Genomic DNA, 56,200 nt, shown 5'->3' on the forward strand with positions numbered 1-56,200 from the left:
AGCTGGTCGGCGTAGAACTTCTTCGCCCGGTCCAGATCGGAGACCGGCACGATCACCACTTCCAGCGTCCAGTTCATGGTTGCACCCCTCGTGTCGTCGTTGTGGAACGCAGCAGGTCGGCGAGCCGCCTGAAGCTCTGCCCGACCCCCCGCGCCATCGGGTAGCGCAGCACGGTGTCCCGCCCCTGCGCGGTGGCGTAGAGCAGCGTGGTGGTGACTGTCGTTCGTCCGGCCACCTCGGTGAACTCGTGGCTGACAAGCGTCTCGCCCGGGTAGGACTGGTCGTCGAAGAGCTCGGTGCTGACCAGTCGGTGCGGCGGCTCGACCTGTCGATAGACCCCAGCCTGGACCATCCGGGTGCCCTCCGGGCCCTGCGACACGAACCGCCACCGCCCGCCGACCCGCAGGTCGACGTCGCACTCCGCCAGCTTCCAGCCGTGTGCGCCGTACCACCGGACCAGCAGCTCGGGTCGGGTGAAGGCGGCGAACACCAGCCGCGCCGGCGCTTCGAACAGCCGACTCAGCACGATCTCCCGGTCGCCCGGGCTGTGCACGACGAGCGGATCGTCGACGTTTGTCACTCGCCCGTTCCGTCCGGTCCGGCGGGCCGACGCGCGGTGTCGGTGCGGTCGACGGACTGGAGTTCGTCGAGCAGAGCGTCGAGGCGTTGGTAGCTCTGCGCCCAGTAGTCGCGGTAGTCGGCGAGCCAGGCCGTCGCCTCGCGCAGTGGCCGGGCCTCCAGACGGCACGGTCGGCGCTGGGCGTCCCGCCCCCGGCTGACGAGGCCAGCGCGTTCCAGCACCCGGAGGTGCTTGGAGATGGCCGGCTGGCTCATCTCGAAGGGTGCTGCCAGCTCCGTCACGGTCGCCTCCCCGGCCGCGAGCCGGGCGAGGATGGCCCGGCGGGTCGGGTCGGCCAGCGCCGCGAATGTCGCGTCCAACAGCTCCGTGCTCGGCACTCATAACCTCCTGGTTTTATAACCAGTTGGTTTGTATCGCGGATGGGCGCCTTCGTCAAGTACCACCGCAGCACGGAAGGCCCCGGCGAACCGCCAGGGCCTTCCGTGGGAACCGGTGGTGTCAGCAGGCGTACGCCTCCAGGCGCTGCGCCCGCTCCGGGGCACGCAGCTTCAGCAGCGTCACCTTCTCGATCTGCCGGATCCGCTCCCGGGACAGGCCGAACTCCCGGCCGACCTCGTCGAGCGTGCGCTGCCGGCCATCGTCCAGGCCGAACCGCAACCGGATGACCGCCTGCTCCCGCTGGGACAGGGTGGCCAGCACGATGCTGACCTCGTTGCGCAGCTCGCCCTGGGCGGCGGCGTCGCCCGGCTCGGTGCGCGGGTCCACCGAGGCCACGAAGTCGCCGAGCGCGCTCTCCCCGTCGTCGCCGACGGCCTGGTCCAGGCTGACCGGCTCCCGGTCGTAGGAGATCAGCTCGATGACCTGGATCTCGGGCACCTCCAGGGCGCGGGCCACCTCGGCGACCGTGGGCTCGCGGCCCAGTGTCACGGCCAGCTCGCGGCGGGCGCGGACCATCCGGTTGACCTGCTCGACCATGTGCACCGGGATGCGGATGGTGCGGGCCTGGTCGGCCATCGCGCGGGTGATCGCCTGCCGGATCCACCAGGTGGCGTACGTGGAGAACTTGTAGCCCTTGGCGTAGTCGAACTTCTCCACCGCCCGGATCAGGCCGAGGTTGCCCTCCTGGATCAGGTCGAGAAACGCCATCCCGCGGCCGGTGTAGCGCTTGGCGATGCTGACCACCAGCCGCAGGTTCGCCTCCAACAGATGGTCCTTGGCCGCCCGGCCCTCCGCGACGACGAGTTGCAGGTCGGCCCGCAGCTCCTCGGAGACCGGGGTGCAGGTGGCCAGCTTCTCGTCCGCGAACAGGCCGGCCTCGATCCGCCGGGCCAGGTCGACCTCCTGCGCGGCGGTCAGCAGCTTGGTCCGGCCGATCCCGTTGAGATACGCCCGGACCAGGTCGGTCGAGATGCCACGCTCGTCGGTGGCGTCCAGGTCGGTGAGGACCTCGGAGGTCCCGTCGGTGTCGGTCGTGGTGGCCGGGCGGGTTCGGTGTTCCGTCATCTGCAGGACCATCTCTGTCTCTCCCCGTTTTCCACGTCTATGCCGTGTCTCCGGCCCAGTGGTGCCGGTGTGAGACACAGCTTGGCGGGCAGGGCGTAAAACGGGAGTGAGGCGATCGTGCACCCGACAGGAATTGCGTCAGATCGTTGTGTGGAGTGTCGGCCCGGTCCGTGGTTGCCCGCCCCGGCTACGTTGCGGACGGTCGGCACCTCGGTCGGCACGGACACAGTTGGAGGACGGCGTGGTCTTCAAGCGGCTCATGAAGGCGATGGGGGTCGGCGGCCCGTCGGTGGAGACGGTGCTGGCCAACCCGAACTGCCGCCCGGGCGGGCAGTTGGAGGGCCGGATCCAGGTGGTCGGCGGTGACCACCAGGTCGACATCGACCACGTCGCCCTCGGCCTGGTCACCCGGGTCGAGGTCGAGAGCGGCGACAACGACTACGACACCACGCAGGAGTTCCACCGTCAGCAGGTCACCGGCGCGTTCCGGCTGGAGCCGGGGCAGCGCCACGACATCCCGTTCCGGTTCGGCGTGCCGTGGGAGACACCGGTCACCGAGCTGTACGGGCAACACCTGCACGGAATGACGATGGGGCTGCGTACCGAGTTGGAGGTTGCCCGCGCGGTCGACAAGGGCGACCTGGACGCGGTGTCGGTGCACCCGCTGCCCGCTCAGGAGCGACTACTGGACGCGCTGCTGCGGCTGGGTTTCCGGTTCGCGCGTGCCGATGTGGAGCGTGGACACATCTACGGCGTACGGCAGACGTTGCCGTTCTATCAGGAGATCGAGTTCGGCCCGGCGCCGCAGTACGCCCGCTCGATCAACCAGTTGGAGGTCACCTTCATCGCCGACGCCCAGCAGATGCAGGTCGTGCTGGAGGTCGACAAGCGCGGTGGGGTCTTCACCGAGGGACGAGACGCCTTCGGCCGGTTCACCGTCGACCACGCCACCGCCGACCGCACCGACTGGACCACCGAACTCGACAACTGGCTCCGCCAGTCCCTGTCCCGCCGAGGCCTCTTCTCCTAACCCACCGTGGTGATCAAGAGGTTTGCGTCATTTCGAGCCCGGATCCTGACGCGAACCTCTTGATCACCGCTGCTGGTCAGAGGTCTAGGAGGAGGGTTCGGGGGCCGATGTTTGTGCTTTCCACGAGCATGTGGGTGCGGAAGCGGCCGGTTTCCACCTTTGCGCCTCGCTGGCGCAGGGCGTCGACCACCGCGTTCACCAGTGGTTCGGCCACCTCGGCGGGGGCGGCTGCCGTCCAGGTGGGACGGCGGCCCTTGCGCGCGTCGCCGTAGAGGGTGAACTGGCTGACCACCAGGATCGGCGCGCCGGTGTCGGCGGCGGACCGTTCGTCGTCCAGGATGCGCAACTCGTGCACCTTGCGGGCCATCGTCTGAGCGGTCTCCGCGGTGTCGGTGTGGGTCACTCCGAGCAGCACCAGCAGTCCGTTCTCGATCGCGCCGACCACCTCGCCGTCCACGGTCACGCTGGCCCGCCCGACGGTCTGCACCACCGCACGCATCAGGCGGTCACCGGCTCGATGAAGCCGCGCTCCACCAGGTGCGCCACGATCGGGCCGGCGGCCTCGGCCATCTCGTCGGGTTCGACGTCGTGCGCGGCGGCGAGCAGGGCGAGCTGGTCACGCAGCGGCAGCCGCCCGTCGGCGCCACCGACCAGCGCCAGCACCAGCGGGTCGATCTCCTCGGTCCAGCGCAGGCCGTGCGGCATCGCCAGGACCTGCCGGTCCACCGCCCAGCCCTCGTCACCCATGGTGGCCTCCTGTCGCAGTTGGAGGCCCTCGGCGGCCCGGTAGCGCTCGGCGAGCAACGCCTCGGTGTCGCGTACCCGGAGAAAGTCCTGGCGGTCGAACCAGGCGGCGATCTGGTCGCCCAGCGGTGGCTGTACCCGCTGGCGCAGATCCTCCACGCGGACCACCGGGTCGGTGTGTCCACCTCGGCGCAGTGACACGATGCCGAAGCCGATTCCCTCCACCTTGTGCGCGTCGAACCAGTCCAGCCACGCGGCCATCCGCTGCGGGTCGGCGGTTTCGCCGACGTCGGTGAGCCACAGGTCGACGTACGCCATCGGGTCGGCCACCTCGCGCTGGATCACCCAGGCGTCCAGGCCGGTCCCGGCGAACCAGCCGGCGACCCGCTCGTCCCACTCCTCGCCGGCGACGTGCACCCAGTTCGCCAGGTACTGCATGGTGCCGCCCTCGGTGAGCAGCTCCGGGGCGGCGGCGGCCAGTTCGGCGCCGATCGCGTCACCGACCCGGCCGGAGTCGCGGTACACGTGCGTGGTGGTGCCGGGGCCGACCACGAACGGCGGGTTGCTGACCACCAGGTCGAACCGCCGACCGGCCACCGGGGCGACCAGGTCACCGCGGAGCAGCTCCCAGTCCTGCCCGTTGAGGGCGGCGGTGGTCGCGGCGAAACGCAGCGCCCGATCGGACAGGTCGGTGGCGGTGACCGACCTGGCGTGGGTGCCCAGGTGCAGGGCCTGGATGCCGGAGCCGGTGCCCAGGTCCAGTGCGGTGTCGACCGGCCGGCGCATGGTCGCGCCGATCAGGGTGTGGGTGGCCCCGCCGACGCCGAGGACGTGTTCGGCGTGCAACGGGCGACCCGGGCGGGCGCTGGCCGGCACGTCGGCGAGCACCCACCAGTCCTCGCCGTACGGCTCCAGGTCGATGCCGGCACGCAGGCCGTCGCCGTGCCGCTCGACCAACCCGCCGGCCAGCGCTTCCGGCAGGCCCAGCGGTGCCAGCGCGGCGGCCACCGCGGCCTCCGACTCGGTCTGGGCGCAGATGAACAGCCGGATCAGGGTGCCGAGCGGGTCGCCGTCCTCGGTGGCGCGCAGCGCGGCCCGGTAGTCGTTGCGGGCGACCGCGGCGGTCGCCTGCGCGCCCAACCGCTCGGCGATGCCCTGGCTGGTGAACCCGGTTCCGGTCAGCGCGGCCCGCAGCGCGTCGACACCGGCGGGGGAGAGCAGCATGTCGTGTTCGTCCACCCCGACATCCTGCCTGCCGTCGCGGAGGAAGCCAGCATCACCCGCGAGATTCGACCCCGACGCCCGGCAGCCTCGGCTCCGCACCGGCCGGGGCCGAGGGCTCGCCGGGCACCGCCACGACCAGGGCCGGCGGTACGACTGTCGCCACCCCCCGACGCGCGGCCAACCGGTCGACGACCAGGGCGTACGCCGACAGGGCCAACACGTCGACGACGATGACCTGCCACGGGGCGTCGGCCATCGTCTCGTCGGCGCTGAGCCCGCCGAACGCCGCCGCCAGGGTGAAGGCGAACAGATTGTTCACCACGTGCAGCGCGATCGCGGCCTCGAGCCCGCCGGTTCGCACCGTCAGCCAGCCGAACAACACGCCCATGAAGGCCAGGTCCAGGAAACCCCAGCCGCTGCCCCAGCCGTGCGCGGCGGCGAAGAGCACCGCCTGGAGGGCGATCCCGGGCCAGGGCGTGCGCAGGTACGCGCCGACGGCCTGCAACAGCCAGCCGCGGAAGGCGTACTCCTCCGCGGCGGCCTGGAACGGCACCAGCAGGAGGATCATCAGCAGCCCGGCGGCGAATTCCGGCCAACCCACCCACGTGTCCGGGGCGGGTATCGCGCTCTCGCCGGTCAGATCGAGCAGGAGTCCCGCGCCGACCAGCATGACGATGATCAGCGGTGTGGCGATCAGCAGGCAGCGGCCGAGCCAGCCCCACCGCAGCCGGCCGAGCACCGAGGAGAGCGTGCCGGCGGGTCGGCGCTGCACGAGCCAGGCGGCGCCGAGCAGCAGTGGGAGCAGCAGTGCCAGCGAGGCGATCAGCAGCGCGGTGTCCGGAATCGGGCCGAAGGTCGGCAGCCCGTCGGCGCCGTACGGGCGGTCGGTGAGTTCGGCCACGACGGCGGCGACGCCGAAGAGCAGGCAGACGATCACCAGCGCCGCGGCGACCAGCGCGAGGGTGCCGACGACGGGTTGCCACCAGCGGTGCCGGTCGGTGCGGCCGAGCCGGTGGTACGGGGATCCGGGCGGGGCGGTCCGAAGCATGTCGTCGAGCGTGGCAGACGGACGCCATCTGTCGTGCGCCCATCTGTCGTGCACGGTCGGAGCGTCGGTGTCCGCCCGGCCGGGTGGGCCGGGCAGGATGGTCGGCATGACGCTCGTGCTGCCCATCGACCCGGAGGCCAACCGTCTGCTGGAGCGCAGCCCGCTGGCCCTGCTCCTCGGCATGGTCCTGGACCAACAGATTCCGATGGAGAAGGCATTCTCCTCGCCGTACGTGCTGAGGCAGCGGCTCGGCCACGACCTGGACGCGGCGGAGCTGGCCGGGTACGACGCGGAGGCCCTGGTCGCGATCTTCGCCCAGCCGCCGGCGCTGCACCGGTTCCCGAAGGCGATGGCGGCCCGGGTGCAGGAGGTCTGCCAGGTGCTGGTGGAGCGCTACGACGGTGACGCGGCCCTGCTGTGGGCCGAGGTCGCCGACGGGCCGGAGCTGCTGCGGCGGGTCTCCGCGCTGCCCGGCTTCGGCAGGCAGAAGGCGCAGATCTTCGTTGCCCTGCTCGGCAAGCGCTTCGGGGTGACCCCGCAGGACTGGCGGAAGGCGGCCGGAGACTACGGCGACCCCGGTGCGTACCGGTCGGTGGCCGACGTCACCGACGTCGACTCGCTGAGCCGGGTGCGGGAGTTCAAGCAGCAGATGAAGGCGGCGGCGAAGGCTGCGCGGGGCTGACGCTCAGGCGGCGGTGGGGTGTGCCAGGGAGGCCAGCGCCCGCCGGACGTCGGCCAGCGAGACGGTCGCGGAGTCGTCCAGGTCGGCGAGGCCGGCCTCGATCCACTGGCGCATCAGCGTGGTGACCCCGATGCCGCGGGCGTCGGCGGCGGCCCGCACCCGCTCGTAGGTCTCCAGCGGCAGCCGGACCGACCGGCTCACCATCGGCACGTCGGTGTCGGGGGCGGGGAGGTCGACCCCCGGGCCCTCGTCGATCAGCTCGGCGATCCGGTCGTCGCCGCTGTGGAACTGCTTGGTCGCGTCGTTTCGGTGCATCGTCACGGCCTCCTCATCGGCGAGATCTCCGCACGGCCTCGTCGTAGCGCTTGGACTCGACGTCGCTCAACTCGCGGGCGGAGAGGATGTCCCAGTCGTTGTCGGTGCCATCGGCCTCGGCGAGCAGCACCGCCAGTCGGCGGCCCCGACGGGCGGCGGCGTAGACCACCATGACGTCGTCGCCCAGGTGACGAATGACCCGTCGGGCGCTGTGCAGCGCCTCCCAGACTTCCCCGGGCGTGACGTCGTAGACCCTCAGGTTGGCCAACGCCTCGTCGGTGAAGCTGAACCTGCTGCCCACGTCGCGGAGCGTACCACGGGCGTAACACGCATGGGGATGAGCCGAATTTCGCTGATCACGGCCTCGCGGTGACAGGATGAGGCGTAATCCCCTCGAGGAGGTCCCAGGTGAAGCGTCAGGCCTACCAGCCGATTCTGATCACCGACGCCTCGCGCAGCCAGGGTGACCAGCTCACCAGCCGTCAGCGCCGCTATGTCCTGATGATGGGCATCCGGGTGGCCTGCATCATCGTCGGCGCGGTCCTGGTCGGTGCGAACGCCCCACTGCTCTGGCTCTGGCTGCCGTTGTGCGTCCTCGGCATGGTGCTCATCCCGTGGCTGGCCGTGCTGCTGGCCAATGACCGGCCGCCCAAGGAGGAACACCGGCTGGCCAACCGGTTCCACCGCCGGCACACGGACGACACCCCGCCGATGAGCCTCACCGCGGAGGAGCGCCACCACAAGGTCATCGACGTCGAACCCTGACCCGCGAACGGGCCAGGGTTCGACACTCACGGCTGTGGTCGTGCGCCGACCGTCGAGACGGCCAGCGCGCCCAGGTCGGTGGCGCGGGTCAGCGCCGCGGTCGGGGCGGCGCCGGCGAGCCAGGCGGTGAGCAGGCCGGCCGCGAAGGCGTCGCCCGCCCCCGTGACGTCCCGTACCGCCACCCGCCGGGCGGGCGCCACCCAGACCGCCGCGCTGCGGTCGACCCAGACCGCGCCGGCCGCGCCACGCTTCACCACCACCCGCCAGGCCGTCGCCGACAGTGCCCGCCCCTGCGCCGCCGGGTCCAGGCCGCCGGCCAGCACCGTGGCCTCGTCCGCGTTGACCAGCAGCAGGTCGACGTCGCGTACCCAACTCAGGAACGCCGCCGCGCCCACCCGCCGCAGCGGCGCCGCGGAGGCCGCGTCGACGCTCGTGGTGAGCCCGCGCTCGCGGGCGGCGGCCAACGCCCGCAGCCCGGCGTCGCGCGACCCGGCGTCCAGGAGGGTGTACGCGGACAGGTGCAGATGCCCCGCGTCGGGCACCGCCGCGAGGGCCCGCTCGACGTGCGCGGCGCTCAGCCGCAGGTTCGCACCCCGCTGGTTGACCATGGTGCGCTCGTCGTCGGTCGCCAACACGATCACCGTGCCGGTCGGTACGTCCTCGACCCGCTCGATCGCGCAGTCGACACCCGCCCGTTCCAACTCGGCGACCCGGTCCCGCCCGGCGTCGTCGTTCCCGACGGCGGCGACGAGCGTGACGTCCACCCGCTGAGCGGCGACCCAGGCGGCGGTGTTGGCCGCCTGGCCCCCGCCGCCGATACTGATCTCGGCTCCGGTGTCCGAGCCGGCCGCGAGCGGCCCGTTCAGCACCGCGACCACATCGGTGATCACGTCCCCGACGACGATCACCCGGGCCGGTCGGGTCATACCGCGGCGGCGGTGTCGCGGGCCGCCGCGGCGACCGCGATCCGCGCGGCCAGATCGGCGTTGCGCAGAATGATCCGGACGTTCACGGTGAGGCTCGCGCCCTCGGTGGCCGAGTGGAAGTGCGCCAGCAGGTACGGGGTGACGGCCTTTCCGGTGATCCCGTCCCGCTCCAGCAGGGCCAGACCGTCGGCGAGCGTCCGGTCGTGCAGCTCCGGGTCGAGCTGTTCGTCGACCGGCAACGGGTTGGCGACGAGCAGCCCGCCGGTGTGCAACGCGTGCGCGTCTCGGGCGGCGAGTACGTCGGCGACCTGCTCGGGGGAGTCCACCGACCAGTCCAGGTCGAAGCCGGCGTCGGTGCGGTAGAAGCCGGGGAACCGGCGGGTGCGGTAACCGAGCACGGCGACCCCGAGGGTCTCCAGGCGCTCCAGCGTCGCGCCCACGTCGAGGATCGACTTGACGCCGGCGCAGACCACCACGATCGGGGTTTGGGCCAGGGTGACCAGGTCGGCCGACTCGTCGAAGGTGTGCGCGGCCTCCCGGTGCACCCCACCCAACCCGCCGGTGGCGAACACCCCGATGCCGGCCGCGGCGGCCACGGCGCTTGTCGCGGCAACCGTGGTGGCGCCGTCCACGCCGCTCGCCGCCGCCACCGCGAGGTCGCGGACGGAGAGTTTCGTCACTCCATCGACCGTCGCCAGTCGGGTCAGCTGTGCGTCGTCCAGGCCGACCACCAGCCTGCCGCCGATCATGCCGATCGTCGCGGGAACGGCCCCGGCGTCCCGGACCGCCCGCTCGATTTCCCTGGCCACCCGTAGGTTCTCCGGGCGGGGCAGCCCGTGCGAGACGATGGTGCTCTCCAGTGCGACGACGGGCCGGCCGTCGCGCAGGGCGTCGGCGACCTCGGTGCCGTAGCTGAGGTGAAAGTCAGTCACCCGGGCACCGTACGGGGTCGGGCTCCCGCCGGCCTCAGGTGGACCCGGCCGTGATGACCTGCCAAACTTGTCGGTTGGAGGTGCAGACGTGAGCACAGAGGTTCTCGAGCGTCCCGAGCTGAAGGACGCCGACACCGGTCCCGAGATGTTCCACTACGTCCGCAAGGAGAAGATCGCCGAGAGTGCCGTCATGGGCACCTTCGTCGTCGCGCTCTGCGGCGAGACCTTCCCGGTCACCAAGGCCGCCAAGCCGGGTTCGCCGGTCTGCCCGAAGTGCAAGGAGATCTACGACTCGTACCGCGAGTGAACCTCGGCCGGCGCTCCGGCCGGCGACGTAGCCTGCGGCGGTGACCACCTCCACCGCCCTGCTCCTCGCCGACCTGACCGGCGTCGCGGTGTTCGCCGCGTCCGGGGCGTCGGCGGCGGTGGCCAAACGGCTGGACCTGTTCGGCGTCGCGTTCGTCGGGTTCGTGGCCGCCCTCGGCGGTGGGATCTTCCGGGACCTGGTCATCGACGAGGCGCCGCCGCTGGCCTTCGCCGACTGGCGGTACGTGGCCACCGCCGCGATCACCGCGCTGGCCACCTTCTGGTTGCACCCACAACTGGCCCGACTGCGCACCACCGTGCTGGTGCTGGACGCGGCGGGTCTCGCGCTGTTCACCGTCACCGGCACGCTCAAGGCGCTCGACGCCCGGGTGCCGGCCGTCGGCGCCTGCCTCATCGGCATGCTCACCGCGATCGGCGGCGGACTCGCCCGCGACCTGCTCACCGCCGAGATCCCGGTCGTCCTGCGCCGGGAGATCTACGCGCTGGCCGCGCTGGCCGGGTCGGTCACGGTGGTGCTGCTGTACGTCACCGGGCAGACCGCGCCCGCGTCGCTCACCGCCGCCGCCGCCCTGGTCTTCGGGCTGCGCCTGATCGCACTGCGTCGACGCTGGTCCGCGCCGGTGGCGACGCTGCGCCCACCGCGCACCGGTGGGGCGGATCCGCGTACCGACCGGGAGTGGTGAACGGCCCGGCCGCTGTTCGGGTGAGTGCGGGATTGTGACCAGCGTGGCGTCGCCTGGGCCGTGGGGCCCGTGCTGGTTATGCTGAGTCGGCCTTCGCGGCAGCTACTGCGCGGAGGCGTTTTCATGGGCGGCGGGACTCGTGGCCCTCGCCCCGGATCCGCGTTCGTGCGGTCGGAGAGGAGCTTCGCGTGGCAGCCCGGACGCCGGTGCTCGAGACGTTCCCGGCACTACGCTCCTGGCAGCGTAAGGCCCTGGTGGAATACCTGCGTCGGCGTACCGACGACTTCACCGCGGTCGCCACGCCAGGTGCCGGCAAGACCACCTTCGCCCTGCGGATCGCGGCCGAACTGCTCGCCGACGGCACCATCGAGGCGGTCACCGTGGTCGCCCCGACCGAGCACCTGAAGAACCAGTGGTCCGACGCCGCGGCCCGGGTGGGCATCCAACTCGACGCCGCCTTCCGCAACGCCGACCTGCACTCCGCGGCCGACTTCCACGGCGCGGTGGTCACCTACGCCCAGGTCGGAATGGCCCCGCAGGTGCACCGCCGGCGCACCATGACCCGGCGCACCCTGGTCATCCTCGACGAGATCCACCACGCGGGGGACTCCCGGTCCTGGGGCGACGGCGTGAAGAACGCCTTCGAACCCGCCGTACGCCGGCTGATGCTGACCGGGACGCCGTTCCGCTCCGACGACAACCCGATCCCGTTCGTCAGCTACGAGCGGGGCGGGGACGGGCTCATGCGCTCCCGCGCCGACTCCGTGTACGGCTACTCCGACGCGCTGCGCGACGGCGTGGTCCGGCCGGTGCTCTTCCTGGCGTACTCCGGGGAGACCCGGTGGCGGACCAACGCGGGGGAGGAGTTGGCCGCCCGCCTCGGTGAGCCCATGACGCAGGATCTGGTGGCGCAGGCCTGGCGTACCGCCCTGGACCCGGCCGGGGACTGGATGCCGCAGGTGCTGCGGGCCGCCGACGCCCGACTCACCGTGCTCCGCAACGCGGGGATGGCCGACGCCGGTGGTCTGATCATCGCCACCGACCAGCAGACCGCCCGCTCGTACGCCAAGTTGATCGAGCAGGTGACCGGCGAGAAGGCCGCCGTGGTGCTCTCCGACGACCAGGGCGCATCCGCCCGGATCGCGACGTTCGCGGCGTCCGACCAGCGCTGGCTGGTCGCGGTGCGGATGGTGTCCGAGGGGGTGGACATCCCCCGACTCGCGGTCGGGGTCTACGCCACCAGCGCCAGCACGCCGCTCTACTTCGCCCAGGCGATCGGCCGGTTCGTCCGGGCCCGCCGCCCCGGGGAGACCGCGTCGGTGTTCCTGCCCAGCGTGCCGCACCTGCTCGGCCTGGCCAGCGAGATGGAGACCGAGCGGGACCACGTGCTCGGCAAACCCAAGGAATCCGACGGTTTCGACGACGACCTGCTGGAACGCGCGCAGCGCGACGACCAGGCCAGCGGCGAGCTGGAGAAGCGGTTCGCCGCGCTGTCGGCCACCGCCGAGCTGGACCAGGTGATCTTCGACGGGGCGTCGTTCGGCACCGCGGCACAGGCCGGCACCCCCGAGGAGGAGGAATACCTCGGCCTGCCCGGCCTGCTCACCGCCGACCAGGTGTCCCTGCTGCTGACCAAGCGGCAGGCCGCCCAACTTGCCGCCCAACGCCGCCGTACCGCCGACGCGGCCTCTCAGCCGGCCGCTGCGCCCACCGTGGCACCACCGGCACCTCTGAGTGCCGCCCAGCGTCGCGTGGCGCTCCGGCGCCAACTGAACGCTCTGGTGGCCGCCCGACACCACCGCACCGGCCAGCCGCACGGCAAGATCCATGCCGAGTTGCGTCGGCTGTGCGGCGGGCCGCCGAGCGCGCAGGCCACCATCGAGCAGCTGGAGGAACGCATCGCCACCGTCCAGACCCTCTAGACCCGCCGAGGAACGGCCCCCCCGTACAGATCCACCCGCCCGGCCCCACCACACCAGCCGGGTGGCGCCCTGGCGACGTGGCGGCCTGGCGACGTGGCGGCCTGGCGACGTGGCGGCCTGGCGGCCTGGCGCCCTGGCGGCCTGGCGCCCTGGCGGCCTGGCGGCCTGGCGGCGTGGCGGCGTGGCGGCGTGGCGGCGTGGCGGCGTGGCGGCGTGGCGGCGTGGCGGCGTGGCGGCGTGATCCACTCGGCTTCCTTGAAAACGCGGTGTTCGAGCCGGGGGGAAAGCGCGACTTCCGTGAAACCGAGTGGATCACGGGGGTCTGGGGTGGTGTCGAGGCTTGCCTGCCCGGACGGCCGCACATGCCCTCCGCGGGCGCGCCCCGATCCTCAAGATCGCGCTAGATCCACGATGTAGTGGTGTCGGTGGGTTGGTGAGGCCACTACATCCTGGTTCGAGCGTGACCTTGGTCGGCCGGTGGCGCTTGGATCTCGCTCCCGGTGTCCCGAGGGCGGTGGTCGTCGTCAAGATCACTGCAGGATCAGGGATGTTGCTGTCTCGGTGGCGTCGGAGACAGCAACATCGGAGAAGTTGCCGGGGCGCGGCGTACGGGGTGCGGCGCCCGGGGTGGGCGCACGGGGTGCGGCGCTCGGGGTGGGCGCACGGGGGTGCGGCGCAGGGTGCGGCACCGCGGGGTGCGGCACCGCGGGGTGCGGCACGCGGGGTGCGGGACGCGGGGTGCGGGACGACGCGGGGTGCGGGACGCGGGGTGCAGCGCACGGGGTGCAGCGCACGGGGTGCAGCGCACGGGGTGCAGCGCACGGGGTGCGGCACGCGGGGTGCGGGGCACGGGGCACGGGGCACGGGGTGCGGCGCACGGGGCGCGGGTTGCGGGTTGCGGGGGCGCGTTCGGCGTGGGGCGGGCGTGGCGGTTCGGACAGAAAAAGCCGACCGGAGGTCCCCTCGGGGGACCTCCGGTCGGCTATGTCGGTTAGCGGATTTAGTTCGCCATCAGATCGGCGCCACGCCAGCTGAAATCGGGCTCCGTCGCGAACCGCTCGGTGATCTTCACGAGATCCTCCGCGTACTTGTTCGCATGGTGCCCGCAGAACACCAACTCGCTCCCACCCGTGAGGGTGATCCGGAGCTTCCCGGCAGCATTGCAGCGGTCGCACCGTTCATCGGCGGCTGGGGGAGCCGCCGTCACGGGCGGCGGCGTGAGGGTCGGGGTCATCGCCTTCCTCCTCTGGTCGTCACCGATGAACAATCTCTTCGGTCGTTGCTCACCTATGGTGCAACACCCTTGCTAGGCACTGCCTTCCCTGTGTGCCCGCGGGGGACCGAGGTCACACCTGGCAGGGACAGTGTGCCGTGCACCCAGGGTGCCACGTCAACGATCACATTCGTGCATCCGGACGATCACCATCTCGTGTTGCACACCAGGTGGTCAAAACGACACGTTCGGTTGACGAAACCGGCTCAGTCCAGGTAATCCCGGAGGACCTGCGACCGGGACGGGTGACGCAGCTTGGACATCGTCTTGGACTCGATCTGCCGGATCCGCTCCCGGGTCACCCCGTAGACCTGGCCGATCTCGTCAAGCGTCCGGGGCTGGCCGTCGGTCAGGCCGAAGCGGAGGCGTACCACACCCGCCTCACGCTCGGAGAGCGTCTGCAGCACCTGCTGGAGCTGGTCCTGCAGGAGCGAGAACGAGACCGCGTCGACCGCGACCACGGCCTCGGAATCCTCGATGAAGTCACCGAGCTGGCTGTCGCCCTCGTCACCGATGGTCTGGTCCAGAGAGATGGGCTCCCGAGCGTACTGCTGGATCTCCAGCACCTTCTCGGGTGTGATGTCCATCTCCTTGGCCAGCTCCTCCGGAGTGGGCTCGCGACCCAGATCCTGGAGCAGCTCGCGCTGTATGCGGCCGAGCTTGTTGATGACCTCGACCATGTGCACCGGGATGCGGATGGTGCGGGCCTGGTCGGCCATCGCGCGGGTGATCGCCTGCCGGATCCACCAGGTGGCGTACGTGGAGAACTTGTAGCCCTTGGTGTAGTCGAACTTCTCCACCGCGCGGATCAGGCCGAGGTTGCCCTCCTGGATCAGGTCGAGGAAGGCCATGCCGCGACCCGTGTACCTCTTGGCCAGCGACACCACCAGTCGGAGGTTCGCCTCCAGGAGGTGGTTCTTGGCGCGCTCGCCGTCACGGGAGATCCAGCCCAGGTCACGGACCATGTCCCGGACGAGCTTCTCTTCGCCCTCGTCGGCGGCGCGCAGCCGCTCGGCGGCGTAGAGCCCGGCCTCGATCCGCTTGGCCAGCTCCACCTCCTGCTCGGCGTTGAGCAGCGGAACCTTGCCGATCTGCTTCAGGTACGCGCGGACCGAGTCGGCCGAGGCGGTCAGCTCGGCGTCCCGCCGGGCCTGCTTGAGCGCCTCGGACTCCTCGTCGTCCCACTCGAAGTCGTTGTCGGTCGCCGAGGCGGCGGCGTCGGTCTCGGCGGCCTGGGCCAGCTCGGCCGGCTCCTCGACCACCACGTCCTCGATCGCGGCGGCCAGTTCCTCCGGGTCGATCTCGCCGTCGGCGCCCTCGCCCTTTGCCTTGCCGGCGGCCTTCGTCGGTTTGGCACCGGCGGCCGCGGCCACCGTCGCCTTGGTGGCTCGGGTCGACTTGGTCGCCTTCGCCGGAGCCGCCGCGGCGGAGGCGCCGGTGGCCTTGCTCGCGGTCGCCTTGCGTGGGGCCGGCGTCGCCGGCGCGTCGTCGCCGGCTGGCGCCTGCTTCGGGGCCGGCGCGGCGGCCTTCTTGGTGGTCTTGGCGGTGGTGGCCCGGGACGCCGGCGTGGTCGACCGGGCCGCGGCGACCCGGCGGCGGGTGCTCGCCGAGCCGTCCACCACTACGGTCACTCCCGCCTCGGAGAGCGCCCGCAGGATCTTCTTGGCCTGGGCCGGAGTCACCTCGGCGGACTCGACGGTGCGCGCGAGCTGGGCCGACGTCAGCTGACCACCGGCGCTCTGCGCGTGGGCGATCAGGGTGTCGGTGAGCGAGCGAACGTCGGCGCCGGTCTGGCGGGGTTCTGTCACGAATGACCTTCCGGAGGCGAAGAGCGGGCACGGCCGGGTCGTCCGGCACAGCATGGGGCAACCGGGCCGGGCGATGTGGTTGAGGGACCCTCGCGTCCCGGGCCGGCCGGTGGTCGGCGGTCCGTGGCGCGTGGGCAGGGGTGAATTGTAACGCCGTCTGCGGCGATCATCCTGCGCCGCACTGCGTAACGACGGTGGGACCGCTGATTCGACGCTGATCTGGACTTTGTAAGGATGATACCCGCGCGTGGCCCGGAACACCCCGGTCGTGCGGGAAGGGGACGTTGGGATGCACGGTTCGGCACCGTCACCTCGGGATCTTTTGGCGATCGCGCTCGACGTGGCGCGGGACGCGGCGGCCACCGCGTACCGGATGCGCGCCGAGGGAGTTTCCGTGGCCGCGACCAAGAGTACGGTCACCGACGTGGTCACCGCCGCCGATCGGGCGGTCGAACGGCAGGTGCTCGACGCGCTGAAGCGGGCGCGGCCGGACGACGCGGTGCTCGGCGAGGAGTACGGCAGCGGGGACACCGGGCCGGTCGCGCCGGGCGGGGTGCGGTGGATCGTCGACCCGATCGACGGCACCGTGAACTACCTCTACGGGCTGCCGTACAGCGCGGTGTCGCTGGCCGCCGAGGTGCACGGGGTGGTGGTCGCCGGCGTGGTGCGCAACGTGAGCACCGGCGAGGAGTGGACGGCCACGGCCGGGGGCGGCGCCTGGCGGGACGGCGTCCGGCTGCGCTGCTCCGCCGAGGTGGACCTGGGTCAGGCGCTGGTCGGTACCGGGTTCGGCTACGACGCCCGTCGTCGTGCGCACCAGGCCCAGGTGGTGGCCGGGTTGATCGCGCACGTCCGGGACATCCGCCGGCTGGGCGCCGCCGCGCTGGACCTCTGCCTGGTCGCGGAGGGCCGGCTCGACGCGTACTTCGAGAAGGGCCTCGCGGCCTGGGACCTGGCCGCGGGTGGGCTGGTGGCCGCCGAGGCGGGTGTGCGGGTCGCCGGCCTGGCCGGTCGGCCGCCGGGGCCGGACCTGGTGGTCGCGGCCCCGCCGGCGCTCTTCCCGTCGCTGCACGACCGGCTCGCCGAGCTGGACGCCGCCGGCGGACCGTGACCTGTCGATCCGACGGCGCGCGGTGTGGCTACGCCGTCACTTGGCGGCCGGGGACGGGCAGGAGCCCGCGGGCGCCTTCGGTGGCCCCGAGTCGCCGAGGGACTGGTTGACCTCGGTCGTGGTGGCGAGCTGCTGGAAGTTGTTGCCCAGCACCACGTCCACGGTGTCGTCGGTGCGCTTCTCTTGGTAGTCCCGCTTGGCCTCGTTGAGGAAGTACGCCTCGAGCAGGTGCGCGGAACCGACGCCGTTCGGGCCGTACCGCAGCACCGCGACGTTGTCGACCTGCTTCTTCTCGTCCCCGGTCTTGGTGACCTGGAACTGGCGGTTGCGGAACTCGTCGCTGACGGTGTGGGCGAGGCCGGGCCGGTCGGTGGCGTTGAACACGTTGATCTTGACGTCCTTGCGCTCGCGCAGGGTCAGATCCGCCAGCGGCCAGCCATCCGGGCATCCCGCCGCGGTGCCCGCGTCGCCCTGGCTGTCGCGGACCACGGCCACGACGACGAAGACCAGGGCGATGATCGCCAGCAGGCCGACGACGACGAGTGCCCGCACGCGCGCAAAACTCATCAGAGCCTCCCCGGACTCCAGTGGGTGGTGACGGCCAGGAGCGATCGCTCGGGCCGCCGGCCGTCGAATACGCCGCTGAGGTTAACGGTTGTCCGGCCGTCGCGTGGAAACAGCCCGACATGCCGGCGCGCCGACCGCAGACCGGGTACTAATACCCCTATCTTCGTGTCGCCTGAATCACATTGGGAACAACTTGGCGCGCAGGGGCGTACATCTCAGCCGCAAGGGCGGTATACATGCCTCGCCCAAGGGGGGGTAAGGTTCCGCGCTCGCAGGGGAGTCGCCCCAGCGAGCTCGACCCGTTCGGTCCTCGGGTCGGGTGCCCGACACAAGTGGTGGCCGGCCAGCGGAACCGAAACAGCGTCGTCCGGCGTTACAACCGGAAGCGACAACATCGATATGGGAGAGTGAAACCGATGGCCACCGACTACGACGCCCCGCGTCGCGACGAGGTCGACCTCGGCGAGGACAGCCTGGAAGAGCTCAAAGCACGGCGCGTCGACTCACAGTCGGGCGCGGTGGACGTCGACGAGGCCGAGGTGGCCGAGAGCTTCGAGCTGCCCGGTGCCGATCTGGCCGACGAGGAGCTCACGGTCAAGGTGCTTCCGATGCAGCAGGACGAGTTCCGGTGCGCCCGCTGCTTCCTGGTCCACCACCGTAGCCAGCTGGCGGTCGAGCGTAACGGCGAGCTGATCTGCCGCGAGTGCGTCTGACAACCACGACACCAGCGGCGGCCTCCGGAACGGGGCCGCCGCTGCCGGTGTAGGCATGCGGCCGAGGTGGGTACCTGCTTGACTCGTAGCGGGTAGCCACAGCACCGGGAGGTCCGATGAGCGATCGAGGCGGCAGCACCGACGGCGGCACTGACCACCCCAGCGCCACCGACGGCGGCACCGGCAACCTCGGCGCCACCGACGGCGGCTCGGACGACCTCGGCGCGACCGTCGCGGCGTTGACCGCGGACGACATCGAGCCGGCCCGTCGCCGTCAACTGCTGACCCGGATGGTCGGGCAGGCCCGTGCCCGGGGCGTCTCCGACCTGTTCAAGCCACGTGCCGCGATGCGCTGGATGGTCGACGCGGTCGCGGACGTCGCCCCGCACATACCGGTGCGAAACCTGGACACCCTGCGCCAGCACTTTCCCGGCCTGGACGACGCCGCCCTGGCCGACCGGCTCATCCGCAACGCGTCGCGGACCACCGCCGCGATCGGCGCGGCCGGTGGGGGAGTCGCCGCCGTCGAGTGGACGATCGCCCCGACCCTGCTCTCCGCGCCGGTGCTGCTCGCCGCCGAGACCGTCGCCGTGGTGGCGGTGGAGCTGAAGCTGGTCGGTGAGCTGCACGAGGTCCACGGTGTCGCGCTACCGGACGGTGGCAGCCAACGGGCCGTCGCCCTGGTGCACTCCTGGGCCACCCAGCGCGGGGTCAACCCGATGGTCCCCGGCGTGGGAGTGGGCGCGGTGCTCGGCACCGCCGCCCGCAAGGAGCTGCGGGACATGCTGCTGCGGCGCTTCGGTCGTAACCTCACCACACTCGGGCCGTTCCTGACCGGCGCCGCGGTGGCCAGCTTCCTCAACCGGCGGGCCACCCAGCAGATGGCCGAGCAGCTTCAGGTGGACCTGCGCCGGCGGGGCATCGCCCGGCCCGCGCCACCGCAGGCCCTGCCGGGTCCGCCGACCGGCACCTGAGCGGCCGTGGCGCCGGATCAGCCGGGCTCCTCCGCCGTCGGACCGGTCACCGCGAGCGCGTCCCGTGCGGCCAGCACCGCCTCGGCCAGCTCGACCGGGTGCCGCGTGCTCACCACCCAGAACGGGGTCGGGTCGGCCGGGTCGTCGAGCACCACCTGCACGGCCCCGCCGATCCACGGTCGCTGTACGACGAAGGCGAGCGGGTCCGCGCCGACGCCCAGCACCTCACGGCGACCGGCGGCGTCCAGCGGGACCACGTCGGCCACGAAACGCACCGGCAGGCGGGCGTCGTCCACCCGCAGCTCCGAGTCGGCGACCCGCACCCGGATCCGGCCCAGCCACCACAACCCGGCGGCGGTGAGCGGCAGCAGCACGGCGAACGGCAGCCAGGCGCGGACGCCGTCGGCGCCCATCCAGATCTCGACGGCCAACAACGCGGCTGCCACCAGCCCGGCCAGCCACAGCCACCAGGGCAGATCCAGCCGTTCGTCGTACGCCGTGCGGGCGTCGACCGGCGGCTGGTCGGCGGACGGAGAGGGCGACATGCTCACTCCTGCGAGGGTACGGCGCACGGCGGCTCGGTGAACCGGCAGGATGGCAGGGTCAGCCCGCGAACCGGACGGAAGAGGGGACCCGTGACCGACGTCGTACCCGTGCCCGTGCAGCTGCTCGACTCCGAGCTGCCGTTGCCCACGTACGCCCATCCCGGCGACGCCGGGGCCGACCTGATGGCGGCCGCGGACGTGGAGCTGCCGCCCGGCGGCCGTGCTCTGGTGCCCACCGGCGTCGCCATCGCGCTGCCGGAGGGGTATGTGGGTCTGGTCCATCCCCGGTCCGGCCTGGCGGCCAGGCTCGGCGTGACGGTGCTCAACGCGCCCGGTACGGTCGACGCCGGCTACCGGGGTGAGATCCTGGTCAACCTGATCAACCATGATCGGGATCTGCCGGCGAAGATCTCCCGTGGCGACCGGATCGCGCAGCTCGTGGTCCAACAGGTCGCGCGGGCGAGGTTCGAGCCGGTGGTCGAGCTGCCCGCGTCCCGGCGCGGGACCGGCGGGCACGGGTCCACCGGTGGTCACGCCGGGCTGGTGCCGTCTCCGGCGGGCCAGGACCGGGTCGAGCCGCGGCCAGACGAGCCGGGCCGCGGGCAGACGGAAGAGGTGGCAGGGTGAGTGTGAACAGCGGAGGGCGAGCGCAGTGATCTTCTCCCGAAAGCGGGCCGATGCCGAACGGCACACCCGTGACGATCAGGCCGTCGAGGTCCCGGACCAGGGCGATGCGGCGCCGACGTTGGAGCGCGGCCCGTACGACATCTCCGAGAGCTACGCCGACGTGCAGCGGCTCGACCTGGGCAGCCTGCACATCCCGGCGATCGCCGAGGTCGAGGTGCGGGTGCAGGCCGACCCGCAGGGCGTGATCCAGCAGGTCGTGCTGGTGCATGGCGACAACGCGCTCCAGCTGGGTGTCTTCGCCGCCCCCCGGTCCGAGGGGATCTGGGACGAGGTGCGCGAGGAGATCCGCCAGTCGCTGCTCCGCGACGGGGCGAGCGCGCAGGAGGTCGACGGCGAGTACGGCCCGGAGCTGCACGCCCAGGTGCCCACCCCGGACGGCCCGACGAATCTGCGGTTCGTCGGCGTCGACGGGCCGCGCTGGATGGTCCGCGGCGTGTTCCAGGGGCCGGTGGCCATCGACCCGGCCGCGGCCGGGCCGCTCGTCGAGTGCCTGGACGGCCTGGTGGTCGACCGCGGCCAGGAGGCCAAGCCGGTCCGCGAGCCACTGCCGCTGCGGCTGCCCCGGGAGATCTCCGACCAGACCGACGCCGAGGCGGGCGCCGCCGCCGCCGAGCCGCGCCAGGTCTGACCCGCGTCCACCGGCCCGCCGGAACCAGCCCCGTCGGCGTACGCTGGCGGCACGGTTCCGGCGCCGCCGGGGCCGGCCGGGGACGGCGAGCGTGGAGAGGGTGACGCGGAGGTCATGACGACCGACGAGGGCCGGGTGTCGCTGCGGCGCATCCTGCAACGGTTCACCGCCAGCGAGGCCGAGATCGACGCGCAGGAGCTGCGTCGGGAGAGCGCCCAGTGCGGCGGGATCCCCGCCCAGCAGTGCTCGCGGGGCCAGCTGGTCTCGGTCGCTGGTCGGCTGCGCACGGTGGTCTACACGCCGCGCACCAACCTGCCCACCCTGGAAGCCGACCTGTACGACGGCACCGACGTGGTCACCCTGGTCTGGTTGGGTCGACGGCACATCGCCGGGATCGAGCCGGGCCGGCACCTGACCGCCCGGGGCCGGGTGGCGGTGCGCGACGACCGCAAGGTCATCTACAACCCCTATTACGAGCTGGACTCGCCGAAGTGACGGCGCTGCGGACGGAAGGCCGGCGATGACGACGGGACAGCACCGCGCGGCACAGCCGGAGACCGGCCCGCCGGAAGAGGAGCCACTGCCGACGATCGCCGAGCAGATGGCCGACCAGCTCGGCGGCTGGCGGGGGTTGGTGGAGTCCAGCATCCCGGTGGTCGTCTTCGTGTTCGCCAACATCATCGGTGAGCTGCGACCGGCGGTGATCGCCTCGGTCGCGATCGCGCTGCTGATCGCCGGGTTGCGGCTGGCCCAGCGCCGGCCGATCCGGCACGCCGTCAACGGCCTGTTCGGCGTCGGTATCGGCGCCGCCATCGCCTGGCGCACCGGCGACGAGCGCGACTTCTACCTCCCCGGCATCCTCTACGGCATCGGGTACGGCATCGCCCTGCTGGTCTCGGCGGTCATCCGGCAGCCGCTGGTGGGCTGGATCTGGTCGGTGCTGGTCGCCAAGGGCCGCTCGGAATGGCGCGACGATCCGAAACTGGTGCGGACCTTCACCCAGCTGACCGTGCTCTGGGGCGTGGTGTGGCTGGCCAAGGTGGGCGTGCAGGCCGGGCTCTACCTGGCCCACCAGGACACCGCCCTGGGCGTGGCCCGGCTGGCTCTGGGCTACCCGCCGTACGCGCTGCTGCTGCTGATCACGGTCTGGACGGTGCGCCGGGTCACCCGGGAGCCGCAGCCGACCCCGCTGCCCGGCGCCTGAGCGAGCGCCCGGCTACCCGGGTCGCCCGCTCGTCCGCTCAGCGCGAGCCGCGGGTCCGTTCGACGCTGTCCGGCCCGAGGATCACCGCGCGGACCTGGTCCTCCACCTCGGCGGTGCAGACGAAGACCAGCTCGTCGCCGGCCTCGATCGGGTCGTCCGGGCTGGGCACCAGGACCCGCTTGCCGCGCAGGATCGCCACCAGCGCGGAGTCGCGGGGCAGCGGCACGGCGTGGATCGGCTGACCGACGTAGGGCGCGGTCGGTGGCAGGGTGATCTCGACCAGGTTCGCCTCGCCCTGCCGGAAGGTCATCAGCCGGACCAGGTCGCCGACGGTGACGGCCTCCTCGACCAGCGCAGCCATCACCCGCGGCTTACTCACCGCGACGTCCACGCCCCACTGCTCGGTGAACAGCCACTCGTTCTCGGCCCGGTTCACCCGGGCGACCACGCGAGGCACCGCGAACTCGGTCTTGGCCAGCAGCGACAGCACCAGGTTGGTCTTGTCGTCGCCGGTCGCCGCGACCACCACGTCGCACCCGGCGATGTTGGCCTCCTCCAGGCTGGCCACCTCGCACGCGTCGGCGAGCACCCACTCGGCCTCCGGCACCCGGTCCGGGCGCAGCATCTTGGGTTGGCGTTCGATCAGCATCACCTGGTGGCCGTTGTCGATCAGCTCCTGGGCGATCGAACGGCCCACGTTGCCCGCGCCCGCGATGGCGACCCGCATGGCTCAGTGCCCCCCTTCCGGCGGCGCCGCCGCCACCGACGTGACCGTCGCCACGATGTCATCGCTGACCAGCATGAACACCTGGTCACCCTCCTGCACGACGGTGGAGCCGGTGGCCAGCGTGCCGATGCCGAAGCGGATCAGATAGGCCACCCGCGCGCCGGAGGCGTCCTCCAGGGTGCGTACCGACCGACCGATCCAGTCCTTGTGCACCGGCACCTCGACGATCGACACGGTGCTCGTGGGGTCGCGGAAGATCTCCACGTTGCCCTCCGGCACCAGATGCCGCAGCATCCGGTCGGCCGTCCACCGCACGGTCGCCACGGTGGGGATGCCCAGCCGCTCGTAGACCTGCGCCCGGCGCTGGTCGTAGATGCGGGCGGCGACCCGGGACACGCCGAACGTCTCGCGGGCCAGCCGAGCCGAGATGATGTTGGAGTTGTCGCCGCTCGACACCGCCGCGAAGGCGTCCGCGCGCTCGATGCCGGCCTGGCGCAGCACCTCACCGTCGAAACCGGCCCCGGTCACCGTGATTCCGGCGAAGTCGGGGCCGAGTCGGCGGAAGGCGTCGGCGTCCTGGTCGATCACCGCCACCGAGTGCCCCCGGGACTCCAGGCTGTGGGCGAGGGTCGACCCGACCCGGCCACATCCCATGATCACGACGTGCACGCTGTCCCTCCCAAGGTGCGTACCACTCCGTCTGCTGGTGGCCTGACGAGTGCGAGCCTGCCACGTCCCGGTGCGGAGCGGGGACCGACCGTACCCCGTCGTGCCCGGCGGCCACGCTCGCCCACCCCCGCGCTCCCACGGTGGTGGTCGTACTCTTGGCGTTCGTGGCCAGTCCCACCTCGCTGCTGAAGCGGCTTCTGCTCGGTCGACCGTTCCGGTCCGACCGACTTCAGCACACCCTCCTGCCGAAGCGCATCGCGCTACCCGTGTTCGCCTCCGACGCCCTGTCCAGCGTCGCGTACGCGCCCGACGAGATCCTGCTGACCCTCTCCATCGCCGGCACCTCGGCGTACTTCTTCTCCCCGTGGATCGCCCTCGCGGTGGTCGTGGTGATGCTCACCGTGGTGGCGAGCTACCGGCAGAACGTGTACGCCTACCCCTCCGGTGGCGGCGACTACGAGGTGGCCACGGTCAACCTGGGTCCGAAGTTCGGAGTCGGGGTGGCCAGCGCGCTGCTCGTGGACTACGTGCTCACGGTGGCGGTGTCGGTCTCGTCCGGGGTGGCCAACCTCGGCTCGGTGGTGCCGTTCGTGGCCACCCACAAGGTCCTGATCGCGGTGATCGCGGTGGTCCTGCTGACCGCTGTCAACCTGCGCGGCCTGCGGGAGTCCGGCACCGCGTTCGCCATCCCCACCTATGGCTTCGTCATCGTGATGGGCGGGATGCTGCTCACCGGGCTCTTCCGGGTCTTCGTGCTGGGCGACGACCTCCGGGCGCCCAGTGCCGACCTGGTCATCCAGGCCGAGCACAGTGTGACCGGTTTCGCGCTCGTCTTCCTGCTGCTGCGGACGTTCAGCTCGGGCGCCGCCGCGCTCACCGGCGTCGAGGCGATCTCCAACGGCGTGCCGGCGTTCAAGGCCCCGAAGAGCCGCAACGCCGCCACCACGCTGCTGCTGCTGGGTGCGATCTCGGTGAGCATGCTGGTCGGGATCATCTGGCTGGCCCGACTGACGCACCTGCAGTTCGTCGAGGACCCGGCGCTCCAGATCGTCGCCGGCCCGGACGGCTACGTGCAGAAGACGGTCACCACCCAGCTCGGCGAGACGGTCTTCGGCTCCGGCTCGATCCTGCTCTACGTGGTGGCCGGGATGACCGCGCTCATCCTCTTCCTGGCGGCGAACACCGCGTTCAACGGTTTCCCGGTGCTCGGCTCGATCCTCGCCCAGGACCGCTACCTGCCCCGCCAGTTCCACACCCGGGGCGACCGGCTGGCCTTCTCCAACGGCATCACCTTCCTGGCCCTGTTCGCGATCGTGCTGATCGTCGGCTTCCAGGCCGAGGTGACCCGGCTCATCCAGCTCTACATCGTCGGGGTCTTCGTCTCGTTCACGGTCTCCCAGGCGGGCATGATCCGGCACTGGAACCGGCGCCTGCGCACCGAGCGGGACGCGGAGGCGCGGCGCCGGATGATCCGGTCCCGGGCCATCAACACGTTCGGCATGGGCCTGACCGGCACGGTGCTGGTGATCGTGCTGATCACCAAGTTCCTGCTCGGCGCCTGGATCGCGATCGCCGCCATGGCGGTGATCTACCTGCTGATGCTGGCCATCCGCCGGCACTACGACCGGGTGGCGGCCGAGCTGACCCCGCCGGACGAGGGCCGGGCCGTGCTGCCCGCCCGTAACCACGCGATCGTGCTGGTCAGCAAACTGCACCAGCCGACGCTGCGGGCCATCGCCTACGCTCGGGCCACCCGACCGGACACGCTGACCGCGGTGACCGTCAACGTGGACGACAAGGACACCCGCGACCTGCAGGCCGACTGGGAGCGGCGGGAGATGGCCATTCCGCTCACGGTGATCGACTCGCCGTACCGGGAGATCACCCGGCCGATCCTGGACTTCGTCGCCAACACCCGCCGCAAGTCGCCCCGGGACGTGGTCACCGTCTTCATTCCGGAGTACGTGGTGGGTCGCTGGTGGGAGAACCTGTTGCACAACCAGAGCGCCCTGCGCCTCAAGGGTCGGCTGCTCTTCGAACCGGGGGTGATGGTGGTCAGCGTGCCGTGGCAGCTCGCCTCGACGGCGAGCAAGAACCTGGACCGGCTGGACGCGACGCTGTCCCGTACCCCGGCGCGGGGGCCGCGCGGGCCGCGCGGCACCGTACCGCCGGAGGGCCTGCCGGTCGCCTCCGCCCCGGCGCCCGAGACTCGCCCGATCGACGGCGGCCCGGTCGGGACCGGCCGTGACTGAGCCCGGCGTACGCCAGCCCGCCACCCCGGCCAACCCGCCGTCGGTGCCGTCGGTGCCGTCGGTGCCGTCGGTGCTTGAGCGTGGCCTGGCCGAGGCGGAACGGGTCGAGCTGACGGTCGACGCCGTCGCCCCCGGCGGGCACTGCGTGGCCCGGGTGGACGGGCAGGTGGTCTTCGTCCGGCACGCGCTGCCCGGCGAAAGGGTCATCGCGGAGGTCACCGAGGTGCACCGGGGGTTCGTCCGGGCCGACGCGGTGAGCGTGCTGGAAGCCTCACCGGACCGGGTCGAGCCGCCCTGCCCGTACGCGAAGCCGGGTGCGTGCGGCGGCTGCGACCTGCAACACGTCGCCCCGGAGGCGCAACTGGCCTGGAAGACCGCGGTGGTGCGCGAACAGTTGACCCGCCTGGGTGGGCTGACCGACGCCGAGCTGGACCAACTCGGCGTCCGGGTCGAGGCGCTGCCCGGCGGGCTGCTGGGCTGGCGTTCCCGGGTCCGCTACGCCGTGGACGCCGCGGACCGGGCCGGCCTGCTCAAACACCGTTCGCACGAGGTGGTGCCGATCGACAGGTGCCGGATCGCCCACCCGGCCATCCAGCGGCTGCCGGTGCTCGCCGAACGCTGGACGGCCGCCGAGGCGGTGGAGACCGTCGCCAGCACCGGCGGGGACGTGACAGTCACCGCGGTCCGCGACGGGGTGCCCACCCCGGTCAGTGGCCCGACCGAGGTCCGCGAGGTGGCCGCCGGCCGGGACTGGGCGCTGCCCGCGTCCGGGTTCTGGCAGGTGCACCCGGCCGCGGCGGACACCCTCTGCACGGCGGTGCTGGAGCTGCTGGACCCGCGGCCGGGCGAGACCGCGTGGGACCTCTACGGCGGCGCGGGGCTGTTCGCCGCCGCCCTCGCCGGCCGGGTCGGCGCTGCCCGGATCACCCTTGTCGAGTCGAGCCGGGACGGGGTGGACGCGGCCCGCGCCAACCTGGCCGATCTGCCCCAGGTCGAGGTGGTGGCGGCCCGGGTGGAGACCGCGCTCACCCGTCGACGGATCACCGGCCCGGTCGACGTGGTGGTGCTCGACCCGCCGCGCTCCGGCGCGGGCGCCCAGGTGGTGCGGGACGTCGTCGCCGCCGGCCCACGGGCGGTCGCGTACGTGGCCTGTGACCCGGCGGCCTTCGCCCGGGACGTGCGCACCTTCACCGAGATGGGTTGGCGGCTGGCGGCGCTGCGGGGCTTCGACCTCTTCCCGATGACGCAGCACGTCGAGTGCGTCGGACTGCTGCTGCCTCCGGTCGAGCGCTGACCGGCGATCCTCGTACTCCGGTCCTCCGGCGGCGGCGGCGGATCCGGCTCTGACCAGGCGCTCAGCCCACCCGCGCGGCTCGGGCCACTCGGCCCAGGCTGCGGAGTGCCGGGCGGCCGATAGACTCTCCGGTCATGAGTGTTGAAGAGGACACGGCCAACCACGGCCGGTTGCTGGGGACGGTCCGCGGTCCGCAGGACGTCAAGCGGATGTCCGGTGAGGAACTGGACGTCCTCGCCGCCGAGATCCGTGACTTCCTGATCGCCAAGGTCTCCCGCACCGGCGGGCACGTCGGGCCCAACCTCGGTGTGGTCGAGCTGACGCTGGCCATGCACCGCGTCTTCGACTCCCCCCGCGACCGGCTCCTGTTCGACACCGGTCACCAGTCGTACGTGCACAAGATCCTCACCGGCCGCCAGGCCGGCTTCGACAAGCTCCGCCAGCGCGGTGGCCTCTCCGGCTACCCCAGCCAGGCGGAGAGCGAGCACGACCTCATCGAGAACTCGCACGCCTCCACCGCGCTGTCCTACGCCGACGGCCTGGCCAAGGCGTACGCCCTGCGGGGCGAGGCCCGCAGCGTCGTGGCCGTGGTCGGCGACGGCGCGCTGACCGGCGGCATGTGCTGGGAGGCGCTGAACAACATCGCCACCGCCGGCAACTCCCTCGTGATCGTGGTCAACGACAACGGCCGTTCCTACTCGCCGACCATCGGCGGGCTGGCCGACCACCTCTCCTCGCTGCGGCTCAACCCCGGCTACGAGAAGGTCCTCGACACGGTCAAGGACGCCCTCGGCTCCACGCCGCTGGTCGGCAAGCCGATGTACGAGGTGCTGCACGCGGTCAAGAAGGGCATCAAGGACGCGGTCGCCCCGCAGGCCATGTTCGAGGACCTCGGCATCAAGTACGTGGGTCCGGTGGACGGGCACGACGTGGCGGCGGTCGAGGCGGCGCTGCGCGCGGCCAAGAACTTCGGCGGCCCGGTGATCGTGCACGCGGTCACCCGCAAGGGTTACGGCTACCGCCCGGCCGAGGAGGACGAGGCGGACTGCCTGCACGGCCCCGGCAGCGCCTTCGACGTCGAGACCGGCGCGCTGCTGGCCGCCCCGTCGGTGAAGTGGACGCACGTCTTCGCCGACGAGCTGCTGGCCATCGCCGACGAGCGCCCGGACGTGGTGGGCATCACCGCCGCCATGGCCGAGCCGACCGGCATCGCCAAGCTGGCCCGCAAGTACCCCGAGCGGGTGTACGACGTGGGCATCGCCGAGCAGCACGCCGCCACCTCGGCGGCCGGGCTGGCCCTCGGCGGCCTCCACCCGGTGGTCGCGGTCTACGCCACCTTCCTCAACCGCGCCTTCGACCAGGTCCTGCTGGACGTGGCGATGCACAAGCTGCCGGTGACCTTCGTGCTGGACCGCGCGGGCATCACCGGCCCGGACGGCCCCAGCCACTACGGCATCTGGGACATGTCCGTCTTCGGGGTGGTGCCCGGCCTGCGGATCGCCGCTCCCCGGGACGCCGCCACGCTCCGCGAGGAGCTGCGTGAGGCGCTCGCCGTCGACGACGGCCCGACCGTGGTGCGTTTCCCGACCGGCGCGGTCGCCGCGGACCTGCCGGCGCTACGTCGGGTCGGCACTGTCGACGTGCTGGCCGAGTCCGCCCGTACCGACGTGCTGCTCGTCGCCGTCGGCTCCTTCGGCCAGTTGGGCATGGAGGTCGCCGCCCGGGTCGCCGAGCAGGGCTACGGGGTCACCGTCGTCGACCCCCGCTGGGTGCGTCCGGTTCCGGCGGAACTGGTCGACCTGGCCGCCCGTCACCGGCTGGTGGTGAGCGTCGAGGACGGCGTCCGGGTCGGCGGGGTGGGCGACGCGCTCGGCCAGGCGATGCGCGACGCCGACGTCCGGGTGCCGCTCAAGGACCTGGGCGTACCGGCCGACTGGCACCCGCACGGCACCCGCGCGCAGATCCTCGCCGACCTGGGCCTGACCGCCCAGGACGTGGCCCGCAACGTCACCGGCTGGATCTCCGGCCTGGACGCCACCCCGGACCGCCTCACCCCCAGCGACGCGGCCGCGCAGAACTGACCACCTCGCGACAACAGCGGCGGGCGGCCCTCCGGGACCGCCCGCCGCGTCGTCGCACCCTGTGCCGCGCTGCCCGGCCCCGTGCCGCGCCGATCTTGCACTTTCGGTCGCCGTAAGGCGCGCTTTGCGACTATTTGTCGGGGCAGAAAGTGCAAGATCGCCGCGGTGGGGGCGGGGGCCAGGGTGGGGCGGGGACGGGGGTGGGTCAGCGGGGTTTTACCGAGCGGTAGTGGGTCTTGTCGGAGTTGGCGAGGCTGTAGGTCTGGGAGCGGGACGGGCTGGGGATGACCGCCAGGCCGGGGCGCTCGACCAGCAGCGGAGTGCCCGGCGGGACGGACAGGGAGCTGTCCCGGGTGGCCCGCCAACTGAGCACGACCAGCGGCTGACCGGGTACGGGCAGTTGGTACGCCTGCAGCGGGGTGGCCCGGTCCGCGGGTGAGACGACGGGTGCGCCGCCGTCGGCCGGTCGGTAGATCACGGCGGTCATCGCGCCGGCGTCGGTATCCCAGTTGAGCTGCTGCAACTCCGCCGCCGCGCCACCTCCGAGGGCGACCTCGCCCAGCGAGCGGACCGTGAGTTTCGCCATCGGCCAGGACGTCGGCACCGAGCGCGGGGCGTCCCGGTCGCCGATCCGGCGCGGAATGCTGCCGAACGGACCCCGGTCGCCGGCCAGCACACAGGTGTCCAGCCCGGTCAGCGCCCGCCGTCCCGTGCCGGACTCGTCCCGGACCAGGGGATAGCGCGGATCGACGGTGCCGGTGCCCAGATCCAGCAGCCGGTCGGCGGCCCGCCCGCGCGGCAACGACTCGGTGGTTCGGAGGGTCGCGGTCACCGCGACAGCCGTGCAGGCCGGCACGTCGACAGGTGCGCTGAGGCCGTCCGCGACGGTGAGCGTCCGATCCTGTGGTCCGACCAGGGTCTGCACCCGGGCGGAGATCAGGTAGCGCCGGCCGCCGGCGGTCTGCACCGGCAGTACGTCGGAGTAGACGAGATAACCCGGGTCGGTGTACTCGGTGGCACGGGTCACCGCGTACCGATCGCCGTCGCGGGTGAGTTGCAGCAGCCAGGAGGCGCTCTCGCCGGGCACGTCGGCGGCCACGATCGCCGTCGGGGCACCATCGACCCGGCCGGAGAACAGGATGCCGGACGTGGGTAGGTGCGCGCGGTCATCGGCCGGCGACCGCCAGTCACGAACGGCGTCGGTGACCGCTGCCGTCGCCGTGCCGTCGCCCGAGAGATCGCCGCGCGGCGGCCACACCGCCAGCGTGCCATCCAGGCTGTCGTACCCGACCCGCAGGTCCTGTGGCTTGCGATCCGCGACCGGACCGCATGCCGTGCTGACCAACAGCGCACTCAGCAGGACGGCGAGCGTCCTGCCGTACCGACGGCCTGGAGTCACCTGGCCCGCCCCCGATCGCCTCGCCGTCGCTGTCGGAAAGCGCCATAGTACGAGATGTCCGGTGCCGGACCTCAGGTGGTCGCCGCCGGACCACCTACAGTGGACGCCACCGGGGCTTTAGTGCGTTTTGGTTACTCCGGTAGACTCCGCCGACTGTGACGCCTGCCGAGTCCCGCGCCCTGCCCGCGCCGCATCCGGAGTCGGCAGCCGGCTCCGGCGAGATGGTGAGCTATCGCACTCCGGTCGGTCAGTTCGCCGGCCCCGCCGCGTTGACCAGCGCCTCCGCCGCGCCGGCCGAGGCGCGCGCGACCGCCCCCACCCGCACCACCCCCGCCGAGACCGCCGCGCCGGCTCCGGCTGAGGCGGCCGCGCCGCCGGCGGAGACCGTCGTGCCGGCGCCGGCGGAGACCGACGCGCCGGACGAGTCCGTGGAGAGCGCGGCGGCCGTACCGTCGCGGGCGTGGTGGCGTGGGTGGACGCGGCGCCGGCAGCACCTGGCGGTGGGCGGGCTGTTCCTGCTCGCCGCGCTCTGGGTGACCAGCCGGATCTGGCTCGACCCGTCCGGTCGGGTGGCCTCGCTCTACACCGGTGACCCGGCCCAGGTGCAGTTCTTCCTCGCCCACTCGGTACGCGTGGTGCTGCACGGCGAGTACCCGTTCTACACCGAGCAGTTCAACTACCCCGACGGCGTCAACCTGATGGCCAACACGGCCGTGCTGGCGCTGGGCATCCCGATGGTCCCGGTGACGCTGTTGTTCGGGCCGGCGGTCTCCTTCGTGGTGCTGGTGACGCTCGGCCTCGCCGGCACCGCCATGGCCTGGTACCTCATGCTCTCCCGCCACCTGGTGCGCACCCCGCTCGCGGCGGCGGCCGGCGGCTGGTTCTGCGGCTTCTCACCCGCGATGCTCTCGCACGCCAGTTGGCATCCGAACATCATCAGCCAGTTCCTGCTGCCGTTCATCATCTGGCGGGTGCTGGTGCTCACCCGCTCGACCCGGCCGGTCCGGGACGGCGCGCTGCTCGCCCTGCTGGTCGCGGTGCAGGCGTTCATCAACGAGGAGATCCTGCTCTTCACGGCGCTGGCGTGCGGCGTCTTCCTGCTGGCGGTCCTCGTGCAGGAGCCAGCCCGCTGGCGGGCCGCCTGGCGGCCCCTGGGCGCCGGTGTGGTGACCTGCGCACTGCTGGCCGGGGCGCTGCTGGCGTACCCCCTGTACGTGCAGTTCGCCGGGCCGATGGCCTACCACGGGCTCAGCGACGCGGTGAAGGACTACGGCAACGACATCGCCGCCTTCTTCGCCCAGGGCTCGCCCACCCTCGGCGGCAACCAGCGCGCCAACATCAACCTCGCGCCGAACTACTCCGAGGAGAACGCCTTCTTCGGCTGGAGCCTGTCGCTGATCGCCATCGGCATCGTGGTCTGGCTGCGCCGGGAACTGATCGTCCGGGCGCTCGCGGCGACGGGCGTGCTCTTCGCCGTCCTCTCGCTCGGGGAGCGGGTCTCCTGGTGGGATCGGGAGCTGGTCACCGGGCCGTGGCAGTTGCTGGTCCAGCTGCCGCTGCTGGACGCGGTGGTGCCGACCCGGTTCGGTCTGATCACCAGCGTGGTGGTCGGTCTGCTGCTCGCGCTCGCCGTCGAACGGGCCTGGGCGTTGCGTCCCGCCGACCGGCGTACCGTGCGGACGCTCACCGCGGCGGGCCTGGCGTTCGCCCTGCTGCCGATCGCCCCGATGCCGCTGCGGATGGTCTCCCGGCCACCGGTGCCGGACTTCATCACCGCCGACCGTTGGCGGGCGTACGTCGGGCCCGACCAGACGCTGGTGCCGATCCCGGTGCCCAGCATGGGCAACACACACGGCATGCGCTGGGCGGCGGCCACCAACCTCGACTTCAAGATCCCCGGCGGTTACTTCCTCGCCCCCCGCAACGGCAACACCGGTGACGCCGGCCGGTTCGGCGGCCGACCCAGCGGGGTGGGCCAGATGCTGGAGGAGGTGGCGACGACCGGCCGTACGCCGAAGCTCGACGACCGGCAGCGCCGTCGATTCGCCGACGAGCTGCGGCACTGGCGCGCGGCGATCCTGGTGCTGCCGTTGCGGCAGCAGAACGCCGAGCCGCTGCGGCGGACGGTCGAGGAGTTGGTTGGTCCGGGGCGCCAGGAGCTGGACGTCTGGGTCTGGGACGTGCGAGCGCTCACCGACCGCTCGGTCTGATGACCACCGGGACGACGTCCGGGACCAGGTCGACTGATCAACCCACCAGGGCGCGGACGTCCCAGACCCAGACGTCGTCGACCCGCTGCGGCGGCCCGATCAGGCCGGTGACCAGGTCGCGCAGCACCGCCTCGCGCGGATGCGCCCCGAGCACCACCACCGACGCCCGCCAGAACCGCAGGTCCTCGACGGCCTGGCGACGGTTCTCGTCGGTGAGCGCCGGGACCGCGTCCTTGTCCATGGTGGAGTAGATGAGGGTGCTGGTGGGCCGGTTCGGCGCACCGAAGACCCCCTCGCCCAGCTCGTTCGGTCCGATGAAGTAACCGCCCGGGACGGGGAACTCCTGCCCGGTCAGGGCGCTCCAGCGCAGCGTCGGCAGGCCGTGCACGTTGCTCGGGATCGGCACCGGCACCAGGGTCCGGCCCGCCGGCACGTACGGTCGCCAGCCGCCCGCGGTGATGAAGTGCGGTGGCGGGTCGATCTGCTGGGCGGGCAGCGGCCGGGGCAGCAGCGGCAGCACGGCGAGGGTGACCGCCGCGTACCCCACCGGGCGCAGCCACCGACGGCGTGCCGCGACCGGCGCGGGAGCGGCCGGGTCGTCGGACGTCGCCGGGGTCGGCTCGTCGACGCGCTGGGCCGGCACCCGCGCGGGGTCGGCCACCGCGCGCCCCTGGCGGTGCGCGGCGTCCCAGGTCAACGCGAGCAGTACGCCCACCGCGGCGGCGACCACGAGCGTCAGCCGGGTCGGCATCATCATCTCGACAAGCGGCAGGTCGTCCGGAACGTACGACCACGGGCCACGCACGGTGGTCTCCACACCGTCGAAGCGCACCATCGGCCCGATCGCGGCCACGGTGAACACCACGATCAGCACCGCGACGATCCGGGTGGCCAGCGACCGACGCACGAGCAGCACCAGGGACACCAGCGAGAGCAGCACCAACGGCCAGCCGAACCAGGTGTTCTGCTCGGTCAGCCCGATCGTCTGCTCCACCGCCGGGTCACCGGCCCAGGTGTCCCTCGCGAAGGTGACGAAGGCCATCAGGTCCTCGCCCCAGTTGTGGAAGACGCCACCCTGCAGGCCCCGGTAGGACTGCGGGCCGTTGAACTGGAACCAGATCGGGTACGCCGCGAGCACCAGGGCCAGCCCGCCGGCGACCCCGAGCCCGGCCGCGAACGTGCCGGCGGCCGCCCAGGCGGCGCGCGGCCGCTGCACGACGTACGCCAGCACGACGACCAGGCAGGCCAGCGCGGTGAGCAGCAGCATCTCCTCGTTGATGAAGATCTGGTACGTCACCAGCGCGCCGAGCACCAGCCCGTTGCGCCGCCACCGGCCCGGCTCGCCGAGGCGCAGCACCCGCACCACGATCAGCGGCAACAGGAAGTTGGACACGAAGTTGGGCTGACCGTTGGCATGGTGGATGATTCCCGGCGCGAAGCCGAGGAACGCGCCGCCGACGAAGGCCGCCGCCCGGGAGCGCACCAGGTGGCGGGAGAGCATCCAGTACCCGGTGCCGGCGGTGGCCGCCAGCGCCGCACCCAGATAGAGCGCGTACATCACCTGGGGGCCGAGCAGCAGGGTCAGCGGGGCCAGCGGCAGGGTCACCCCGAGCAGTGAGGTGTTGGCCATCATGTTCACGCCGTCCGGGGCGTTCTGCCGGGCCGTGAACAGCGGGTTCTCCAGGTGCCGCACCGAGTACGCGCCATGCGCGAACAACCACTCGAACCAGCTGTGGTCGGTGGGCAGATGCGAGGAGACCCGGCCGGTGACGTCACCCCAGTAGTTGAGGCAGACGAAGACGCCCAGCAGCACATAGGCTCCGAGGGCCAACAGGTCGGCTCGGGCCGGGCGGCGGCGAGACCGCCGCGTCGGCTCGACCTCGGCCGGGTCGACGTCGATAACGGGATTCAGCGAAGGGTCTACCACCGGCACAGCCACGACGCGCCATCGTACAGGCGCGGGTCCGTCGCTTTTGCCGGGCCGGTGCACTCACGGTCGGTTTGCCGGACGTCACTCGCCGGCCAGCACGGGGAGGATGGTCGTTGTCGATCATCGAGCTGGGTGAGATCGGGGACGAGCCGACCGCCGGTCCGCCGGTCCGCCGGCCCCGCGCCGCCGGCCGCCCGTTGCGCGGCGCCGCCGTGCTGCTGCTCGCCCTGCTGCTGCCGGCCGGCGCGACACCGCAGCCGGAACGGACGATGACCGTGGTGCCGACGTCGCGGGCGGACTCCGTCTTCCTCATCGCGGACGGCGTCATCGTCATCGACCCCCCGACAGCCGACCAGGACCGGCACCTGACCGCGTACACCCAGCCGGCACCGAACGGCGCCGCTGTGCGGTGGCGGGCACCGGTGCCCCGCGGCGACGACTACCTCGGCGTCCGGATCGAGCGAGGGCTGGTGCTGCTCACTGGGGTCGATGCCGAGGACGGGGTGATCGAGACCACCGCCTTCGACGCCGAGACGGGCCACCAGCGGTGGCAGCGTCGTGGTTCCCCCGTACCGATCGCCGGCGGCGGGCTGCTGCTGACCGAGGTCCGCCAGAACGGGGTGGACGGGATGAGCGGGATCGACCCCGACACCGGTCGGGTTCTCTGGTCGGTGCCCCTGCTGTCGCCCTCCGGCCCCGGCTACCACGTGATCGACGGTCGGGTCGACAGGTTCGTGCTGGTGCAGCCCACCGGCGAGGTTCAGGTGCACGACGCCGACAGCGGCCGCCTGCTGCGCAGCGTGGACACGTTGCCCGGCGACCGATCGGTGTTCCAGCGGGTCCAGGTCGTCGACGATCTGCTGCTGCTTCTCACCCCCGGGGACGTCCCGATGGTGGTGGCCTACGAGTTGGCCGGGTTGGAGCAGCGGTGGACGGCGCAGGTGTCTCCGGTGTCCTTCGTGGTCGGTTGTGCCGACCTGCTCTGCGTGTCGGGGCAGGACGGCAGCCTCCGGGTCCTCGATCCGGCCACCGGCGTGGTGCGCTGGTCGGACCCGGGCAGGGAGTTGCTGGCCGACGTACGCGGCGGCCATCTGCTGATGGCCGGCTTCGGGCGGCAGTACGCGGTGCGCGACGCGGCGACCGGACGAACGCGCACCGAGCTGGGTGAGTGGGACCTGATGCAGGTGCTCCGGCTGGACGATCCGCTGGTCGGGCTGCGGCACGGCGACGACGGCCGGCTGGTCGTCGCCGCCCTGGACCTGCCGGCCGGCCAGGCGCGAATCCTCGACGTGCTGCCGGACATCGCGGGCAGTTGCCAGGCGTCGCTACCGATCCTGCTCTGCCAGCGTCTCGACGGCTCGACCGCGCTGTGGCGGTTGGGGCAGTGACCGACCCGGTGATCGACCTCGGTGAGCTCCGGGCCGGCCCGGAGCCGGATCCGCTGCCCCGCCCGCCCCGCGCGAACGGTCGACTGTTGCGCTCCGCGCTGGTCCTGCTGCTCGTGCTGGCCACGCTCGTCTCCGCCGCCGTGCCGCCACCCCGCCCGGCCTCGGTGACGTTGCCCGCGCAACTCGCCGCCGAGACGCTGCTAACCGCCGACCTGTTCGTGGTGCTCGACCCGGACCCGGAGCAGCCGACGCGGCGGCGGATGAGCGCCTTCCGGCTGCCCGACGGCGTGTTGCTCTGGCAGGCCGCAGTACCGGTGCAGGGCCGGAGTTGGGCGATCACGTCGGCGGGCGGGACCCTGCTGGTCACGGTCTACGAGGTGCTGTCGCCCGAGCAGGGCGTCCAGTCCCTGGCGTTCGACCGGGAGACCGGGGCGTACCGCTGGCAGCAGCCGGGCCACCCCACCCTGCTGGCCGACGGCAACGTGTTGCTGCTGTCCGGCGCGGACGACCAGCCGGTCACCCTGCGCGCGGTCGACAGGTGCTGCGGCACCGTGCGCTGGCAGCTGACCGACGCCGCCGAGTACGTCGGCCTCCGGCAGGACGCCCGCGGATTGGACCGGATAGTGCTCCACTGGAGGACGGGACACACCGAGGTGCATGACGCGATCACCGGCGCGGAGCTGGCCCGTGCCGACCTGCGCCCACCCGAGGGCGGCTCGTACGAGTACGTGCAGGTGGTGAACGACCTCCTGCTGGCCAGCCAAGGGACGCCGACCACGATCACCGCGTACGGGCTGGACCGGCTGGAGCGGCGCTGGAGTACCACCGGCACCGATCGGATCGACGTCATCGAGGACTGCGGTCCCGTCCTGTGTTCGCAGCGACATCGCGCCGAGCTGTCGGGGGTCGATCCCGCGACCGGCCAGGTGCGGTGGCACAGCGACCGCTGGGGGTGGGTCCTGCCGTACGACGGACGGCTGGTGTCCGCGCCCGTCGCCGACCCTCCACAGCCGCTCGTCATACTCGATCCGACGACCGGCGAGAAGGTGGCCGAACTGGGCCGGTGGGAGCTGGCCGTGGTCAACCTCGACGGCCCGCTGATCGGCACGCGTCCGCACCCGGACGGCGGGATGGTCGTCGCGGAGTTGGACGTCCGCGCCGGAGAGGCGCACGTACTGGACGTGTTTCCGGACGTCGCCGGCAACTGCCAGGCCACCGCCGGCCTCCTGCTCTGCCAGCTGGTGGACGGGTCGTACCGGCTGTTCCGGGTGTCCCGGTGAGCGGCTCGGTGATCGACCTCGGCGAGCTGCGGCACGGACCGGAGCTGGAGCCGGCGCCGTCGCCCCGCCCACCCCGCGCCAAGGGCCGGCCGCTGCGCTGCGTGCTGGCCCTGCTGCTGGCGCTGGCCACCCTCGCTGCCGCCGGGCCGCCGCCGCCGGGACGGACCGTGGTGACGGTGCCCGCCGAGGCGGGCGCCGACGTGCAGATCGACGGTGACCTGGTCCTGGTGATCAACCCGGTCACCGTCCAGGCGCCGCCGTGGCGGCTGGCCGCCTTCCGGCTGTCCGACGGCGAGCCGGTCTGGGACACCCCGCTGCCCGGGAAGGCCCGCTTCTGGGGAATCCAGCCGAAGGACGGTCTGCTGCTGCTCACCGGGTACGAGATCGGTGCGGACGCGCGGGACACCCTCACCGTGGCGCTGGACCGCGCGACCGGGGCGTACCGCTGGCAACAGCCGGGCGGCTCCTTCGAGCTGGCTGACGGCAACGTGCTGCTGCAGTCCGTCGGCGAGGACCAGCCGCTCAGCCTGCGCGTTGTCGACCCCTGCTGTGGCACGGTGCGCTGGCAGCTGAGCACCCCCACCGCCGGCGTCACCGCGCAGCCCGTCGGGGAGAAGGCGGACCGGGTGGTGCTCAGCGACGTGCGCGGACCGGTCGAGGTACGCGACGCGCTGACCGGGGCGGTGCGTGCTCGCGCCGACCTGCGGCCACCCGACGGCGGGCCACTCGGGTACGTGCAGGTGGAGAACGACCTGCTGCTGACCGCCGGCGGGCAACCGGGCGCGCTCACGGCGTACGGGCTGGACCGGCTGGACCGGCGCTGGAGCACGACGATCGGCGAGATCGATTTCGTGCAGGGCTGTGGCGCCGTCCTGTGTCTGGGCACCCGCTCCAGCGGGCTGTGGGGGGTCGACCCCGCGACCGGCGAGGTGCGCTGGCGCAGCGACCGCTGGGCGTGGGCCTGGCCGTCCGGCGGTCAGCTGGTGGCCAGCACGCGCAGCAGCGATCCGCTGGGGGACGTCTTCGTCGTCGACGTGCGGACCGGCCAGGAGGTGGCCAACCTGGGTCGGTGGGAGCTGTACCAGCTCGACAGCAGTGGTCGGCTGCTCGGCGTCCGCCCGCATCCCGACGGCGGGGTGCTGGTCGGGGAGTTGGACGTTTCCGCCGGGACGTCGCGCGTCGCGGACCTGCTGCCGGACGCCACCGGGCGGTGCCAGGCGATCGCGGGCCACCTGCTCTGCGCTGGCACGGGCGGCCCGTACCAGATCTGGCAGTTGCGCGACTGATCACCGGCTGGCCCGGGCGGGCGGCGAGGGAGGATGGTTGCCGGCTGGCACTAGGTTGTCGGTGGTCAGCAGCGAGGAGGCCGGGATGCGGGTACTGGTGGTGGAGGACGAGCGCAACCTCGCCGACGCGATCGCGCGCGGGTTGCGCAAACGGGGGATGGCGGTCGACGTCGCGTACGACGGCGACGCCGGCCACGAGGCGGCGTTCGTCACCCGGTACGACGTGGTGGTGCTGGACCGCGACCTGCCCGGCGTGCACGGTGACCAGATCTGCGCGGATCTGGCCGCCTCCGGTGCGCTGACCCGGGTGCTGATGCTGACCGCGAGCGGCACGGTGGCCGACCGGGTGGAGGGATTGCAGCTCGGCGCGGACGACTACCTGTCCAAACCGTTCGCCTTCGACGAGTTGGTCGCCCGGGTGCAGGCGCTGGGCCGGCGGGCCACCCCGGCCGCGCCGCCGGTGCTCGAACTGGCCGACCTGGTGCTCGACCCGGCCCGCCGGGTGGCCACCCGCGCCGGGGTGCCGGTCGACCTGACCAACAAGGAGTTCGGGGTGCTCAGCGAGCTGCTCAAGGCCCGCGGCGCGGTGGTTTCCAGTGAGGAACTGCTGGAACGGGTCTGGGACGCGAACACCGACCCGTTCACCACGATCGTCCGCGTCACCGTGATGACGCTGCGCAAGAAGCTCGGTGACCCGCCGCTGATCGAGACCGTGGTGGGCGCGGGTTACCGCACGGCCGAGGTGGGCGCGTGAGCCGCCGGGTCCGGCCCACCCTGCGGTTGCGGCTGACCCTGCTCAACGGGGTGCTGCTGGTCGGCGCGGGGGCGATCCTGGTGCTGCTGGCCTGGCTGTTGGTCCGGGACGCGCTGCGCCCCACCGACGAGCTGTTGCCCGGCACGACGGTCCTGCTCTCCGACGGCGGGCGGATGGACGCCGCCGAGTGGCAGCGGCGCCTGGTCGACGCCGCGTCCGGGGAACTGCTGGCCAAGGGCCTGGTCGCGCTGTTGGCGATCAGCGTGGTCGGGGTGGCCGGCGCGTACGCGGTGGCGGGCCGGGCGCTGCGCCCACTGCACCAGGTCACCGCGACCGCGCAGCGCCTCGGCGAGGCCACCCTGGACCAGCGGATCGGCTACTCGGGCGCCGACGACGAGGTGGCCGAGTTGGCGAAGACGTTCGACGCCATGCTGGACCGGATCGCGTCGGCGTTCGAGGCGCAGAAGCGCTTCGTGGCGAACGCCTCGCACGAACTGCGTACTCCGCTGGCCGTGATGCGTACCGAGATCGACGTGACGCTCAGCGACGACGACGCGGATGCCGCGGAGTACCGGCGGATGGCGACGGTCGTCCGGGACGCGTCCGAGCGGGCCAACGGCCTGGTGGACGCGCTGCTGGTGTTGGCCCGCAGCGAGGCCCAGGCCGGGCGGCAACTGGGCCGGCGCACCGAGTGTGACCTCTCGGCGGGCACCGCGAACGCGTTGTCGGCGATGCGCCGCGAGGTGGAGCGGATCGGCCTGCGGGTGCAGACGTCGTTGAAGCCCGCGCCGGTCGTCGGTGACCCGGGGCTGCTGGACCGGTTGGCCGGCAACCTCATCGAGAACGCGGTTCGCTACAACCACCTGCACGGCCGGCTCTGGGTGCGCACCGGCACCGACGGCGAACGGTCCTGGCTGGTCGTGGGCAACACCGGGTTCGAGGTGGACCAGGCCGACGTGCCGGGGCTGTTCGAGCCGTTCCGGCGCGGTGGCCGGGAACGCACCGGCGCCCGTGGCTCCGGCCTGGGGCTGTCCATCGTCCGGGCGGTCTGCACGGCGCACGGCGGCACGGTACGGGTCATCGCCCAGCCCGGCGGTGGCCTGGAGGTGACGGTCACCCTGCCGTCGGCGGACGCCCCGGCGGTGAACGGCGCGGCGGTCACGACCGGCTGACCGGGGTTGCGCGCGGCGTTCGACCGGTGGCAAGATCACGCCGTCAGCTCGAGAAGCGAAGGGGGGTGCGTCGATGTCCACCAATCATGACTCCGCGCCCCGGGTCTGCGCCGGCTGACTCCCGGAAGCGGAGCGTCCCATCCCACACGGAGGGAACACCCGTGTATCCACGGATCCGCAACATCAGTTTCGACTGTCACGACACGTACGCCCTGGCGGGCTTCTGGGCCGCCGTGCTCGGGTACGCCCGGCACTCGGAGGACTTCCCGGGTGACCCGGAGGCGGCTCTGCTGCCGCCGGGCGAGACCACGCCGAACCTGTTCTTCCAAGAGGTGCCGGAGGACAAGGTGACCAAGAACCGGCTGCACATCTGCCTGGAACCGGTCGACCGGACCAGGGACGAGGAGGTCGAGCGGGTGCTCGGCCTCGGGGCCACCCTGGTCACCGACCGACGGCGCGCCGACGGTACGGGCTGGGCGGTGCTCGCCGACCCGGAGGGCAACGAGTTCTGCGTGGTCCGCAGCGTCGGGGAACGTGTCGCCACCACCACTGAGGAGGACCAGCTGTGAGTTCGACGATCCACAACATCAGCATCGACTGTCACGACACGTACGCCCTGGCCGGCTTCTGGGCGCAGGTCTTCGACTGCCCCCGGCATCCCGACGACTTCCCCGGCGACCCGGAGGCGATGCTCCTGCCGCCGGGCGGCCCGGAGGTGCTCTTTCTCGCCGTGCCCGAGGGCAAGACGGTGAAGAACCGCCTGCACCTGGACCTGCAACCCGCCGACCGCACCCGGGCCGAGGAGGTCGAGCGGCTGCTCGGCATCGGCGCGACGCTCGTCGCCGATCACGTCGGCCCGACCGGCGGGGGTTGGGTGGTGCTCGCCGACCCGGAGGGCAACGAGTTCTGCGTACTCGGCAACGCTGACGAGCGGGCGGCGGCAGCGGCGGCGCGGGCCGCGGCGGGAGACAACGAACCGGCCTGATCGCCGGCGTACGGTTCGGGGCCTCGGCCACCCTGCGGTGGCCGGGGCCGCGGAACCACTCCGCCGTGGTGTTGGATGAACGGCCACGGCAGTCGGATGAGGGATGTGTGGCCGGATGGACACGAAGACGACCGAGCCGGTGCGGCCGTACCTCACCGCGGCCGGGGAGCGGCTTCGGTCTGACCGCTGCGAGGTGTGGACCGAGAACTGGGGCGGCGTACCGGTGCTGATCGGTCACCGGGGCGACTTCCGGATGCGGTGGATGGCGACCAAGCTGCACCTGTTCACGGTCGCCGCACCGGCGACGCTTGTCACGGCGGACGCCCTGCAGAGGTTCACCGCCACGGCGATGGACTACGTGTTGGCCCGCAAGGGGCAGCTGCGTGGCCTTCAGACCGGCGTGGCGGTGTTTCCCGCCCTGGTCGGTGTCCAGGTCGATCCGGCGGCCTCGGCGTGGGCGCAGGGGGGCCAGCAGGTGAAGTTCGCCGCGGTGGCCCGACCGGTGGCGGTGGAGGTCGGCAGTGGCACGGCCAGCGCCTACCGCGGCAACCCGGTGCTCGGCTTCATCTACGCGGCCCACCTGCGGAACAAGCTGAACACGTACTTCCCGGTGGTCTGAGCCGGAGTACGGCACGGGGCCTCGGCCACCCTGAGGTGGGCGAGGCCCCGGTCGTCGCACGGCTCAGGAGCGCTGCTCGATCTGGCCCCGGATGGTGACGAACTCGGCCTCCACCTGCTTGGCGGTCTTGAAGTAGACCACCACCATGCCCACGCTGCCCCGGTCGGCCCAGACGCAGACACCCAACGGGATGTTCCCGGCGGCCTTGCCGTCCCCGCACTTCGCGTCGCCGCCGAGCGGGCCGGCCTCGACCGCGGCCATGTTGGTCACGGTCAGTTCGGTGGTGAGCCCGTTGACGGCGTCGTCCAGTTCCTTCTTCGGGTCCGTCATCAGACCGGACACCGCGGCGATCATGACGATGTCCTGCTTGGTCGGGTCGCCGTAGAACGCACCGACCGTGCTGGTCTCGTTCTGCACCTCGGCCTTCATCTTGGTGACCAGATCGTCGGCGGCCGCCTGGAGCTGCGGGTCGGTGAGCTTCGGCCGGCCGGCGAGGGTCGCCGGCGCGACCACCCGGGTCTTGGTGGCGTCGACGACGTCGCCGACGTCCTTCCGGATCGCGAACCAGGTGATCGCCGCCCCGCCCAGGCAGAGCACCAGCACCACCGCCAGCACGATGAGCACGATCTTGCCGACGTTCGACTTCTTCGCCGGGGGCGGGCCGCCGGGCAGGTACGGCTGACCCGGCTGCGCGGGTGGGAACCCCTGCTGCTGCGGAGGCGGCCACCCACCGGGCTGCTGCGGCTGACCCGGGTACTGCTGCTGGCCCGGCTGCTGGGGCCATCCACCGGGCTGCCCCGGCTGGCTCGGCTGCTGCGGCCACCCACCGGGCTGGCCCGGCTGCTGCGGCCACCCACCGGGCTGCTGCGCCTGGCCCGGGTACTGCGGCTGCCCCGGCTGCTGGGGCTGGTTGGCGGGATCGTGCGGCGGGCCGTACGGGTTGGCCGGCGGCTGAGACATCAGTTGGCTCCAAGTCAGGGGGTGCGAAGCGCGTGATCCTAACCCGGTGCGGCAACCGGCGATGCCCCCGCGTCGGCCCCCCTCGGGCAACCGGCTGATCACAAACGGTCGCGGTGGTCGGCCGTCCACGAGGGACGGTCCGACCACCGCGACGGTGACGCGGTGGACTCGTCAGGCGGGCAGGCTCGCCGCCCCGTGCGGCAGGAACCGCTGACCGGTGACCCGCTCGGAGGTGCCGGTCCGATCCAGGTACGGCGTGACGCCACCCAGGTGGAACGGCCACCCGGCGCCCAGGATCATGCACAGGTCGATGTCCTGCGCCTCGGCGACCACGCCCTCATCCAGCATCAGCCGGATCTCCTGCGCGAGCGCGTCGAGCGCGTTCTGGCGTACCTGCTCGGCGGTCAGCGGCTGGTCACCGACGACGAGCAGCTTGGCCACCTCGTCGTTGACCTGGTCGTCGACCACGATCGGCTGACCGGAGTCGGCGATCCGCCTGAGGTTCTCGCTGACCCCGAACCGGTCCGGGTACGCCGCGTGCAGGGTGCCGCCCACGTGGTACGCGACGGCCGGTCCGACGAGCTGGAGCAGGGCGAGCGGGCGCATCGGCAGGCCCAGCGGGTCCAGTGCGCTGTTCGCCACGTCCAGCGGGGTGCCGGCGTCGACGGCGGCGAAGACGGTGCCCAGGAAGCGGGTGAGCAGCCGGTTCACCACGAACGCCGGAGCGTCCTTGACCAGCACGCTCGACTTCTTGAGCTGCTTGCCGACCGCGAACGCGGTGGCCAGGGTGGTGTCGTCGGTGCGCTCACCCCGGACGATCTCCAGCAGCGGCAGCACCGCCACCGGGTTGAAGAAGTGGAAGCCGACCACCCGCTCCGGGTGCTCCAGGTCGGCGGCCATCTCGGTGATCGACAGCGAGCTGGTGTTGGTGGCGAGCACCGCCTCCGGGGAGACGATCTTCTCCAGCTCGGCCCAGACCTGCTTCTTGACGCCCAGGTCCTCGAAGACCGCCTCGATGACGAAGTCGGCGTCGGCGAAGGCGCTCTTGTCGACAGTGCCGCTGACCAGCCCGTACAGCTTGGCGGCGGTGCCCTTGTCCATCCGGCCCTTGACGACGGCCTTCTCGATCTGGCTGTGCACGTAGCCGACGCCCTTGTCCACCCGGGACTGGTCCAGGTCGCTCATGACGACCGGCACCTGGAGGCGGCGGGCGAACAGCAGCGCCAACTGGCTGGCCATCAGGCCGGCGCCGACGATGCCGACCTTGGTGATCGTGCGGGCCAGTCCCTTGTCCGGTGCCCCGGCCGGCCGCTTGGCCCGCCGCTGCACCAGGTCGAAGGCGTACAGGCCGCTGCGCAACTCCTCGGAGAAAACCAGGTCCGCGAGGGCCTCGTCCTCGGCGGCGGTGCCGGCGGCGAAGTCGCCGTCCTTCGCCGTCTCCAGCAGGTCGAGGGCCTTGTACGCGGCCGGGACCGCGCCGTGCAGCCGCTGGTTCAGCGTCTCGCGGGCGAAGTAGAGCACGCCCGCCCACATGTCCTTGTCGACCTCGGGCCGGGTCACGGTGACCTGACCCCGGACCACGCCGGCGGCCCACTCCAGGGAACGCTCCAGGAAGTCCGCCGGCTCCAGCAGGATGTCCGCGATGCCCAGCTCGGCGGCCTGCTTCGGCTTGAGCATCTTGTTCTGCATCAGCGGGTTCTGGATGATCACCTGGGTCGCGGCGGGGATGCCGATCAGGTTCGGCAGCAGTTGGGTGCCGCCCCAGCCGGGCACCAGACCGAGGGAGACCTCGGGCAGCGCGAGGGCCGCCGCGCCGCCGGACAGCGTCCGGTAGTGGCAGTGCAGCGCCAACTCCAGCCCGCCGCCCATCGCCGCCCCGTTGACGAACGCGAAGGTGGGGACCGTGCTGTCCTTGAGTCGGGCGAAGACCCGGTGACCGAGCCGGCCGATCTCCAGCGCCTGCGCGCGGTCGGCGAGTTGCGGCAGGCCGACGATGTCCGCGCCCACACAGAAGATGTACGGCTTGCCGGTGACCGCGATGAACGCCGGGTCGGCGGCGAGCGCGGCGGTGATCGCCTCGTCCAGGCTGGCCAACCCACCCGGACCGAACGTGTTCGGCTTGGTGTGGTCGAGCCCGTTGTCCAACGTGATCAGGGCGGCGGGCCGGTCCAGCCCCGGTACGTTCACCTGCCGCAGCAGCGCCCGGGTGACGACCTCGTTCGGTGTCTTCACTTGTTGCCACCCTCCCAGTGCGGGTTCTCCCAGATGACCGTGCCGCCCATGCCGATGCCGATGCACATCGCGGTGAGGCCGTACCGGACCTCGGGGTGCTCGGCGAACTGGCGGGCCAGCTGCGTCATCAGCCGTACGCCCGACGAGGCGAGGGGGTGGCCGATGGCGATCGCGCCGCCCCACGGGTTGACCCGCGCGTCGTCGTCGGCGATGCCGAAGTGGTCGAGGAAGGCGAGCACCTGCACGGCGAACGCCTCGTTCAGCTCGAACAGGCCGATGTCGTCGATGCTGAGCCCGGCGAGACGCAGCGCCTTCTCCGTCGACGGGATCGGGCCGACGCCCATCACCTCCGGCTCCACGCCGACGAAACCGAACGACACCAGCCGCATGGCGACCGGCAGGCCCAGCTCGCGGGCGGTGGCCTCGTCGGCGAGCAGGCTCGCGGTGGCGCCGTCGTTCAGGCCGGCCGCGTTGCCCGCGGTGACCTTGCCGTGCGGGCGGAACGGGGTCTTCAGGGTGGCGAGCTTCTCCAGCGACGTGTCCCGCGGGGCCTCGTCCACCGTCGCCAGGCCCCAGCCACCCTCCTCGTCGCGGATGGACATCGGCACCAGGTCGTCCTGGAGCTTGCCGTTGGCGTACGCCTTCGCGGTCTTCTGCTGCGAGGCGAGCGCGAACGCGTCGGTGCGTGCCTTGGTGATGTGCGGGACCAGGTCGTGCAGGTTCTCCGCGGTGGCGCCCATGACCAGCGCGGACGGGTCGACCAGCTTCTCCGCGATGATGCGCGGGTTGGGGTCGACGCCCTCGCCCATCGGGTGGTGTCCCATGTGCTCGACGCCGCCGGCGATGGCGACGTCGTACGCGCCCATGGCGATGCCGCTGGCCACGGTGGTCACCGCGGTCATGGCGCCGGCGCACATCCGGTCGATGGCGAAGCCGGGAACGGTCTTGGGCAGACCGGCCAGCAGGGCGGCGGTACGGCCGATGGTGAGGCCCTGGTCGCCGATCTGGGTGGTGGCCGCGATGGCGACCTCCTCGACCCGCTCCGGGGGCAGCTGCGGATTGCGGCGCAGCAGTTCACGGATGCAGCGGATCACCAGGTCGTCGGCGCGGGTGTTGGCGTACATGCCACCCGCCTTGCCGAACGGGGTACGGACACCGTCGACAAAGACGACATCCCGAACTTCACGGGGCACTTGAGCCTCCTATTCGACCATGATTCGGCCTTCGGCCATGCGGCACGCCGGACCGGACAAGGGTCGCCGACACGGGCACGTTCCCCCGAATGCTACTCGCCAGTAACCACCCTGGTGCCACGTCCCCCTGTGGCCCACCCCACACCCGGCGCCACCCCACCCCTCGGTCGATCACGGAGTTGTTGTCACGACACGCCGGTCGCGGTGGCAATAACTCCATGATCAACCGCAGGGGGCGGGTGATGGGTGGGTGGGATTGGGGCGGGGGTTAGGGGGTGGGGTTTAGGGCTTCGGTTAGGTCGGGGTTCAGGAGGCCGATCTGCCATTCGCGGGCGTTGAGGCCGCGCAGGGTCTCCGCGACCGTCTCCTCGGTGAGGTCCTCCGGCGGCGTCCAGGCCAGCCGGCGCACCGAATCCGGGGTGATCAGGTTCTCCGGCGGCAGGTTGTGCTCACCGGCGACGCGGATCACCACCTCCCGGCAACGGGCGAGCCGACCAGCCGCCACCGGATCCCGTTCGGCCCAGCGGTGCGGCGGGGGTGGACCCTCCACGGTCGGGGAGACCGGCAACGAGTCGTCCGGCAACTGCCGGGCGTCGTCGAGAGCGGCGAGCCAGGTGCGGGCCAACCGACGGACCGACCGACCGCCGAAACCGGGCAGGGTCAGCAGGGTCTTCTCGTCCTTCGGGTCCAACTCGGCGGCGGCGATGATCGCCGAGTCGGGCAACACCCGACCGGGCGCGGCGTCCCGCCGGGAAGCGATCTGGTCCCGGGCGTACCACATCGAGCGGACGCGAGCCTGCGCCCGCGCCCCGCGCAGCCGGTGGATGCCGGAGGTACGCCGCCAGGGCTCCGCCCGGACCCGCGGCGGGCGCGCCCCGGTGCGGACCAGCGCGGCGAACTCCTCCGCGGCCCAGGCCGACTTGCCCTGTCGGGTCAGCTCGGCGTCGAGCGCGTCGCGCAGGTCGGTGAGCAGTTCCACGTCGAGAGCCGCGTACGTCAGCCACGACTCGGGCAGCGGTCGGCTCGACCAGTCGGCGGCCGAGTGGTGCTTCTCCAGGGTGAACCCGAGCAGCTGCTCGGTCAGCGCGGCCAGCCCGACGCGCTCGAACCCGGCCAGCCGAGCTGCCAGCTCGGTGTCGAACAGTCGGCGCGGGCGCAGCCCCACCTCGGCCAGGCAGGGCAGATCCTGGCTGGCCGCGTGGAGCACCCACTCGGCATCCCCGATCGCCGCGTCCAGCGCACTGAGGTCCGGCAGGGGCAGCGGGTCGATCAGCGCCGTACCCGCGCCGGCCCGGCGCAGTTGCACCAGATACGCGCGCTGGCTGTAGCGGTAGCCGGAGGCGCGCTCGGCGTCCAGGGCGACGGGGCCGCTGCCCGCCGCGAAGCGGGCCACGACCTCGGCGAGCTCGGCCGGGGCGGCCACCGGATCGGGGGTGCCGTCACGCGGGGCGATCAGCGGAACGGGCCCACCGTCGGTCGGGTCGACCCTGTCGTCCGCCGGCTGCGGCTGGGCCGACGGCGGGTGCTGGGGTGCGTTTCCCGGGAGTTCTTCGGCGGGCCGACGGCGCTGGGGTGGTTCGTCGGTCACCTGCCAACCCTAGTGCGCGCGGTGAACCGGCGGGTGCAGCCGGTCCGGCGTGTGTCGATCAGGTGTCCGCGAGGTGTCCCGGCCAACTGCCCACACCCCGTCGATCATGGACCTGTGGTGCCTCACAAATGCCGCGCACAGCAGTATTTCGCCCACCCCAACTCCATGATCGACGCGGAAGGGGGCGGGGCGCGGGGCGGGACGGGCGCGGGAGGGGATGGACCGGTTGGGTCAGGCCGCGCCGGCCGACCGGCGATCGGCCAGGGCGGTGACCCCCGGTGGTGGCAGACCGGCCGTGGAGGCGAGCAACGCACACCAGCCGAGCAGGTGCGGCGTCAGCTCGTCGTCGACAGGCGTCCAGGAGGCGCGGATCTCGATGTCGCCCACGGTCGGCGGGCCGGCGAGGTCACCGAACCGGGTCGACATGGTCTGCGTCACCGTGCCGCCGATCGCCCGGTGGCCGGCGTCCTGGGCGTCCAACGCGTCGGTCAGCCACGTCCAGCCGACCCCGGGCAGCAGCGGGTCGGCGGCCAGGTCGACCTCCAACTCGGCGGTCACGTAGGTGACCAACCGCAGGGTGCCCTGCCACGCCTCGTGGCCGACCGGATCGTGCAGCAGGATCAACCGGCCGGTCGCCACCTCGTCGCCGTCGCGCAGGACGGTCGCGGAGAGCGCGAACGTGTACGGGGCCAACCGCTGGGGGGCCCCGACCTCCTCCAGCGTGATCTCCGGCCGGGGGGTCGCCGATCGCAGCCCGGCGACCGCGCGGGCGAACGTCTCCGGGAGCGCGATCGGGGGGGCCATGTCGGCAGCCTATGCCGCCGTCGGCCCCCGGCTCCGACGGCGCGCCGACACCCGTGCGCCGCCGGAGGCCCACGGAAGTCACTCTTCCTTTCACCCCAGGTGGGACGGGGGTGGTGGGCGTGGCACGATTGCGGCGATGACCACGGACACCACGGGCACTGTCGCCCGAGACGGAGAACCCCGCCCCGGCGGACCAGCCGACTCGCCCTTCGTCAGGGCCTGCTGGCGACGGCCCGGCCCGCACACCCCGGTCTGGTTCATGCGCCAGGCCGGCCGCTCGCTGCCGGAATACCGGGAGATCCGGGCGACCGTGCCGATGCTGGAGTCCTGCCGTCGCCCGGAGTTGGTCACCGAGATCACGCTCCAGCCGGTGCGCCGGCACGGAGTGGACGCGGCGATCCTGTTCAGCGACATCGTGGTGCCGGTCGCGGCGGCCGGTGTCGATCTGGACATCGTGCCGGGCACCGGTCCGGTGGTCGCCGAGCCGGTCCGCACCCTCGCCGACGTCGAGCGGATCCGCCCCATCACCCACGACGACGTCCCGTACGTGGACGAGGCCGTCCGGCAGTTGGTGGTCGAGCTGGGCGACACCCCGCTCATCGGTTTCGCCGGCGCGCCGTTCACCCTGGCCAGCTACCTGGTCGAGGGTGGGCCGTCGCGGACCCACGCGAAGACCAAGGCCCTGATGTACGGCAACCCGGAGCTGTGGCACGCGCTGTGCGGCCGGCTGTCCGAGGTGACGCTCGCCTTCCTGCGGGTGCAGATCGAGGCGGGTGTGTCCGCCGTGCAGTTGTTCGACTCCTGGGCGGGCGCGCTGTCCGAGGCCGACTACCGCCGCTACGTGCTGCCGCACTCCACCGCCGTGCTGAGCGGGCTGGTCGACTCCGGGGTGCCGCGGATCCACTTCGGGGTGGGCACCGCCGAGCTGCTCGGCGCGATGGGCGAGGCCGGCGCGGACGTGGTCGGCGTCGACTGGCGTACCCCGCTGGACGTGGCCACTCAGCGGATCGGCCCGGACCGGGCGGTGCAGGGCAACCTGGACCCGTGCGTGCTGTTCGCACCGTGGCCGGTGGTGGAGGCCGAGGTGCGTCGCATCCTGGAGCAGGGCCGGGCGGCCCCCGGGCACGTGTTCAACCTTGGCCACGGTGTGCTGCCGGAGACCGACCCGGAGGTGTTGACCCGGGTGGTCGCGCTGGTGCACGAGCTGTCCAGCCGCCGGGCCGACCAGGGCTGAGCGGGCATGCGGCAGCCCTGGCGGGTGGCGGTGGTCGGCGGCGGGATCGCCGGCCTGGCGGCCGCGGTCCGCCTGCGCGACCACGCACCGGCCGGCACCGAGATCACGGTGTACGAGCAGTCCGGCGCGCTGGGCGGCAAGCTGCGGACCGGGGAGTTGGCCGGCCAGCCGGTGGAGTTCGGGGCCGAGTCGTTCCTGATGCGTGACCCGACCGGGGCGGAGTCCGCCGTGGTGACCCTGATCCGGCGGCTCGGGTTGGCCGATCGGATCGTGCACCCCACGGTGGGGCAGGCCGCGCTGGTCGTCGACGGCGGGCTGCGCCCCATCCCGGGCGGCACCCTGGTGGGCGTACCCGGGGATCTGGACCGGGTGACCTCGGTCGCCCGCCCGGCGGCGGACGCCGACACCGACGACGGGCGGCCGCTGGTCGGGCCGGACGCGGACGTCTCGGTGGGCGCGCTGGTCCGGTCCCGCTTCGGCGACGAGGTGGTCGAGCGGCTGGTCGACCCGATGCTGGGCGGTGTGTACGCGGGCCGCGCCGACGATCTCTCCCTGGTCACGACGATGCCGGCGCTGGCCCGCACGGCCCGGGTGGAGCACACCCTGACCGGTGCGGTCCGGGCCGCGCAGGCCGCCGCGCCGCGCGCCCCCGGCGCTCCGATCTTCGGCACCCTGGTGGGTGGGCTCAGCACCCTGGTCGAGGCGGCGGTGTCGGCCAGCGGCGCGACGGTACGGCGGGACGCCGCCGTCCGCGAGGTGACCCCGACCGGCACGGGTTGGCGGCTCACCGTCGGCCCGACGCGCGACCCCGCGCTCGTCGACGTGGACGCCGTGGTGCTGGCGGTGCCGGCGCGACCGGCGGCCCGGCTGCTCGCGGGTCCGGCCCCGGTGGCCGCGAAGGGTGTCGGCGAGTTGGACTACGCGAGCGTCGCGTTGGTCACGCTGGCGCTGCCGCAACCGCAGCTGCCCGAGCTGTCCGGTTTCCTGGTGCCCAGCACCGAAGGGCTGCTGATCAAGGCGGCGACCTTCTTCACCACCAAGTGGGGGCACCTGCGCCGGCCGGACGGCCTGGCGTTGGTGCGGGCGTCGGTGGGCCGCTACGGCGAGGAGGCGCACCTTCAGCGCCCCGACGCGGACCTGGCGACCACCGTGCACCGAGAGCTCTCGGCGGTGCTCGGCACCCCGTTGCCCGCCCCGGTCGACGGGCACGTGCAGCGGTGGGGCGGTGCGCTGCCGCAGTACGCGCCGGGGCACGCCGACCGGGTCGCCGCGGCACGCGCGGCGTTGCGCGCCGCGTACCCCACCCTGGTCCTCGCCGGCGCTGGTTACGACGGCGTCGGCATTCCGGTCTGCGTCCGCTCCGGCGAGACGGCGGCCGACGAGATCATCACAGCACTGGGAGGATCGGCGACATGACCGAGCAGACCAACGCGGCCCGCCTGCGGGAGCTCAACGACAGCATCCGCTACACCATGTGGTCGGTGTTCCGGGCCAGCGCCCCGCTGCCGTCGCTGCGGGACAACGTCACCGGCGAGGTCGTGGCCCTCTTCGACGAGTTGGCCGGCAAGGACGTGGTGGTCCGCGGCGTGTACGACGTCGCCGGTCTGCGCGCCGACGCGGACGTGATGATCTGGTGGCACTCCGCGTCCCCCGACGCGCTCCAGGACGCGTACCTGCGGTTCCGTCGCACCACGCTGGGGCGGTCGCTGACCCCGGTCTGGTCGCAGATGGCGCTGCACCGGCCGGCCGAGTTCAACAAGAGCCACATCCCGGCGTTCCTGGCCGGCGAGGAGGCCCGCCCCTACATCTGCGTGTACCCGTTCGTCCGCTCCTACGAGTGGTACCTGCTGCCCGACGCCGAGCGGCGCGAGATGCTGGCCGAGCACGGCAAGATGGCGCGCGGCTACCCGGACGTCCGCGCCAACACGGTGGCCTCGTTCGCGTTGGGTGACTACGAGTGGATGCTCGCCTTCGAGGCCGACGAGCTGCACCGGATCGTGGACCTGATGCGGGATCTGCGCGCCTCCGGCGCCCGCCGGCACGTCCGCGAAGAGGTCCCGTTCTACACCGGTCGCCGTCGCTCGGTCGCCGAGATCGTCAACTGCCTGGTCTGACCCCGGTTACCGCCGGCCGGTGCCGCACCCCCGCCCGGGTGCGGCACCGGACGGAGGTCAACTGGTCGACGTGCAGGAGACCAGCGGAACCGGGTTGCTGCCGTTCCACGAGCCGAGGAAACCGAACGTGGTGCTCGCGCCGGCGGCGAGGGTGCCGTTGTGGTTGGCGTTGCGTGCGGTGACCAGCGAGCCGTTGGTGCTGACCGTCGCGTTCCACGACGAGGTGACCTGCTGGCCGTTGTTGTAGTTCCAGCTCACCGACCAACCTTTGGTGGGCGATCCGCCCGCGCTCACCTTCACCTCGGCCTGGAAGCCGCCGGACCACTGGCCGGTGACCTGGTACGTCGCCGTGCAGGCCCCAGCCGGCGGCGGGGTGCTCGGCGGCGGGGTGGTGGGCGGCGGGGTGGTGGGCGGCGGCGTGGTGGGCGGCGGCGTGGTGGGCGGCGGGGTCGTCGGCGGCGGCGTGGTCGGCGGCGGAGTCGTGCCCCCGAAGGTGACGTCGCTGCACAGGTAGTACGACTGGTCGAAGTGGCTGGCCTGCCAGACGGTGTAGACGATGTGCCGTCCGGTGCGCCCGGCCGCGTTCACCGGGATCTGGATGGAGACACCGCCGGTGTCCGGGTTCCACTGGGAGGCCGGGGTGTTGCCGATCTGACCGGCCAACTCCAGGTCGTCCCAGCCGAGCGGCTCGTTGAGCGCGTCGAAGCCCTGCTTGGTCACGTACACCCGGATGTAGTCGGCGCCGTGACTGGCCCCGTCGAAGAAGCGGAGCCGGAAGTTGTTCGACACCGCGGTGGTCTTCCACGCGCCGATGGTGTCCAGCGCGTTGTAGCGACCGTTCTGTGTGCGCCCGCCGCTGCACAGCTGGCCGTTGGGGACGGCGGCCTGGTGGTTGCCGCCCACACCCTCGCGGAACTGGCCGTTCCAGTTCCACATGGCCTGCGGGTCGGCCTGCCAGGCCTGCCAGCACATCGGGTCTTCGGTGGCCATCCGGGGGTTCTGGAACTCGGCGCCCCACCGTTGCCAACAGCTGTAGCTACGCGAGGCCGGATCGACGACCGACCCGTGCGCGGAGGCGGGTTCGGCCCGCATCGTGTTCAGAGCGGTCGTCAACAAAAGCGTGCTGGTCGCCGCGATGGCGAACAACCAGAGCACGCGTCGTGATCGGGTGAGAGTGGACATGGAGCCCCCGGGGGGAGAAGGTCGGACGGCGACACCCGGACTGGCGGGAGTTGCCCACTCCCGCGCCTAATCGCTGGCTCCCGCGACGGCTCTACCCGGAACCATGCCAGCTCGATCGTCAGCCGTCAATGACGTCGCGGCGCATCGGGGTGTGCGGGATGCCGTCCTCGACGTACTCCGGGCCGCTGACCGCGAAGCCGTGCCGGGTGTAGAACGCGACCAGGTGCGACTGGGCTTCCAGCACGCACGGCCGGTTGCCCACCACGTCCAGCGCAGCGCTCATCAGCCGGCCGGCGTGCCCGCCGCCGCGCGCCTGCGGGGCGACCACCACCCGGCCGATCCGGGCGGTGCCGTCCGGATCGGCCAGGACCCGCAGGTACGCCAGCGGCGCGCCGCCGTCGGTCAGCCAGATGTGGCGGGTGCCCGGCTCGACGTCGCGCCCGTCCAGCTCCGGGTAGGGGCAGTGCTGTTCCACCACGAACACGTCGATGCGCAGCTTGAGCAGGTCGTGGAGGGTGCGGGCGTTCAGGTCGGCGAAGGACGCCGTCCGGATCTCGGTGGTCTGCGAGGGCATCCGACGATGGTAGGCCGCCTCAGGGGGTGTCTCGTCGAGGCGTCAGGTAGGTGGCGGCCACGGCGGTGAGCAGTAGCACACCGCCGCCGACGACCGGCAGCGGAAGCGGCTCGTGCAGCAGCGCCACGGCCAGCGCCGCCGCGGTGAGCGGTTCGAGCAGGGTCAGCACGGCGGCGACGCTGCCCGGGGTGGTCCGCAGCCCGGCGTAGAACAGCGCGTACGCCACCGCCGTGGTGATCACGCCGAGGTGCAGCAGCAGGGCCACGGTGTCGGGGCGGACCGGCACGCCGACCCCGGCGACCACGGCGAACGGGGCCAGGGTCAGCGCTCCGATCACCGTGGAGATGGTGGTCAGCGTCATCGGCGCGACGCGCTGGGACGCCTCGCGGCTGATCAGGGTGGTCACCGCGTACCCGAGGCCGGAGCCGGCCGCCGCGAGCAGGCCGAGCAGTGGCGCGGGCGCGGCGGCGGTGGGGTCCGCCGTCGCCCCGGTGATCAGGGCGAGGCCGACCACTGCCGCGACGAGCGTGGCGAGGCGCAGCGGGCCGGGGATCCGGCGGGCGCGCACCGACTCCCAGGCCGCGGCGAGCACCGGGGCCAGGCCCAGACTGACCACTGTGGCGACGCTGACGCCGGCCCACGCCACCGCGACGAAGTAGAGCGCCTGGTAGAGGCCGAGGCCGAGGCCGGTGAGCAGCAGCGGTACGGGTGTCGCCCGCAGGGCGGACCGGAACGCGCCGAGTCGGCCGGCGGTGCACGCCAGCAGCACGAGCGCGGCGATCGCGAGGCGGTGGAAACCGATGCTCACCGGGCTGAGCCCGGTGCTGTCGCGCAGGAGTTGCACCGCCACGCCGGTGGTGCCCCACAGCACGCCGGTGACGGTGATCTGGATCAGGCCGGTGCGGGTCGGACCGGCGGTCGTGGCCGGGGCGGCCGGCGGCACGGTACGGGAGAGGGACACGGAGGCGCTCCGAAGGGTGAGCCGTTGACGGGGACGACGTCGACGGAGCGCGTACGGCAGGGTGCCGAGCCGGGTGCGTCACCGGGTCGGGGAGGGCGCGGCGCTCCGATCAGGAGCGCGGCGGAGGCAGAACGCCGAGCAGTGGCCGCATGGCGACGACCGTACCGCAGGATGGTGGGATCGGGCGCGGCGTTGCGGCGCGGCCGGTCGGTCAGGCCGGGCGGGCGGTCAGGCCGGGCGGGCGGTCAGGCCGGGCGCGCGCCGACGGCGTCGCGGATCTCGGCGCCCTCGGCGCCCTCGACCGCGCGGGCGCAGTGTCCGCAGCAGAAGAAGCGGCCGTTGACCTCCACCCCATGTCCGACGATCTTGACCTGGCAGTGCTCGCAGATCGGTGCCATCCGGTGGATCGCGCACTCGAACGAGTCGAAGGTGTGCACGTCGCCGCTGACGGTGTGCACCTCGAACGCCATCCAGTAGTCGTTGCCGCAGACCTCGCACGTGGCCATGACCAACCCCCTCATTCCGACTTTTCGCCCAGAATGCCGCACGCTGGGACGCGCGCGGACGGAAACGCCGCTCTCCGGCGGCCGGTGCGGCGTGTCGGCTCCGGCGTGTTGTCCGTTGTGCCAGGTGAACCGCCGCAACCCCCGGAGGGTCACAGTGATCAAGCGCAACAAGCTCTTCGGCAACCAGACCCGGGTCACCTTCTGCCTGCCCCGGGACTCCCCGCCCGGTCCGGTGAGCGTCGTCGGCTCCTTCAACGACTGGGAGCCGGGCCGACACGAGTTGGTGATCCGCCGCGACGGCATGCGGACGGTCACCGTGAAGCTCCCGCCGGGGGAGTACGTCTTCCGCTACCTCGCCGCCGACGGCATCTGGTTGGACGACGACTCGGCCGACCAGGTCGACGACCGGGGCAGCCTGCTCCGCCTCTGAGCCAAAGTCGTCACCATCGATGGATTTATTGATGGGAGTCTTTACTGTTAACAATGTTTAAATTATGTTGAGGGGCACCTGACCGGACCCTGGAGAAGGAGCCGCCCCGATGCGTCGAAGAATCACCATCCCGCTGGTGGCGGCCGGTGCCGTCGCCGCCACCCTCACCGTCGCCGCTCCCGCGC

At 72.3% G+C, this 56,200-nt stretch carries 58 protein-coding genes (2 of these 58 running past the window's edge); 30 read left to right on the plus strand and 28 right to left on the minus strand.

Translation table 11 applies throughout. The features are described from left to right. The 4 genes from AB0A90_RS15995 to sigB all read right to left on the minus strand — a co-directional run. Positions 1-77 carry the 5' end (the start) of a VOC family protein gene (locus AB0A90_RS15995; RefSeq protein WP_357247570.1) on the minus strand. 331 nt of this gene lie to the left of the window's left edge, so only the first 77 of its 408 coding nucleotides appear in the window; the start codon lies at positions 75-77; its stop codon lies off the left edge, out of view. After that, the gene (locus AB0A90_RS16000; protein WP_357247573.1) at positions 74-580 is read right to left on the minus strand and encodes an SRPBCC family protein; all 507 of its coding nucleotides are present in this window, start codon (positions 578-580) and stop codon (positions 74-76) included. The genes AB0A90_RS15995 and AB0A90_RS16000 overlap by 4 nt, the downstream gene beginning before the upstream one ends. Next, on the minus strand, positions 577-957 hold the full coding sequence (locus AB0A90_RS16005) for a metalloregulator ArsR/SmtB family transcription factor (protein WP_357247577.1): 381 nt from the start codon (positions 955-957) through the stop codon (positions 577-579). The genes AB0A90_RS16000 and AB0A90_RS16005 overlap by 4 nt, the downstream gene beginning before the upstream one ends. 121 nt (positions 958-1,078) lie before the next feature. Further along, positions 1,079-2,083 carry an RNA polymerase sigma factor SigB gene (gene sigB, locus AB0A90_RS16010; RefSeq protein ID WP_357247580.1) on the minus strand — a complete coding sequence of 335 codons (1,005 nt, stop codon included), beginning with the start codon at positions 2,081-2,083 and terminating at the stop codon, positions 1,079-1,081. A gap of 241 nt (positions 2,084-2,324) precedes the next feature. Here sigB and AB0A90_RS16015 point away from each other — a divergent pair, with 241 nt between their 5' ends. After that, on the plus strand, positions 2,325-3,113 hold the full coding sequence (locus AB0A90_RS16015) for a sporulation protein (RefSeq protein ID WP_357247583.1): 789 nt from the start codon (positions 2,325-2,327) through the stop codon (positions 3,111-3,113). A gap of 76 nt (positions 3,114-3,189) precedes the next feature. On the opposite strand, the gene dtd is transcribed toward AB0A90_RS16015, so the two are convergent. The 3 genes from dtd to AB0A90_RS16030 are packed head-to-tail and all read right to left on the minus strand — an operon-like array spanning position 3,190 to position 6,237. Continuing rightward, on the minus strand, positions 3,190-3,612 hold the full coding sequence (gene dtd, locus AB0A90_RS16020) for a D-aminoacyl-tRNA deacylase (RefSeq protein ID WP_357247586.1): 423 nt from the start codon (positions 3,610-3,612) through the stop codon (positions 3,190-3,192). Then, the gene (locus AB0A90_RS16025; protein ID WP_357247589.1) at positions 3,612-5,096 is read right to left on the minus strand and encodes a methyltransferase; all 1,485 of its coding nucleotides are present in this window, start codon (positions 5,094-5,096) and stop codon (positions 3,612-3,614) included. Before AB0A90_RS16025 ends, dtd begins: the two co-directional genes overlap by 1 nt. Positions 5,097-5,133: 37 nt before the next feature. Then, the gene (locus tag AB0A90_RS16030; RefSeq protein WP_357247591.1) at positions 5,134-6,237 is read right to left on the minus strand and encodes a CPBP family intramembrane glutamic endopeptidase; all 1,104 of its coding nucleotides are present in this window, start codon (positions 6,235-6,237) and stop codon (positions 5,134-5,136) included. Between AB0A90_RS16030 and AB0A90_RS16035 the strand changes: the two genes are divergently transcribed. Beyond that, positions 6,227-6,811, plus strand: a complete 585-nt coding sequence (locus tag AB0A90_RS16035) for an HhH-GPD-type base excision DNA repair protein (RefSeq protein ID WP_357247594.1) — start codon at positions 6,227-6,229, stop codon at positions 6,809-6,811. The two genes, AB0A90_RS16030 and AB0A90_RS16035, sit on opposite strands and share 11 nt — an antisense overlap. A 3-nt stretch (positions 6,812-6,814) precedes the next feature. Here AB0A90_RS16035 and AB0A90_RS16040 read toward each other — a convergent pair whose 3' ends face one another. Both AB0A90_RS16040 and AB0A90_RS16045 read right to left on the minus strand, forming a co-directional pair. Then, on the minus strand, positions 6,815-7,126 hold the full coding sequence (locus tag AB0A90_RS16040; RefSeq protein WP_088951534.1) for a hypothetical protein: 312 nt from the start codon (positions 7,124-7,126) through the stop codon (positions 6,815-6,817). 13 nt (positions 7,127-7,139) lie between these two features. Next, a complete protein-coding gene (locus tag AB0A90_RS16045) occupies positions 7,140-7,427 on the minus strand; it encodes a hypothetical protein (protein ID WP_074318059.1) in 288 nt (95 codons plus the stop codon). A 107-nt stretch (positions 7,428-7,534) separates the two neighbouring features. On the opposite strand from AB0A90_RS16045, the gene AB0A90_RS16050 reads away from it, so the two are divergent. Then, a complete protein-coding gene (locus AB0A90_RS16050; protein ID WP_357247598.1) occupies positions 7,535-7,891 on the plus strand; it encodes a DUF3099 domain-containing protein in 357 nt (118 codons plus the stop codon). A gap of 26 nt (positions 7,892-7,917) precedes the next feature. Here AB0A90_RS16050 and AB0A90_RS16055 read toward each other — a convergent pair whose 3' ends face one another. Next, a complete protein-coding gene (locus AB0A90_RS16055; protein WP_357247601.1) occupies positions 7,918-8,817 on the minus strand; it encodes a PfkB family carbohydrate kinase in 900 nt (299 codons plus the stop codon). After that, positions 8,814-9,749, minus strand: coding sequence for a pseudouridine-5'-phosphate glycosidase (locus tag AB0A90_RS16060; RefSeq protein WP_357247604.1), 936 nt, complete (start codon positions 9,747-9,749; stop codon positions 8,814-8,816). Before AB0A90_RS16060 ends, AB0A90_RS16055 begins: the two co-directional genes overlap by 4 nt. Before the next feature lie 88 nt (positions 9,750-9,837). On the opposite strand from AB0A90_RS16060, the gene AB0A90_RS16065 reads away from it, so the two are divergent. The 3 genes from AB0A90_RS16065 to AB0A90_RS16075 all read left to right on the plus strand — a co-directional run bounded on the left by AB0A90_RS16065 (position 9,838) and on the right by AB0A90_RS16075 (position 12,681). Then, entirely contained in the window at positions 9,838-10,056 is a 219-nt protein-coding gene (locus tag AB0A90_RS16065) for a DUF3039 domain-containing protein (RefSeq protein WP_007456912.1), read from the plus strand. A gap of 40 nt (positions 10,057-10,096) precedes the next feature. After that, complete coding sequence (locus tag AB0A90_RS16070; RefSeq protein WP_357247607.1) at positions 10,097-10,759, plus strand: trimeric intracellular cation channel family protein; 663 nt, start codon at positions 10,097-10,099, stop codon at positions 10,757-10,759. A gap of 188 nt (positions 10,760-10,947) precedes the next feature. Further along, a complete protein-coding gene (locus AB0A90_RS16075) occupies positions 10,948-12,681 on the plus strand; it encodes a DEAD/DEAH box helicase (RefSeq protein WP_357247610.1) in 1,734 nt (577 codons plus the stop codon). 1,000 nt (positions 12,682-13,681) lie between these two features. Here the strand turns inward: AB0A90_RS16075 and AB0A90_RS16080 are convergent. Together AB0A90_RS16080 and AB0A90_RS16085 are read right to left on the minus strand one after the other, a co-directional pair. Further along, the gene (locus AB0A90_RS16080; RefSeq protein WP_030489368.1) at positions 13,682-13,915 is read right to left on the minus strand and encodes a hypothetical protein; all 234 of its coding nucleotides are present in this window, start codon (positions 13,913-13,915) and stop codon (positions 13,682-13,684) included. 245 nt (positions 13,916-14,160) lie between these two features. Further along, entirely contained in the window at positions 14,161-15,762 is a 1,602-nt protein-coding gene (locus AB0A90_RS16085; RefSeq protein ID WP_357247613.1) for an RNA polymerase sigma factor, read from the minus strand. 289 nt (positions 15,763-16,051) lie between these two features. On the opposite strand from AB0A90_RS16085, the gene AB0A90_RS16090 reads away from it, so the two are divergent. Next, positions 16,052-16,873 carry an inositol monophosphatase family protein gene (locus AB0A90_RS16090; protein WP_357247616.1) on the plus strand — a complete coding sequence of 274 codons (822 nt, stop codon included), beginning with the start codon at positions 16,052-16,054 and terminating at the stop codon, positions 16,871-16,873. A 36-nt stretch (positions 16,874-16,909) separates the two neighbouring features. Here the strand turns inward: AB0A90_RS16090 and AB0A90_RS16095 are convergent, their stop codons facing one another. Then, complete coding sequence (locus AB0A90_RS16095; protein ID WP_357248051.1) at positions 16,910-17,425, minus strand: LytR C-terminal domain-containing protein; 516 nt, start codon at positions 17,423-17,425, stop codon at positions 16,910-16,912. Between the two features lie 431 nt (positions 17,426-17,856). On the opposite strand from AB0A90_RS16095, the gene AB0A90_RS16100 reads away from it, so the two are divergent. Together AB0A90_RS16100 and AB0A90_RS16105 are read left to right on the plus strand one after the other, a co-directional pair. Then, complete coding sequence (locus AB0A90_RS16100; RefSeq protein WP_007075406.1) at positions 17,857-18,153, plus strand: DUF4193 domain-containing protein; 297 nt, start codon at positions 17,857-17,859, stop codon at positions 18,151-18,153. 116 nt (positions 18,154-18,269) lie between these two features. After that, positions 18,270-19,127: a hypothetical protein gene (locus tag AB0A90_RS16105; protein WP_357247619.1), complete on the plus strand. Its 858-nt coding sequence runs from the start codon at positions 18,270-18,272 to the stop codon at positions 19,125-19,127. Positions 19,128-19,144: 17 nt separating this feature from the next. On the opposite strand, the gene AB0A90_RS16110 is transcribed toward AB0A90_RS16105, so the two are convergent. Next, complete coding sequence (locus tag AB0A90_RS16110) at positions 19,145-19,672, minus strand: DUF3093 domain-containing protein (protein WP_357247623.1); 528 nt, start codon at positions 19,670-19,672, stop codon at positions 19,145-19,147. A 90-nt stretch (positions 19,673-19,762) separates the two neighbouring features. On the opposite strand from AB0A90_RS16110, the gene dut reads away from it, so the two are divergent. The 4 genes from dut (at position 19,763) to AB0A90_RS16130 (ending at position 22,191) form a co-directional block, all read left to right on the plus strand. Beyond that, on the plus strand, positions 19,763-20,299 hold the full coding sequence (gene dut / locus AB0A90_RS16115; protein ID WP_357247626.1) for a dUTP diphosphatase: 537 nt from the start codon (positions 19,763-19,765) through the stop codon (positions 20,297-20,299). A 25-nt stretch (positions 20,300-20,324) separates the two neighbouring features. Then, positions 20,325-20,987: a DUF3710 domain-containing protein gene (locus AB0A90_RS16120; protein ID WP_357247629.1), complete on the plus strand. Its 663-nt coding sequence runs from the start codon at positions 20,325-20,327 to the stop codon at positions 20,985-20,987. 114 nt (positions 20,988-21,101) lie between these two features. Beyond that, positions 21,102-21,482, plus strand: a complete 381-nt coding sequence (locus tag AB0A90_RS16125) for an OB-fold nucleic acid binding domain-containing protein (RefSeq protein WP_357070298.1) — start codon at positions 21,102-21,104, stop codon at positions 21,480-21,482. Positions 21,483-21,507: 25 nt separating this feature from the next. Then, positions 21,508-22,191, plus strand: a complete 684-nt coding sequence (locus AB0A90_RS16130) for a DUF3159 domain-containing protein (RefSeq protein WP_357247631.1) — start codon at positions 21,508-21,510, stop codon at positions 22,189-22,191. A gap of 37 nt (positions 22,192-22,228) precedes the next feature. Here the strand turns inward: AB0A90_RS16130 and AB0A90_RS16135 are convergent, their stop codons facing one another. Both AB0A90_RS16135 and AB0A90_RS16140 read right to left on the minus strand, forming a co-directional pair. Beyond that, complete coding sequence (locus AB0A90_RS16135) at positions 22,229-22,918, minus strand: TrkA family potassium uptake protein (protein ID WP_357247634.1); 690 nt, start codon at positions 22,916-22,918, stop codon at positions 22,229-22,231. A 3-nt stretch (positions 22,919-22,921) separates the two neighbouring features. After that, entirely contained in the window at positions 22,922-23,587 is a 666-nt protein-coding gene (locus AB0A90_RS16140; protein ID WP_357247637.1) for a TrkA family potassium uptake protein, read from the minus strand. 164 nt (positions 23,588-23,751) lie between these two features. Here AB0A90_RS16140 and AB0A90_RS16145 point away from each other — a divergent pair, with 164 nt between their 5' ends. From AB0A90_RS16145 to dxs, 3 genes are all read left to right on the plus strand, one after another. Next, positions 23,752-25,839: an APC family permease gene (locus AB0A90_RS16145; protein WP_357247639.1), complete on the plus strand. Its 2,088-nt coding sequence runs from the start codon at positions 23,752-23,754 to the stop codon at positions 25,837-25,839. 70 nt (positions 25,840-25,909) lie between these two features. Beyond that, positions 25,910-27,133 carry a TRAM domain-containing protein gene (locus AB0A90_RS16150; protein WP_357248054.1) on the plus strand — a complete coding sequence of 408 codons (1,224 nt, stop codon included), beginning with the start codon at positions 25,910-25,912 and terminating at the stop codon, positions 27,131-27,133. 134 nt (positions 27,134-27,267) lie between these two features. Further along, a complete protein-coding gene (gene dxs, locus AB0A90_RS16155; protein WP_357247642.1) occupies positions 27,268-29,214 on the plus strand; it encodes a 1-deoxy-D-xylulose-5-phosphate synthase in 1,947 nt (648 codons plus the stop codon). A 205-nt stretch (positions 29,215-29,419) separates the two neighbouring features. On the opposite strand, the gene AB0A90_RS16160 is transcribed toward dxs, so the two are convergent. Continuing rightward, positions 29,420-30,613 carry a hypothetical protein gene (locus AB0A90_RS16160; protein ID WP_357247645.1) on the minus strand — a complete coding sequence of 398 codons (1,194 nt, stop codon included), beginning with the start codon at positions 30,611-30,613 and terminating at the stop codon, positions 29,420-29,422. 155 nt (positions 30,614-30,768) lie between these two features. Here AB0A90_RS16160 and AB0A90_RS16165 point away from each other — a divergent pair, with 155 nt between their 5' ends. After that, on the plus strand, positions 30,769-32,823 hold the full coding sequence (locus tag AB0A90_RS16165) for a hypothetical protein (RefSeq protein WP_357247648.1): 2,055 nt from the start codon (positions 30,769-30,771) through the stop codon (positions 32,821-32,823). 37 nt (positions 32,824-32,860) lie between these two features. Here AB0A90_RS16165 and AB0A90_RS16170 read toward each other — a convergent pair whose 3' ends face one another. Continuing rightward, positions 32,861-34,756 carry a hypothetical protein gene (locus AB0A90_RS16170; RefSeq protein WP_357248057.1) on the minus strand — a complete coding sequence of 632 codons (1,896 nt, stop codon included), beginning with the start codon at positions 34,754-34,756 and terminating at the stop codon, positions 32,861-32,863. Between the two features lie 110 nt (positions 34,757-34,866). Between AB0A90_RS16170 and AB0A90_RS16175 the strand changes: the two genes are divergently transcribed. The 8 genes from AB0A90_RS16175 to AB0A90_RS16210 all read left to right on the plus strand — a co-directional run bounded on the left by AB0A90_RS16175 (position 34,867) and on the right by AB0A90_RS16210 (position 42,237). After that, positions 34,867-36,141, plus strand: coding sequence for a PQQ-binding-like beta-propeller repeat protein (locus AB0A90_RS16175; RefSeq protein WP_357247651.1), 1,275 nt, complete (start codon positions 34,867-34,869; stop codon positions 36,139-36,141). Then, positions 36,138-37,421, plus strand: a complete 1,284-nt coding sequence (locus AB0A90_RS16180; RefSeq protein WP_357247653.1) for a PQQ-binding-like beta-propeller repeat protein — start codon at positions 36,138-36,140, stop codon at positions 37,419-37,421. Before AB0A90_RS16175 ends, AB0A90_RS16180 begins: the two co-directional genes overlap by 4 nt. Beyond that, positions 37,418-38,707 (plus strand): PQQ-binding-like beta-propeller repeat protein, encoded by a 1,290-nt coding sequence (locus tag AB0A90_RS16185; protein WP_357247656.1) that lies wholly within the window; start codon positions 37,418-37,420, stop codon positions 38,705-38,707. Before AB0A90_RS16180 ends, AB0A90_RS16185 begins: the two co-directional genes overlap by 4 nt. An 85-nt stretch (positions 38,708-38,792) precedes the next feature. After that, a complete protein-coding gene (locus tag AB0A90_RS16190; RefSeq protein WP_357247659.1) occupies positions 38,793-39,461 on the plus strand; it encodes a response regulator transcription factor in 669 nt (222 codons plus the stop codon). Next, entirely contained in the window at positions 39,458-40,633 is a 1,176-nt protein-coding gene (locus tag AB0A90_RS16195; protein WP_357247662.1) for a HAMP domain-containing sensor histidine kinase, read from the plus strand. The genes AB0A90_RS16190 and AB0A90_RS16195 overlap by 4 nt, the downstream gene beginning before the upstream one ends. A gap of 161 nt (positions 40,634-40,794) precedes the next feature. Beyond that, a complete protein-coding gene (locus AB0A90_RS16200; protein ID WP_357247665.1) occupies positions 40,795-41,202 on the plus strand; it encodes a VOC family protein in 408 nt (135 codons plus the stop codon). Beyond that, positions 41,199-41,618, plus strand: a complete 420-nt coding sequence (locus tag AB0A90_RS16205) for a VOC family protein (protein WP_357247667.1) — start codon at positions 41,199-41,201, stop codon at positions 41,616-41,618. The genes AB0A90_RS16200 and AB0A90_RS16205 overlap by 4 nt, the downstream gene beginning before the upstream one ends. Positions 41,619-41,733: 115 nt before the next feature. Further along, positions 41,734-42,237, plus strand: coding sequence for a levansucrase (locus AB0A90_RS16210; RefSeq protein ID WP_357247669.1), 504 nt, complete (start codon positions 41,734-41,736; stop codon positions 42,235-42,237). Positions 42,238-42,300: 63 nt separating this feature from the next. Here the strand turns inward: AB0A90_RS16210 and AB0A90_RS16215 are convergent, their stop codons facing one another. From AB0A90_RS16215 to AB0A90_RS16235, 5 genes are all read right to left on the minus strand, one after another. Further along, a complete protein-coding gene (locus AB0A90_RS16215; protein WP_357247672.1) occupies positions 42,301-43,197 on the minus strand; it encodes a hypothetical protein in 897 nt (298 codons plus the stop codon). Between the two features lie 171 nt (positions 43,198-43,368). After that, positions 43,369-45,429, minus strand: coding sequence for a 3-hydroxyacyl-CoA dehydrogenase NAD-binding domain-containing protein (locus tag AB0A90_RS16220; RefSeq protein ID WP_357247675.1), 2,061 nt, complete (start codon positions 45,427-45,429; stop codon positions 43,369-43,371). After that, positions 45,426-46,622 (minus strand): thiolase family protein, encoded by a 1,197-nt coding sequence (locus AB0A90_RS16225; RefSeq protein ID WP_357247678.1) that lies wholly within the window; start codon positions 46,620-46,622, stop codon positions 45,426-45,428. The genes AB0A90_RS16220 and AB0A90_RS16225 overlap by 4 nt, the downstream gene beginning before the upstream one ends. 268 nt (positions 46,623-46,890) lie before the next feature. Then, a complete protein-coding gene (locus AB0A90_RS16230; protein ID WP_357247681.1) occupies positions 46,891-48,210 on the minus strand; it encodes a ribonuclease D in 1,320 nt (439 codons plus the stop codon). A 231-nt stretch (positions 48,211-48,441) separates the two neighbouring features. Beyond that, the gene (locus AB0A90_RS16235; RefSeq protein ID WP_357247684.1) at positions 48,442-49,014 is read right to left on the minus strand and encodes a DUF3000 domain-containing protein; all 573 of its coding nucleotides are present in this window, start codon (positions 49,012-49,014) and stop codon (positions 48,442-48,444) included. Positions 49,015-49,150: 136 nt separating this feature from the next. Here AB0A90_RS16235 and hemE point away from each other — a divergent pair, with 136 nt between their 5' ends. From hemE to hemQ, 3 genes are read left to right on the plus strand one after another with little or no spacing between them, the layout of a single operon-like run. Further along, a complete protein-coding gene (gene hemE / locus AB0A90_RS16240) occupies positions 49,151-50,248 on the plus strand; it encodes a uroporphyrinogen decarboxylase (RefSeq protein ID WP_357247687.1) in 1,098 nt (365 codons plus the stop codon). A 6-nt stretch (positions 50,249-50,254) separates the two neighbouring features. Next, positions 50,255-51,664 (plus strand): protoporphyrinogen oxidase, encoded by a 1,410-nt coding sequence (hemG, locus tag AB0A90_RS16245; RefSeq protein ID WP_357247689.1) that lies wholly within the window; start codon positions 50,255-50,257, stop codon positions 51,662-51,664. Further along, positions 51,661-52,362: a hydrogen peroxide-dependent heme synthase gene (hemQ, locus tag AB0A90_RS16250; protein WP_357247692.1), complete on the plus strand. Its 702-nt coding sequence runs from the start codon at positions 51,661-51,663 to the stop codon at positions 52,360-52,362. The genes hemG and hemQ overlap by 4 nt, the downstream gene beginning before the upstream one ends. Positions 52,363-52,419: 57 nt before the next feature. On the opposite strand, the gene AB0A90_RS16255 is transcribed toward hemQ, so the two are convergent. The 4 genes from AB0A90_RS16255 to AB0A90_RS16270 form a co-directional block, all read right to left on the minus strand. Further along, the gene (locus AB0A90_RS16255) at positions 52,420-53,544 is read right to left on the minus strand and encodes a lytic polysaccharide monooxygenase (protein ID WP_357247695.1); all 1,125 of its coding nucleotides are present in this window, start codon (positions 53,542-53,544) and stop codon (positions 52,420-52,422) included. 118 nt (positions 53,545-53,662) lie between these two features. Next, the gene (locus AB0A90_RS16260; RefSeq protein ID WP_357247698.1) at positions 53,663-54,118 is read right to left on the minus strand and encodes a GNAT family N-acetyltransferase; all 456 of its coding nucleotides are present in this window, start codon (positions 54,116-54,118) and stop codon (positions 53,663-53,665) included. A gap of 19 nt (positions 54,119-54,137) precedes the next feature. Next, a complete protein-coding gene (locus tag AB0A90_RS16265; RefSeq protein WP_357247701.1) occupies positions 54,138-55,079 on the minus strand; it encodes a DMT family transporter in 942 nt (313 codons plus the stop codon). A 245-nt stretch (positions 55,080-55,324) separates the two neighbouring features. After that, positions 55,325-55,585: a Prokaryotic metallothionein gene (locus AB0A90_RS16270; protein WP_355051720.1), complete on the minus strand. Its 261-nt coding sequence runs from the start codon at positions 55,583-55,585 to the stop codon at positions 55,325-55,327. A 154-nt stretch (positions 55,586-55,739) separates the two neighbouring features. Between AB0A90_RS16270 and AB0A90_RS16275 the strand changes: the two genes are divergently transcribed. Then, positions 55,740-56,015 (plus strand): glycoside hydrolase, encoded by a 276-nt coding sequence (locus AB0A90_RS16275; RefSeq protein WP_357247704.1) that lies wholly within the window; start codon positions 55,740-55,742, stop codon positions 56,013-56,015. A 109-nt stretch (positions 56,016-56,124) separates the two neighbouring features. Further along, positions 56,125-56,200: the beginning of a lytic polysaccharide monooxygenase gene (locus AB0A90_RS16280; protein WP_357247706.1), read on the plus strand. The gene runs 659 nt beyond the window's last position; 76 of the gene's 735 nt are visible here — the first part of the coding sequence; its start codon is at positions 56,125-56,127; its stop codon lies beyond the right edge, outside the window.

It is taken from the genome of Micromonospora sp. NPDC049204, assembly GCF_040647935.1.
Taxonomy (GTDB): Bacteria; Actinomycetota; Actinomycetes; order Mycobacteriales; family Micromonosporaceae; genus Micromonospora.

Bases quoted from the DNA above. Each gene is read 5' to 3' on its own strand.
- sigB (WP_357247580.1), bottom strand. From the start codon at position 2,083: ATGACGGAACACCGAACCCGCCCGGCCACCACGACCGACACCGACGGG.
- dtd (WP_357247586.1), bottom strand. From the start codon at position 3,612: ATGCGTGCGGTGGTGCAGACCGTCGGGCGGGCCAGCGTGACCGTGGAC.
- AB0A90_RS16035 (WP_357247594.1), top strand. From the start codon at position 6,227: ATGGTCGGCATGACGCTCGTGCTGCCCATCGACCCGGAGGCCAACCGT.
- AB0A90_RS16030 (WP_357247591.1), bottom strand. From the start codon at position 6,237: ATGCCGACCATCCTGCCCGGCCCACCCGGCCGGGCGGACACCGACGCT.
- AB0A90_RS16040 (WP_088951534.1), bottom strand. From the start codon at position 7,126: ATGCACCGAAACGACGCGACCAAGCAGTTCCACAGCGGCGACGACCGG.
- AB0A90_RS16055 (WP_357247601.1), bottom strand. From the start codon at position 8,817: ATGACCCGACCGGCCCGGGTGATCGTCGTCGGGGACGTGATCACCGAT.
- AB0A90_RS16080 (WP_030489368.1), bottom strand. From the start codon at position 13,915: ATGACCCCGACCCTCACGCCGCCGCCCGTGACGGCGGCTCCCCCAGCC.
- AB0A90_RS16090 (WP_357247616.1), top strand. From the start codon at position 16,052: ATGCACGGTTCGGCACCGTCACCTCGGGATCTTTTGGCGATCGCGCTC.
- AB0A90_RS16100 (WP_007075406.1), top strand. From the start codon at position 17,857: ATGGCCACCGACTACGACGCCCCGCGTCGCGACGAGGTCGACCTCGGC.
- AB0A90_RS16105 (WP_357247619.1), top strand. From the start codon at position 18,270: ATGAGCGATCGAGGCGGCAGCACCGACGGCGGCACTGACCACCCCAGC.
- AB0A90_RS16110 (WP_357247623.1), bottom strand. From the start codon at position 19,672: ATGTCGCCCTCTCCGTCCGCCGACCAGCCGCCGGTCGACGCCCGCACG.
- AB0A90_RS16125 (WP_357070298.1), top strand. From the start codon at position 21,102: ATGACGACCGACGAGGGCCGGGTGTCGCTGCGGCGCATCCTGCAACGG.
- AB0A90_RS16130 (WP_357247631.1), top strand. From the start codon at position 21,508: ATGACGACGGGACAGCACCGCGCGGCACAGCCGGAGACCGGCCCGCCG.
- AB0A90_RS16135 (WP_357247634.1), bottom strand. From the start codon at position 22,918: ATGCGGGTCGCCATCGCGGGCGCGGGCAACGTGGGCCGTTCGATCGCC.
- dxs (WP_357247642.1), top strand. From the start codon at position 27,268: ATGAGTGTTGAAGAGGACACGGCCAACCACGGCCGGTTGCTGGGGACG.
- AB0A90_RS16190 (WP_357247659.1), top strand. From the start codon at position 38,793: ATGCGGGTACTGGTGGTGGAGGACGAGCGCAACCTCGCCGACGCGATC.
- AB0A90_RS16210 (WP_357247669.1), top strand. From the start codon at position 41,734: ATGGACACGAAGACGACCGAGCCGGTGCGGCCGTACCTCACCGCGGCC.
- AB0A90_RS16215 (WP_357247672.1), bottom strand. From the start codon at position 43,197: ATGTCTCAGCCGCCGGCCAACCCGTACGGCCCGCCGCACGATCCCGCC.
- AB0A90_RS16235 (WP_357247684.1), bottom strand. From the start codon at position 49,014: ATGGCCCCCCCGATCGCGCTCCCGGAGACGTTCGCCCGCGCGGTCGCC.
- hemE (WP_357247687.1), top strand. From the start codon at position 49,151: ATGACCACGGACACCACGGGCACTGTCGCCCGAGACGGAGAACCCCGC.
- hemG (WP_357247689.1), top strand. From the start codon at position 50,255: ATGCGGCAGCCCTGGCGGGTGGCGGTGGTCGGCGGCGGGATCGCCGGC.
- hemQ (WP_357247692.1), top strand. From the start codon at position 51,661: ATGACCGAGCAGACCAACGCGGCCCGCCTGCGGGAGCTCAACGACAGC.
- AB0A90_RS16255 (WP_357247695.1), bottom strand. From the start codon at position 53,544: ATGTCCACTCTCACCCGATCACGACGCGTGCTCTGGTTGTTCGCCATC.
- AB0A90_RS16260 (WP_357247698.1), bottom strand. From the start codon at position 54,118: ATGCCCTCGCAGACCACCGAGATCCGGACGGCGTCCTTCGCCGACCTG.
- AB0A90_RS16270 (WP_355051720.1), bottom strand. From the start codon at position 55,585: ATGGCCACGTGCGAGGTCTGCGGCAACGACTACTGGATGGCGTTCGAG.